The organism is Duganella sp. S19_KUP01_CR8, from assembly GCF_036688705.1.
In the GTDB taxonomy this organism is placed as follows: domain Bacteria; phylum Pseudomonadota; class Gammaproteobacteria; order Burkholderiales; family Burkholderiaceae_D; genus Rugamonas.
This window is the reverse complement of record NZ_JAQQPR010000016.1, coordinates 1-57,671: the sequence shown is the minus strand read 5'-3', so window position 1 is coordinate 57,671 and position 57,671 is coordinate 1. Positions and strand designations below refer to the sequence as shown.

The 57,671-nt window shown below is 62.6% G+C and carries 44 protein-coding genes and 1 rRNA gene (1 of these 45 running past the window's edge); 25 read left to right on the top strand and 20 right to left on the bottom strand.

What is annotated here, in order from left to right; all coding sequences use genetic code 11:
- Positions 1–1,225 carry the 3' portion of an NADP-dependent isocitrate dehydrogenase gene (gene icd, locus V6M89_RS17215; protein ID WP_332854305.1) on the top strand. Its footprint begins 29 nt before the window's first position, so 1,225 of the gene's 1,254 nt are visible here — the last part of the coding sequence; its start codon lies off the left edge, out of view; the stop codon is at positions 1,223–1,225.
- Between the two features lie 68 nt (positions 1,226–1,293).
- Positions 1,294–2,634: a chromate efflux transporter gene (gene chrA / locus V6M89_RS17210; RefSeq protein WP_332854304.1), complete on the top strand. Its 1,341-nt coding sequence runs from the start codon at positions 1,294–1,296 to the stop codon at positions 2,632–2,634.
- Between the two features lie 39 nt (positions 2,635–2,673).
- Here chrA and V6M89_RS17205 read toward each other — a convergent pair whose 3' ends face one another.
- The 3 genes from V6M89_RS17205 to cspE form a co-directional block, all read right to left on the bottom strand.
- Positions 2,674–2,853: a hypothetical protein gene (locus V6M89_RS17205; RefSeq protein WP_332854303.1), complete on the bottom strand. Its 180-nt coding sequence runs from the start codon at positions 2,851–2,853 to the stop codon at positions 2,674–2,676.
- A gap of 84 nt (positions 2,854–2,937) precedes the next feature.
- Complete coding sequence (locus tag V6M89_RS17200; protein ID WP_332854302.1) at positions 2,938–3,336, bottom strand: glutaredoxin family protein; 399 nt, start codon at positions 3,334–3,336, stop codon at positions 2,938–2,940.
- A 231-nt stretch (positions 3,337–3,567) separates the two neighbouring features.
- Positions 3,568–3,771, bottom strand: a complete 204-nt coding sequence (gene cspE, locus V6M89_RS17195; RefSeq protein ID WP_008446468.1) for a transcription antiterminator/RNA stability regulator CspE — start codon at positions 3,769–3,771, stop codon at positions 3,568–3,570.
- Between the two features lie 324 nt (positions 3,772–4,095).
- Between cspE and clpS the strand changes: the two genes are divergently transcribed.
- From clpS to V6M89_RS17170, 5 genes are all read left to right on the top strand, one after another.
- The gene (gene clpS / locus V6M89_RS17190) at positions 4,096–4,398 is read left to right on the top strand and encodes an ATP-dependent Clp protease adapter ClpS (protein WP_008446470.1); all 303 of its coding nucleotides are present in this window, start codon (positions 4,096–4,098) and stop codon (positions 4,396–4,398) included.
- Entirely contained in the window at positions 4,395–6,701 is a 2,307-nt protein-coding gene (gene clpA, locus V6M89_RS17185) for an ATP-dependent Clp protease ATP-binding subunit ClpA (protein WP_116992998.1), read from the top strand. The genes clpS and clpA overlap by 4 nt, the downstream gene beginning before the upstream one ends.
- Positions 6,702–6,914: 213 nt before the next feature.
- The gene (locus V6M89_RS17180) at positions 6,915–10,259 is read left to right on the top strand and encodes a S41 family peptidase (RefSeq protein ID WP_332854301.1); all 3,345 of its coding nucleotides are present in this window, start codon (positions 6,915–6,917) and stop codon (positions 10,257–10,259) included.
- Positions 10,260–10,357: 98 nt separating this feature from the next.
- Positions 10,358–13,657 carry a S41 family peptidase gene (locus V6M89_RS17175; RefSeq protein ID WP_332854300.1) on the top strand — a complete coding sequence of 1,100 codons (3,300 nt, stop codon included), beginning with the start codon at positions 10,358–10,360 and terminating at the stop codon, positions 13,655–13,657.
- A 140-nt stretch (positions 13,658–13,797) separates the two neighbouring features.
- Positions 13,798–16,242: an FtsX-like permease family protein gene (locus V6M89_RS17170; RefSeq protein ID WP_332854299.1), complete on the top strand. Its 2,445-nt coding sequence runs from the start codon at positions 13,798–13,800 to the stop codon at positions 16,240–16,242.
- Positions 16,243–16,341: 99 nt separating this feature from the next.
- Here the strand turns inward: V6M89_RS17170 and V6M89_RS17165 are convergent, their stop codons facing one another.
- The 4 genes from V6M89_RS17165 to prpR form a co-directional block, all read right to left on the bottom strand.
- The gene (locus V6M89_RS17165; protein ID WP_332854298.1) at positions 16,342–17,070 is read right to left on the bottom strand and encodes a LytR/AlgR family response regulator transcription factor; all 729 of its coding nucleotides are present in this window, start codon (positions 17,068–17,070) and stop codon (positions 16,342–16,344) included.
- Positions 17,070–18,110, bottom strand: a complete 1,041-nt coding sequence (locus tag V6M89_RS17160) for a sensor histidine kinase (RefSeq protein ID WP_332854297.1) — start codon at positions 18,108–18,110, stop codon at positions 17,070–17,072. Before V6M89_RS17160 ends, V6M89_RS17165 begins: the two co-directional genes overlap by 1 nt.
- A 7-nt stretch (positions 18,111–18,117) precedes the next feature.
- On the bottom strand, positions 18,118–19,014 hold the full coding sequence (locus tag V6M89_RS17155; protein ID WP_332854296.1) for an alpha/beta fold hydrolase: 897 nt from the start codon (positions 19,012–19,014) through the stop codon (positions 18,118–18,120).
- A gap of 132 nt (positions 19,015–19,146) precedes the next feature.
- On the bottom strand, positions 19,147–20,814 hold the full coding sequence (gene prpR / locus V6M89_RS17150; RefSeq protein WP_332854295.1) for a propionate catabolism operon regulatory protein PrpR: 1,668 nt from the start codon (positions 20,812–20,814) through the stop codon (positions 19,147–19,149).
- Positions 20,815–20,967: 153 nt separating this feature from the next.
- Between prpR and prpB the strand changes: the two genes are divergently transcribed.
- From prpB to V6M89_RS17110, 8 genes are all read left to right on the top strand, one after another.
- Positions 20,968–21,855: a methylisocitrate lyase gene (gene prpB, locus V6M89_RS17145; RefSeq protein WP_116993014.1), complete on the top strand. Its 888-nt coding sequence runs from the start codon at positions 20,968–20,970 to the stop codon at positions 21,853–21,855.
- Between the two features lie 110 nt (positions 21,856–21,965).
- Positions 21,966–23,111, top strand: coding sequence for a bifunctional 2-methylcitrate synthase/citrate synthase (prpC, locus tag V6M89_RS17140; protein ID WP_116993016.1), 1,146 nt, complete (start codon positions 21,966–21,968; stop codon positions 23,109–23,111).
- Positions 23,111–25,708 carry a Fe/S-dependent 2-methylisocitrate dehydratase AcnD gene (gene acnD, locus V6M89_RS17135; RefSeq protein ID WP_332854294.1) on the top strand — a complete coding sequence of 866 codons (2,598 nt, stop codon included), beginning with the start codon at positions 23,111–23,113 and terminating at the stop codon, positions 25,706–25,708. The genes prpC and acnD overlap by 1 nt, the downstream gene beginning before the upstream one ends.
- A gap of 83 nt (positions 25,709–25,791) precedes the next feature.
- Positions 25,792–26,982 carry a 2-methylaconitate cis-trans isomerase PrpF gene (gene prpF / locus V6M89_RS17130; protein WP_332854293.1) on the top strand — a complete coding sequence of 397 codons (1,191 nt, stop codon included), beginning with the start codon at positions 25,792–25,794 and terminating at the stop codon, positions 26,980–26,982.
- 26 nt (positions 26,983–27,008) lie between these two features.
- Complete coding sequence (locus V6M89_RS17125) at positions 27,009–28,910, top strand: propionate--CoA ligase (RefSeq protein WP_332854292.1); 1,902 nt, start codon at positions 27,009–27,011, stop codon at positions 28,908–28,910.
- 66 nt (positions 28,911–28,976) lie between these two features.
- Complete coding sequence (locus tag V6M89_RS17120) at positions 28,977–29,285, top strand: DUF485 domain-containing protein (RefSeq protein ID WP_332854291.1); 309 nt, start codon at positions 28,977–28,979, stop codon at positions 29,283–29,285.
- Positions 29,282–30,955: a cation acetate symporter gene (locus V6M89_RS17115; protein WP_332854290.1), complete on the top strand. Its 1,674-nt coding sequence runs from the start codon at positions 29,282–29,284 to the stop codon at positions 30,953–30,955. Before V6M89_RS17120 ends, V6M89_RS17115 begins: the two co-directional genes overlap by 4 nt.
- Before the next feature lie 178 nt (positions 30,956–31,133).
- Entirely contained in the window at positions 31,134–34,778 is a 3,645-nt protein-coding gene (locus tag V6M89_RS17110; RefSeq protein ID WP_332854289.1) for a sensor domain-containing protein, read from the top strand.
- Here the strand turns inward: V6M89_RS17110 and xth are convergent, their stop codons facing one another.
- Positions 34,779–35,543, bottom strand: coding sequence for an exodeoxyribonuclease III (xth, locus tag V6M89_RS17105; protein WP_116993027.1), 765 nt, complete (start codon positions 35,541–35,543; stop codon positions 34,779–34,781).
- 418 nt (positions 35,544–35,961) lie between these two features.
- Here xth and V6M89_RS17100 point away from each other — a divergent pair, with 418 nt between their 5' ends.
- The 3 genes from V6M89_RS17100 to V6M89_RS17090 are packed head-to-tail and all read left to right on the top strand — an operon-like array spanning position 35,962 to position 37,079.
- Positions 35,962–36,369 carry a hypothetical protein gene (locus tag V6M89_RS17100; RefSeq protein ID WP_332854288.1) on the top strand — a complete coding sequence of 136 codons (408 nt, stop codon included), beginning with the start codon at positions 35,962–35,964 and terminating at the stop codon, positions 36,367–36,369.
- A 5-nt stretch (positions 36,370–36,374) separates the two neighbouring features.
- A complete protein-coding gene (locus V6M89_RS17095) occupies positions 36,375–36,563 on the top strand; it encodes a DUF1653 domain-containing protein (RefSeq protein WP_020705647.1) in 189 nt (62 codons plus the stop codon).
- Positions 36,564–36,623: 60 nt separating this feature from the next.
- Positions 36,624–37,079, top strand: a complete 456-nt coding sequence (locus tag V6M89_RS17090) for a hypothetical protein (protein ID WP_332854287.1) — start codon at positions 36,624–36,626, stop codon at positions 37,077–37,079.
- A gap of 24 nt (positions 37,080–37,103) precedes the next feature.
- Here V6M89_RS17090 and V6M89_RS17085 read toward each other — a convergent pair whose 3' ends face one another.
- Positions 37,104–38,597, bottom strand: coding sequence for a leucyl aminopeptidase (locus tag V6M89_RS17085; protein WP_332854286.1), 1,494 nt, complete (start codon positions 38,595–38,597; stop codon positions 37,104–37,106).
- 100 nt (positions 38,598–38,697) lie between these two features.
- On the opposite strand from V6M89_RS17085, the gene lptF reads away from it, so the two are divergent.
- Genes lptF through V6M89_RS17070 form a run of 3 tightly spaced genes read left to right on the top strand, consistent with a single transcriptional unit; the run spans position 38,698 to position 41,375 of the window.
- Positions 38,698–39,834: an LPS export ABC transporter permease LptF gene (gene lptF, locus V6M89_RS17080; RefSeq protein ID WP_332854285.1), complete on the top strand. Its 1,137-nt coding sequence runs from the start codon at positions 38,698–38,700 to the stop codon at positions 39,832–39,834.
- Positions 39,831–41,000: an LPS export ABC transporter permease LptG gene (lptG, locus tag V6M89_RS17075; protein ID WP_332854284.1), complete on the top strand. Its 1,170-nt coding sequence runs from the start codon at positions 39,831–39,833 to the stop codon at positions 40,998–41,000. Before lptF ends, lptG begins: the two co-directional genes overlap by 4 nt.
- Positions 41,001–41,375, top strand: coding sequence for a sirohydrochlorin chelatase (locus V6M89_RS17070; RefSeq protein ID WP_332854283.1), 375 nt, complete (start codon positions 41,001–41,003; stop codon positions 41,373–41,375).
- Positions 41,376–41,399: 24 nt separating this feature from the next.
- On the opposite strand, the gene V6M89_RS17065 is transcribed toward V6M89_RS17070, so the two are convergent.
- From V6M89_RS17065 to V6M89_RS17030, 8 genes are all read right to left on the bottom strand, one after another.
- A complete protein-coding gene (locus tag V6M89_RS17065; protein ID WP_332854282.1) occupies positions 41,400–42,173 on the bottom strand; it encodes a glutaminyl-peptide cyclotransferase in 774 nt (257 codons plus the stop codon).
- A complete protein-coding gene (locus V6M89_RS17060; protein ID WP_332854281.1) occupies positions 42,173–42,910 on the bottom strand; it encodes a hypothetical protein in 738 nt (245 codons plus the stop codon). Before V6M89_RS17060 ends, V6M89_RS17065 begins: the two co-directional genes overlap by 1 nt.
- A gap of 39 nt (positions 42,911–42,949) precedes the next feature.
- A complete protein-coding gene (gene cobA, locus V6M89_RS17055) occupies positions 42,950–43,711 on the bottom strand; it encodes a uroporphyrinogen-III C-methyltransferase (RefSeq protein ID WP_332854280.1) in 762 nt (253 codons plus the stop codon).
- An 88-nt stretch (positions 43,712–43,799) separates the two neighbouring features.
- On the bottom strand, positions 43,800–45,116 hold the full coding sequence (locus tag V6M89_RS17050) for a sulfate adenylyltransferase subunit 1 (RefSeq protein ID WP_332854279.1): 1,317 nt from the start codon (positions 45,114–45,116) through the stop codon (positions 43,800–43,802).
- Complete coding sequence (gene cysD / locus V6M89_RS17045; RefSeq protein WP_116993045.1) at positions 45,116–46,048, bottom strand: sulfate adenylyltransferase subunit CysD; 933 nt, start codon at positions 46,046–46,048, stop codon at positions 45,116–45,118. Before cysD ends, V6M89_RS17050 begins: the two co-directional genes overlap by 1 nt.
- 35 nt (positions 46,049–46,083) lie before the next feature.
- Positions 46,084–46,803, bottom strand: a complete 720-nt coding sequence (locus V6M89_RS17040) for a phosphoadenylyl-sulfate reductase (RefSeq protein WP_332854278.1) — start codon at positions 46,801–46,803, stop codon at positions 46,084–46,086.
- 11 nt (positions 46,804–46,814) lie between these two features.
- Positions 46,815–47,408 carry a DUF934 domain-containing protein gene (locus V6M89_RS17035; protein WP_332854277.1) on the bottom strand — a complete coding sequence of 198 codons (594 nt, stop codon included), beginning with the start codon at positions 47,406–47,408 and terminating at the stop codon, positions 46,815–46,817.
- Positions 47,401–49,092: a nitrite/sulfite reductase gene (locus tag V6M89_RS17030; RefSeq protein ID WP_332854276.1), complete on the bottom strand. Its 1,692-nt coding sequence runs from the start codon at positions 49,090–49,092 to the stop codon at positions 47,401–47,403. Before V6M89_RS17030 ends, V6M89_RS17035 begins: the two co-directional genes overlap by 8 nt.
- Before the next feature lie 151 nt (positions 49,093–49,243).
- On the opposite strand from V6M89_RS17030, the gene V6M89_RS17025 reads away from it, so the two are divergent.
- From V6M89_RS17025 to V6M89_RS17015, 3 genes are all read left to right on the top strand, one after another.
- Positions 49,244–50,185, top strand: coding sequence for a CysB family HTH-type transcriptional regulator (locus V6M89_RS17025; RefSeq protein WP_116993051.1), 942 nt, complete (start codon positions 49,244–49,246; stop codon positions 50,183–50,185).
- A 15-nt stretch (positions 50,186–50,200) separates the two neighbouring features.
- Positions 50,201–50,854: a class I SAM-dependent methyltransferase gene (locus V6M89_RS17020; protein ID WP_332854275.1), complete on the top strand. Its 654-nt coding sequence runs from the start codon at positions 50,201–50,203 to the stop codon at positions 50,852–50,854.
- Between the two features lie 185 nt (positions 50,855–51,039).
- Positions 51,040–52,107 (top strand): porin, encoded by a 1,068-nt coding sequence (locus V6M89_RS17015; protein ID WP_332854393.1) that lies wholly within the window; start codon positions 51,040–51,042, stop codon positions 52,105–52,107.
- A gap of 6 nt (positions 52,108–52,113) precedes the next feature.
- Here V6M89_RS17015 and V6M89_RS17010 read toward each other — a convergent pair whose 3' ends face one another.
- The 3 genes from V6M89_RS17010 to V6M89_RS17000 all read right to left on the bottom strand — a co-directional run bounded on the left by V6M89_RS17010 (position 52,114) and on the right by V6M89_RS17000 (position 55,571).
- The gene (locus V6M89_RS17010; protein WP_332854274.1) at positions 52,114–53,274 is read right to left on the bottom strand and encodes a sensor histidine kinase; all 1,161 of its coding nucleotides are present in this window, start codon (positions 53,272–53,274) and stop codon (positions 52,114–52,116) included.
- Between the two features lie 103 nt (positions 53,275–53,377).
- Positions 53,378–54,145, bottom strand: coding sequence for a LytR/AlgR family response regulator transcription factor (locus V6M89_RS17005; protein ID WP_217940530.1), 768 nt, complete (start codon positions 54,143–54,145; stop codon positions 53,378–53,380).
- Between the two features lie 73 nt (positions 54,146–54,218).
- On the bottom strand, positions 54,219–55,571 hold the full coding sequence (locus tag V6M89_RS17000) for a sensor histidine kinase (RefSeq protein WP_332854273.1): 1,353 nt from the start codon (positions 55,569–55,571) through the stop codon (positions 54,219–54,221).
- 522 nt (positions 55,572–56,093) lie between these two features.
- Between V6M89_RS17000 and V6M89_RS16995 the strand changes: the two genes are divergently transcribed.
- Positions 56,094–57,622 (top strand): 16S ribosomal RNA (locus V6M89_RS16995).
- The last annotated feature ends 49 nt before the right edge of the window (positions 57,623–57,671 follow it).

The following is a 57,671-nucleotide window of genomic DNA, read 5'->3' as shown; positions in this document are numbered from 1 at the left end:
CGGCCAAAAAATCACCGTCAACGCCGATTTTTCCCTGAATGTACCAGATAACCCGATCATTCCCTACATCGAGGGTGACGGCACCGGCGTGGATATCACCCCGGTCATGATCAAGGTGATCGATGCGGCAGTGGCCAAGACCTACGGCGGCAAGCGCAAGATCAGCTGGATGGAAATCTTCGCCGGCGAAAAATCGACCAGCGTGTACGGCCCCGACGTGTGGCTGCCGGAAGAAACCCTGACCGTGCTGAAGGACTACGTGGTCTCGATCAAGGGCCCGCTGACCACGCCGGTCGGCGGCGGCATCCGTTCGCTGAACGTGGCCCTGCGCCAGCAGCTGGACCTGTACGTCTGCCTGCGCCCGGTGCGCTACTTCACCGGCGTGCCGTCGCCGGTCAAAGAGCCGGAGAAGACCAATATGGTCATCTTCCGCGAGAACTCGGAAGACATCTACGCCGGTATCGAATACCAGCAAGGTTCGGAAGGCGCCAAGAAGCTGCTGGACTTCCTGGTCAAGGAAATGGGCGTGACCAAGATCCGCTTCCCGGAAACCTCGGGCCTGGGCATCAAGCCGGTGTCGATCGAAGGCACGCAGCGCCTGGTGCGCAAGGCGATCCAGTACGCCATCGACAACGACAAGCCGTCGGTGACCATCGTCCACAAGGGCAACATCATGAAGTACACCGAGGGTGGCTTCCGTGACTGGGCCTACGAACTGGCGCAGAAAGAATTCGGCGCCGAGCTGATCGACGGCGGCCCATGGTGCAAGTTCAAGAATCCGAAGACCGGCCGCGACATCATCATCAAGGATTCGATCGCCGACGCCTTCCTGCAGCAGATCCTGCTGCGTCCTATCGAGTACAGCGTGATCGCCACCCTGAACCTGAACGGCGATTACATCTCCGACGCGCTGGCGGCGCAGGTGGGCGGCATCGGCATCGCGCCGGGCGCCAACCTGTCGGACTCGGTGGCGATGTTCGAAGCCACCCACGGCACCGCGCCTAAGTACGCCGGCAAGGACTATGTGAACCCGGGTTCGCTGATCCTGTCCGCCGAAATGATGCTGCGCCACATGGGCTGGGTTGAAGCGGCCGACCTGATCATCAAGGCCATGGAGAAAGCCATCGATTCGAAAAAGGTCACCTACGACTTCGCCCGCCTGATGGAAGGCGCTACCCAGGTGTCGTGCTCCGGCTTCGGCGACGTGATGATCGAACAGATGTAAGCCAGCCACTGGCATCCATCAGCCCCGCTTCCGCGAAGGAGTGGGGCTTTTTTTTGACAGGAATTACGATGACGCCTTCCGACGCGCCGCCGGCGCCCACCCTCTGGCAAGCCTTCCGCTTCTGGCTCAAGCTGGGCTGCATCAGCTTTGGCGGACCGGCGGGCCAGATCGCCATCATGCACCAGGAGCTGGTCGAGCGCCGGCGCTGGATTTCCGAGCGCCGCTTCCTGCATGCGCTGAACTACTGCATGCTGCTGCCCGGCCCGGAGGCGCAACAGCTGGCCACCTACATCGGCTGGCTGCTGCATCGCACGCGCGGCGGCATCATCGCCGGCGCCTTGTTCGTGCTGCCGTCGCTGCTGTTGCTGGTGCTGCTGTCGTGGGTGTACATGGCGTTCGGCCAGCAGCCGCTGGTGGCGGGCCTGTTCTACGGCATCAAGCCGGCGGTGACGGCGATCGTGCTGCAGGCCGCGCACCGGATCGGCACGCGCGCCTTGCGCAACGGCTGGTTGTGGGCCATCGCCGGCGCCGCGTTCGTGGCGATCTTCGCCTTGCAGCTGCCGTTCCCGCTGATCGTCGCCGGCGCCGCGCTGGCCGGCTTTGCCGGCGGCCGCTTCTTGCCGCAGGCGTTCAAGACCGGCGGGCATGGCGCCGCCAAGGCTAGCTATGGGGCCGCCGTCATCGACGACGCCACGCCGCCACCGCCGCACGCCCGCTTCCGCTGGAGCCGGTTGGCGCTGGTGTGCGGCTGCGGCGCGCTGCTGTGGCTGGCACCAATGGCGCTGCTGGTGCTGACCGCCGGCTGGCAGCACACCTACACCCAGATGGCCTGGTTCTTCACCAAGGCCGCCTTGCTGACCTTTGGCGGCGCCTACGCGGTGCTGCCGTATGTGTACCAGGGCGCGGTGGTCAACTTCGGCTGGCTGACCCCGCCGCAGATGATGGACGGCCTGGCGTTGGGCGAAACCACGCCGGGCCCGCTGATCATGGTGGTGGCGTTTGTCGGCTTTGTCGGTGGCTGGGGGCAGGCGCCGTTCGGCGCGGCGCAACTGCCGCTGGCGGGCGCCGTGGCGGCGGTGCTGGTGACCTGGTTCACCTTCCTGCCGTCGTTTGTATTCATCCTGGCCGGCGGCCCGCTGGTCGAGGCCACGCGCGACGATATCAGCTACACCGCGCCGCTGACCGGCATCACGGCGGCCGTGGTCGGCGTCATTCTCAACCTGGCGCTGTTCTTTGCATGGCATGTCATCTGGCCGGCGGGCCTGGCCGGTTCGCCCGACTGGGCGGCGGCGTTGATCGCGGTGGGGGCGGCGGTGGCGCTGCTGCGCTACGGCCAGAAGGTACCGCGTGTGATAGCGGTCTGCGCCGGGGGGGGGCTGCTGCTCAAGCTGCTTGTGCCGGCACTCTGATTGATGGCCAGCGCCGCTGGCGCTGGCCATCAACGAAGCTTAACCGCCGCAGGCGTCCTCGCAGGCGGTGAGCTCATCGTTGCATTGGTCGGCTGGCTGGCCGGAGTTCACGCACGCCTTATATTCGACCACGCAGTAGTGGATGCAGCTGGCCATGGCCGGGGCCGATGCAGCGCCGATGCCGATTGCGAACAAAAACAGTTTCAGCTTCTTATTCATGTGAACTCCTCCAACGGGTGATGGGCGTTGAATGATGCGCGAAACCATGCCGCCCCTATACACGGCTTCCATTTGGAACGGGGCTCAGCGGGCGGACGGTCGCGGCAATTGTTCGAGCGCGGCCTCGATGACGGACTGCTTGAAACCGGTGATGCGGCGGTTGCCGATCAAGATCACCGGCACGGCGGTCTCGCCGAAGCTGCGGTAGTCCTGCTGGCCTTTGCCGGTGTGGCTGACGTCGACGTCGGCAAAGGGAATGTGGTGTTCGTTCAGGTAGGCGCGGGTCTGCTGGCAGTAGGGGCAGGTCTTGGTGCCGTACAGCACCACCTTGGTGGCGGGGTCAGGGTAGTAGGCCTGGAAGTCGCCTTCGACGTAGGCCGGCGTCAGCCACTGCGGCACCTTGGATGCCACCCGGCCCACACCCAGGCCCAGCCCGAGTATTGCCGCATAGATCAGGACGGTTTTGATTCTTTTGATGTGCATGCTATTCATGTGGCCCTTGGTAAGAGACGAACGGCGGCTCAGGTATATGCCTGATAGACACTATTACCTTAACGAATAAGATTATGCATTTTTCAATTTTGGCAATTCTATTGAATTGTCACAAGGATATGAGGGAGGCGTCGGTTGTCGGAGTTCTGCAACAGTCGCACTGGGGTAGGGACGAAAAAAAACCCCGCGTTGCGAGGTTTTTCACATCTGCTGCTTAAAAAATTAAGCCGATTGGATGTTGGAAGCTTGCTTGCCTTTAGGGCCTTGCGTGACTTCGAATTGAACTTTTTGACCTTCTTTGAGGGTCTTGAAACCGTTCATGTTGATTGCGGAGAAGTGAGCGAACAAATCCTCGCCGCCGTCATCTGGAGTGATGAAGCCAAAACCTTTGGAATCATTGAACCACTTAACTGTACCTGTTGCCATAAAAAGAACTTTCAAAATTAAAACGGATCACACGAGCCATAAAAGCAAGAAGCTTCTTGCCCCCTCCTCACGCCTCACTTCTTATCACCTTGTACATTTCTGCACGCAGCCGATAACGCATTGTTAGCGGACCAAATTCTAAAGTCAAGCAGATTTGTATGCATTTTGCTACTTTTAAGCCAATTGGTGAAAAAGCAACTCTTGATTTTGGCGAATGGGCCGCCATCTGCGTCAAGTTCAGAAAACGCGTAAGATGGAAAACAATTGAATGTGTATAGTGAAATGCACATTGCATCAACCTCGAAAGCATTAGAATATAAGCGTATGGCAACCAAGCATGACACCGAAACCCTCTTGGAGCGGCAAACGCTGAAACCGCCACCTCTGTACCAGGTGGCGTTGCTCAATGATGACTACACGCCGATGGAGTTTGTGGTCGCCATCATCCAGGAGTATTTCAATAAAGACCGTGAAACGGCCACGCAGATAATGCTCAGTGTTCATCGCTACGGCAAAGGAGTGTGCGGCGTGTTCTCAAAAGATATAGCCTGTACCAAAGTGGAGTTCGTTTTAACGCATGCACGCAAGGCGGGGCATCCCCTGCAATGCGTGATGGAGGAAGTATGATTGCGCAGGAATTAGAAGTAAGTTTGCACATGGCGTTTGTCGAAGCTCGGCAGGCACGGCACGAATTCATCACGGTGGAGCACTTGCTGCTGGCCTTGCTTGACAATCCTTCGGCTGCCGAAGTGTTGCGTGCTTGCGCCGTCAACATTGAAGACCTGCGTAAAACGCTGACCAACTTCATCGGCGACAACACGCCGACCGTGCCCGGCACGGGCGAAGTGGACACCCAGCCCACGCTCGGCTTCCAGCGCGTGATCCAGCGCGCCATCATGCACGTGCAGTCCGCCTCCAACGGCAAGAAGGAAGTCACCGGCGCCAACGTGCTGGTGGCCATCTTCGGCGAGAAGGATTCGCACGCGGTCTACTATCTGCACCAGCAGGGCGTGACCCGCCTGGACGTGGTCAACTTCATTTCGCACGGCGTGCGCAAGGACCAGCAGACCGACGCCGCCAAGGCTTCGGAAGGCGTGGAAGAGGGCGCGCCGGGCGGCGAAGGCCAGACCAAGGAAAGCCCGCTCGACCAGTTCACGCAAAACCTGAACAAGGCCGCCGCCGAAGGCAAGATCGATCCGCTGATCGGCCGCGAGGACGAAGTGGATCGCGTGATCCAGATCCTGTGCCGCCGCCGCAAGAACAATCCGCTGCTGGTGGGCGAAGCCGGCGTGGGCAAGACCGCCATCGCCGAAGGCCTGGCCTACCGCATCACCCAGAACGACGTGCCGGAAATCCTGTCGAATGCCGTCGTGTATTCGCTGGACATGGGCGCGCTGCTGGCCGGCACCAAGTACCGCGGCGATTTCGAGCAGCGCCTGAAGGCCGTCCTCAAGCAGTTGAAGGACAACCCGAACGGCATCCTGTTCATCGACGAGATCCACACCATCATCGGCGCCGGCTCGGCCTCGGGCGGCACGCTGGACGCGTCCAACCTGCTCAAGCCAGCCCTGGCCAACGGCCAGCTGAAGTGCATCGGCGCGACCACCTACACCGAGTTCCGCGGCGTGTTTGAAAAAGACCACGCGCTGAGCCGCCGCTTCCAGAAAGTGGACGTCAACGAGCCTACCGTCGAGCAGACCGTGCAGATCCTGCGCGGCCTGAAGTCGCGCTTCGAAGAACACCACGGCGTCAAGTACTCGTCGTCGGCGCTGTCGACCGCGGCGGAACTGGCGGCCCGTTTCATCAACGACCGCCACCTGCCGGACAAGGCCATCGACGTCATCGACGAAGCCGGTGCGGCCCAGCGCATCCTGCCGAAGTCGAAGCAGAAGAAAACCATCGGCAAGACCGAGATCGAGGACATCATCGCCAAGATCGCGCGCATCCCGCCGCAGACCGTCAACCAGGACGACCGCAGCAAGCTGCAGACCATCGACCGCGACCTGCGCAACGTGGTGTTCGGCCAGGATCCTGCGATCGAAGCGCTGGCATCGGCGATCAAGATGGCGCGTGCCGGCCTGGGCAAGACCGACAAGCCGATCGGCTCCTTCCTGTTCTCCGGTCCTACCGGCGTCGGCAAGACCGAGGTGGCGAAGCAGCTGGCCTTCATCCTGGGCATCGAGCTGATTCGTTTCGACATGTCCGAGTACATGGAGCGTCACGCCGTGTCGCGCCTGATCGGCGCGCCGCCGGGCTACGTTGGTTTCGACCAGGGTGGCCTGCTGACCGAAGCCATCACCAAGAAACCGCACGCGGTGCTGCTGCTGGACGAGATTGAAAAAGCCCATCCGGACATTTTCAACATCCTGCTGCAGGTGATGGACCACGGTACGCTGACCGACAACAACGGACGCAAGGCCGACTTCCGCAACGTGATCATCATCATGACCACCAACGCGGGCGCCGAGAGCTTGCAGAAGACCTCGATCGGCTTCACGAATTCCAAGCAGGCAGGCGACGAGATGGCCGACATCAAGCGCATGTTCACACCGGAGTTCCGCAACCGTATCGACGCCACCATCAGCTTCCGCGCGCTGGACGAGGACATCATCCTGCGCGTGGTCGACAAGTTCCTGATGCAGCTGGAAGAGCAGCTGCACGAGAAGAAAGTCGAATCGATCTTCAGCGAGAAACTGCGCAAGTTCCTGGCGAAGAAAGGTTTCGATCCGCTGATGGGCGCACGTCCGATGGCGCGCTTGATTCAGGACATGATCCGCAAGGCGCTGGCCGACGAGCTGCTGTTCGGCCGCCTGGTCACCGGCGGCCGCGTGACGGTCGACCTGGACGACAAGGACCAGGTCAAGCTGGAGTTCCCGGAACCGCCGGACGCCGCACCGACGACGCCACCGGAAACCGTCGAAGTCGAATAAGCCGTCCAGGCTTCATAAAAAACCGCCCACGCAAGTGGCGCGGTTTTTTTTTACCCCGCAGCGCCAAGCGGGGTCAGACCCCGTACGGGGTCTGACCCCTAAGCCGCGCGGCATGCGTATCACTAAAAGCACGCGGGGTTAGAAGCTTTTTTCTTTTAGACCTAAAGCTGTGCCAGAATTGTCGTTCCATTTGACAAACATTGAAACTGTCCCATGATCCTGACTTCTCTGCGCCTTCGTCCCCTCGCCCTGATGTTCCTGTCCGCCGGCCTGCTGTCCGGCACCGCCTCCGCCGCCGACGCCTACTATCGATACCCGGCCATCCGTGGCGACGCCGTGGTCTTCACCGCCGAGGGCGACCTGTGGAAGACCGGCGCCCACGGCGGCGCCGCGCAGCGCCTGACCACCCACCCGGCCGCCGAAATCAACGCCGCCATCTCGCACGACGGCAAATGGATCGCCTTCTCGGCCTCCTACGAAGGCGGGCAGGAAGCCTACGTGATGCCGGTGGCGGGCGGCCTGCCCAAGCGCATCACCTTTGAAAACAGCGCCGTGAATGTGCTGGGCTGGACCGCGCAGGGCGAAGTGCTGGTGACCACGCTCGATAGCAAAGGCCCGTCGCGCAACAACGTCATCGCCGCCGTCAAGCCGGGCGACCTGCAGCGCCGCGTATTCGCCGTGGCCGACGCCAACGACGCGGTGCTCGACGATGCCGGCAAGACGCTGTACTTCACCCGCAACGGCCTGGCCCTGACCAACGACAACGTCAAGCGCTATCGCGGCGGCGCGCATGCGCAACTGTGGCGCTACGACCTGGCCGGCGCCACGGAAGCCACGCCGCTGCTGGCCTCCGACGCCGGCAACAACAAGCGGCCCATGTGGTGGCAGGGCCGCGTCTACTTCATCAGCGACCGTGGCGGCTCCGACAACCTGTGGTCGATGGCGGCCGACGGCGGCGATCCGCGCCAACTGACCAACCACACCGACTGGGACGTGCGCAACGCCGCGCTGGGCGACGGCCGCATCGTCTACCAGCTGGGCGCCGACCTGCACGTGCTGGACCTGGCCGCAGCGAAGGATGAACAGCTGGCCATCAGCCTGGTCTCCGACTTCGACCAGCAGCGCGCGCGCCAGATCCGCTCGCCGCTGGAGAACCTGACCAACGTGCAAATCTCCGGCAAGGACGAACGTCTGGTGCTGACCGCGCGCGGCCGCGTCAGCGTGGCCGGAACCGGCTCGCAGCGCCGTGTCGAGATCGCGGTGCCGGAAGGCGCGCGCGCCCGCGACGCGGTGTTCAGCCACGACGACAAATGGGTCTACGCCATCGTCGACAGCACCGGCGAAAACGAAATCTGGAAATTCGCCGCCGACGGTTCCGGCAAGGGCGAGCAGCTGACCAAGGATGGCAACAACCACCGCTGGCAGCTGTACCCGTCGCCGGACGGCCGCTGGCTGGCCCACACCGACAAGAAGGGCCGCCTGTGGATGCTGGACCTGGCCACCAAGGCCAATACCGTCATCGACGACGGCAGCAAGGTCGGCTCGGACCGGCACGAGGAAATCCTGTGGTCCGGCGACAGCAAGAACCTGGTACTGGTGCGCGCCGCCAGCACCGAGCAGCGCGACCAGATCGGCCTGTACAACCTCGAAGCCAAGCAGCTGGCCTTCGTCACCGGCGACCGCTACAACTCACGCTCACCGGCGTTTTCGCCGGATGGTAAATGGCTGTACTTCCTCTCGGCCCGCAACTTCCAGCTGGCGAATGGCTCGCCTTGGGGCGACCGCAATATGGGACCGGTGTTCGACAAGCGCACCGGCGTGTACGCGCTGGCGCTCCAGCCGGGCAACCGCTTCCCGTTCAAGCCGGACGATGAGCTGAACAAGCCGGGCGACAAGCCGGCCGAAGGCGCGGCCGAGAAAGCCGTCGAGCAGGCCGCCGAGAAGGCGGTGGAAAAAGCCGTGGCCAAGGCCGTGCCGGAGAAAAAATCCGGCAAGGCGCTGCCGGCCATCGTCTACGCCGGCCTGGCGGACCGCCTGTTCGAAGTGCCGCTGGCGGCGGGTAACTACCGCAACCTGCAAATCGACGACAAGCGCCTGTACTTCCTCGACGCCGACGGCAGCGACGGCAAGGCCAACCTGAAAACGCTGGCGATCGCCGCCAACGGTCCGCAGCCGGAAGTCTTCGCCGGGGGCGTGCGCGAATACGATCTGGCCTTCGACAAGAAGCACCTGTACTACCGCAGTTTCGCCGCCAGCGGCGCCGGCGACATGCTGGTGGTGGAGGCGGGCGCCAAGGCGCCGGCGGACGTCTCCAAGGCCAAGGTCAAGGTGGACGACTGGACCTTCACCTCCAACCCGCGCCTGGAATGGACGCAGATGTTCAACGACGCCTGGCGCATGCACCGCGACTTCCTGTACGACGCCAAGATGCGCGGCGTGAACTGGACCGGCGTGCGCGCCAAGTACGCGCCGCTGGTCGAGCGCGTGACCGACCGCGCGGAGCTGAACGACGTGCTGGGCATGATGGTCAGCGAAGTGGGCGCGCTGCACTCGCAGATCGCACCGGGCGAGTTGCGCCGGCCAACGCCGGAAGGTTCGCCGGCCGGCCTGGGAGCGCTGCTCACGCGCAGTGCCGACGGCTACCGCGTCGACCACATCTACCGCAGCGAACCGGAGCTGCCGTCCGAGCGCGGCCCGTTGCTGCAACCGGACGTGGACGTGAAGGAGGGCGACGTCATCACCGCCGTCAACGGCAAACCGGTGCTGGAAGCGCGCGACATCGCCGACCTGCTGCTGAACCAGGCCGACAAGCAGATGCTGCTGCAAGTGAAGCGTAAAGAGGGTGGCGCACGTTCGGTGATCGTCACGCCGGTCAATATGGCGAAGCAGGCCGGCCTGCGCTACAGCGACTGGGAGCAGAGCCGCGCGCGCCAGGTGGAAGCAACATCCAAGGGCCGCATCGGCTACCTGCACCTGCGCGCCATGGGCCCGCGCGACATCGCCTCGTTCGCGCGCGACTTCTACGCCAACGTCAACCGCGAAGGCCTGATCATCGACGTGCGCCGCAACAACGGCGGCAACATCGACAGCTGGGTGATCGAGAAGCTGCTGCGCAAGGCCTGGGCCTTCTGGTCGTCGCCGGGCGCGCTGCCTGCGCCGAACATGCAGAACACCTTCCGCGGCCATCTGGTGGTGCTGGTGGACGAGTACACGTATTCGGACGGCGAGACCTTCGCGGCCGGCGTCAAGGCGCTGGGACTGGCGCCGCTGGTCGGCAAGCGCACGGCGGGCGCCGGCGTCTGGCTCAGCGATAACAACCGCCTGAGCGACAACGGCATGGCACGCGTGGCCGAAAACGGCCAGTTCAACACGGCCGACGGCCAGTGGCTGATCGAAGGCGTGGGCGTGTCGCCGGATGTGGAAGTGGACAACCCGCCGCACGCCACCTATCAAGGCCAGGACCGCCAGCTGGAAGTGGCGCTGGACCTGCTGGACAAGAAGCTGAAGGCGCAGCCGATCAAGGCCTATCAGCCGCAAGCCATCCCTGCGCTCAAATAACGTCTTTCCCGCGAAAGCGGGAATCTATGCTGAGCCAATACGCACGCGTCCTATGGATTCCCGCCTACGCGGGAATGACGGGGCCACGAGGAGACAAAATGAAGCACATGCTATCCACCACAGCCATCGCCGCTGCGTTCACGATCAGCCACGGCGCGCTGGCGCTGCCCAGCACCAGCGACACACGCATGCTGACCGAGCCGGCGTTGTCGGTGCAGCACCTGGCCTTTATCTACGCGGGCGACGTCTGGCTGGCGAACCGCGACGGCTCGTCGCCGCGCCGCCTGACTTCCGATCCGGGCGAGAAATCGAACCCGGTGTTTGCGCCGGACGGCAGATCGATCGCCTACAGCGCGCAGGTCGACGGCAATACCGATGTCTACCTGCTGCCGGTGGAAGGCGGCGTGCCGAAACGGCTGACCTACCATCCCGGCGCGGACGTCGCGCAAGGCTTCACGCCCGACGGCAAGGCGGTGATGTTCACGTCCCCGCGCGCGGCGTTCAACAACCGTTATCGCAAGCTGTTCACGGTGCCGGTTGCCGGCGGCGTGGAGACCGAGCTGGAAGTGCCGAACGCCGCCCGTGCAGGCTGGTCGCCCGACGGCAAGCAGATCGCCTACAACCCGTTCTCGCCGGCCTTCATGCAGTGGAAGCACTATCGCGGCGGCACCAACTCCATCCTGTGGCTGTTCAACCGCGCCGACAAATCGGTGCAGCAGATCCCGCAGCCGGCCACGCACTCGAACGATGTCGATCCGGTGTGGATAGGCGACACCGTCTACTTCCGCTCGGACCGCGACGGAGAATTCAATCTGTACGCCTACGACGTCAAGACCAAGGCCGTGCGCGCATTGACCCGGCATACCGACTTCCCGGTGCTGAACATTACGGCCAATGGCGGCGGCATCGTCTACGAGCAGGCCGGTTATCTGCATGCGCTGGACCTGGCCAGCGGACAGTCGCGCAAGCTGACCATCGGCGTCAACAGCGACCTGGGTGCGTCGCGCCCGCGCTGGGTCAGCGGCGCCAAGTACATTCGCGGTGCTTCCATCTCGCCTTCGGGCGCGCGCGTGGCGTATGAGTTCCGTGGCGAGATCGTCACCATCCCGGCCGACAAGGGCGACGTGCGCAACTTGACGCAAACGCCTGCCGCGCATGAGCGCTCGCCTGCCTGGTCGCCGGACGGCCGCTCCGTCGCCTACTTCTCCGACGAATCGGGAGAGTACGCGCTGCACATCCGCGCCCAGGACGGCAAGGGCGAACCGCGCAAATTCAAACTCACCGGCGCCGGCTTCTACGACAACGCGGTCTGGTCGCCCGACAGCAAAAAGATCGCCTACACCGACAATGCGTGGACGTTGTATGTGATGGACATCGCCTCGGGTACGACCAGGAAGATCGCCAGCGAACCGCTGTATGGCGTGAACAAGACGCTGCGCGCCGCATGGGCGCCAGACTCGCGCTGGATCGCCTACGCGCTCAATTCGATGACCTACACCCGCAGCGCCTACATCTACTCGCTGGAGCAGAACAAGTCGTGGCCGGTGACGGATGGCTTGTCCGACGTCGTCGATCCGGTGTTCGACAAGAGCGGCAAGTATCTGTACTTCTTCGCCTCAACCAACGCCGGGCCTAGCAACAACTGGTTCTCTCAGCAGAACGAAGACAACCGCGTGACCCGCACCGTCTGGATGGCCGTGCTGCGGCGCGACCTGCCGTCGCCATTGATCAAGGAGAGCGACGAGGAGAAGAGCGCTGCTTCATCAGCACCGGCCACCGCCAAGGAAGCGGCCAAGCCGGAAGCGGCCAAGGTCGATCCGAAGACAGGCCGCGACGATCCCAAAGTGACGGTCGCGTCGGTGGCGCCGATCTCGATCGACTTCGACGGCATCGAAACCCGCATCGTCGACCTGCCTATTCCTGCTGCCGCGTTGTCCGAGTTGGGGACGGGCGAAGCAGGGCAGATCTTCTTCCTGCGCGAGAACGACGGCAAGAAAGCCATCCAGCGTTTCGACCTGAAAGACCGCAAGGCCGAAACCCTGCTGGCCGAAGCCGACGAGTACGAAGTCTCCTCCGACGGCAAGAAGATCCTGTACCGGGCCAAGGAAGCCTGGGCCATGGGCAGCGCCACCGCCAAGACGCTGACGCCGGGCGAAGGCAAGATCAAGGTCGAAGCGATCGAGGTGCACGCCGAACCGCGCGCCGAGTGGGCGCAGATCTTCAACGAAGCCTGGCGCATCAACCGCGACTTCTTCTACGACCCCGGCATGCACGGCGCCGACTGGAACAAGATGCGCGCCAAGTACGCGCAGTTCCTGCCCGAGCTGTCCAGCCGTGGCGACCTGAATCGCCTGATCCAGTGGCTGTGCAGCGAGATCGGCGTGGGCCACCATCGCGGTGGAGGAGGCGACTTCTTCACCGACGCCAAGGCGGTGCCGGGCGGCCTGCTGGGCGCGGACTACGAGGTCAGCGACGGCCACTATCGCTTCAAGAAAGTCTACGGCGGCTTGAACTGGAACCCTGCGCTGCGCGCGCCGCTGACCGAGCCTGGCCTGAACGTCAAGGCCGGCGAATACCTGCTGGCGGTGGAAGGGCGTCCGCTGCTGGCGCCGACGAACCTGTACAGCGCCTTCGAGAACACCGCCAACAAGGCCATCGACATCACTGTCGGCCCGAACGCGGACGGCAGCAAATCGCGCACCATCACCGTGGTGCCGGTGGCGACCGAGGATGCCTTGCGCAACCGCGACTGGATCGAAGGGAATATCCGTAAAGTGAACGCGGCCACTGGCGGCAAGGTCGCGTATGTGTATGTGCCGAACACCGCGACCTTGGGCCATACCTACTTCAAGCGCTACTTCTTCCCGCAGGCCGACAAGGACGCCGTCATCATCGACGAGCGTTTCAATGGCGGCGGCAGCGTGGCCGATTACTACCTGGAGATTTTGCAGAAGAAGGAAATCGCCTGGTGGACCATGCGCTACGGCGCCGACATGAAAACCCCGTCGGCCTCGATCCAGGGACCGCGCGCGATGCTGATCGACGAAACCGCCGGCTCGGGCGGCGACCTGCTGCCGTGGATGTTCCGAAAAAACCAAATGGGTCCGTTGATCGGCAAGCGCACCTGGGGTGGCCTGGTCGGCATCCTTGGCTTCCCGACGTTGATGGACGGTGGCGGCATCACCGCGCCCAACCTGGCCTTCTGGACGCGTGACGGCGGCTGGGGCGTGGAAAACGAAGGCGTCGCGCCGGATATCGAGATCGACCAGAATCCGGCCGACGTCATCGCCGGCCGCGATCCTCAGCTGGAAAAGGCGATAGAGGTCATCAAGGCCGAACTGGCGAAGAACCCGCCGGTGCGGCCGGTGCATCCGGCCTTCCCGATCAAGGCCAAGTAAGGCGAAGTGTTCGGAAGTGAACAGCCATAACGTTCACTTCCGAACATTGGCCGCTCGAATGCGGCCGCAGAAGCGCCTGAACCACCGTGGCATGGATGTTGCAAACGCTATGGGTTTTCCCACCACGGATTTTCAATCACATGAAGCTAAGAGACTTTCGCATCGGCTGGCGCGCGCTGGTACAGGAGCCGGCCTACACGCTGGCGGTGGTGCTGGGGCTGGGCGTCGGCCTGGCCGCGTGCTTGCTGCTGCTTGGCTTTGTGCGCTACTCGATGGAGTACGACGCCCATTTTCCGGATGTGGACAGGGTCTATGTCGTCAAGCAGCACTTCAACGTCGATCCAGCTTCGCCCTTGCAGGAAGTGGTACCGATGTTCCTGCGAGAGCCTGCGCTGAAGACGCCAGGCGTCATCGGCGCCGCGGTCTACATCCCGGCGCGGCCGGAGATCACGCCGCTGACTGTGCGGATCAACCGCAGCATCTTCGCGGTGCGCGGGTTGACCGTCATGCCCGGTTTTGCCGAGATGCTTGGACTGCGCGCGGTGCAGGGAAACCTGGCGGATGCGCTGGACAAGCCCGATCGTTTTGTCGTCACCGAGGCCGGCGCGCTGCGCTTGTTCGGCACTGTCAATGCGGTGGGCCGCACGATGCTGGCGGAAGGGAACACCGTGCAGGTAGGCGCCGTGGTGCCTACGCCGCCGGCCAATACGACGATACCGTTCGAGCTGCTTTTCGGCGTCAACTCGGTGGTGGCGGGGGCGGATATCCGCCATGAGATGATGACCGGCGAGCATGGCTGGATGGGCAAGATGCTGTTGCGCGTAAAGCCAGGGGCCTCGCTGCCGGCGATCATCGACAGTTTGCAGAGGGTGGTGGACACGGCGCCGAGCATGCAGAACTTCTCGCCGGAGATGCGCGCCCGCCTGGGCAAGCGCAAGGCGATAGAGCTCACCATGTCGCCGCTGCGCGACGCCTACTTCGACTACAAGATGCAGAACAGTTTCGTGTCGGCGCCCGGCGACCGCGCCAACCCTGTGCTGGTCGCCGGTCTGGCGGCGCTTGCACTGCTGATCCTGACTATGGCGGCGATCAACTACGTCAACCTGAGCATGGTGCGCGTGCTGCGGCGCCAGCGCGAGGTGGCGATGCGCAAGGTGCTCGGCGCCGGCGTGGGGCAGCTCATGCTGCTGTTCCTGTTCGAATCGCTGCTGGTGGCGATGACGGCCACTGCGCTTGGGCTGATGCTGGCGTGGCTGGCGCTGCCGGTCTTCTCGCAGCTGGTCAATCGCCAGCTGGACGGCTTGTTCTCATTGCAGAATATCGTCGCCGCGTTTGGCCTGGGCGGCGTGCTGGGTGTGCTGACGGCGATCTACCCGGCATGGGTCGCGCTGCGCGTGCATCCGACGCAGGTGCTGGCCGGCCGTCCCGACACGGAATCCCGCGCCAGCATGCAATGGCGGCGCGCGTTGACGGTGTTGCAGGTGTCGGTCGCGATGGGTTTCGCCAGTGTGACGATCGCCGTGGCGTGGCAGACCCATTATGCAATGCGCGCCTCGCCCGGCTTCGATCCGATGCCGTTCGTGATTGTCGATATGCCGGAACGGGTCAAGGACAGCGAGAAGGCGCGGCGTTTTTACTCGACACTGGCGGCGCAGCCTGGCGTGGCCGGTGTGGCGATAACGGAAGATCCGGTGGGCCGGCTCGATTGGGCTTGGACCCATGACATGACGCGTCCCGGTGGGCAGAGCGCGGGGATGGAAATGAAATCGGTCAGCGCGAATTTCTTCGAGCTTTACGGCATCGCGCCGCTGGCCGGGCGCTTGTTCCAGGCTGCTGTGGACAAGGAGGATGACCGGGTGCCGGTGGTGCTGAACGCGGTCGCGGCGCGCGAGCTGGGTTTTGCCAGCGCCGAGGAGGCAATTGGTCAGACCTTGCTGTTCAAGGGGTTTGAAAATAAGGTGATCTCCAAACGCATCGTCGGCATCGCTCCTGATTTGAGATTCCATTCGCTGCGCGATAAACCTATCGCGACCGCCTACGAGCTGTGGACTGCGGGGACGGTGTTGAGCGTGCGCGCATCTGCCGATCCGGCGTCCGTCGAGCGCAGCGTGCAGGCGTTGTGGCCCAGCTTTTTTCCTGACGCTCTCCCCAAGATCGTCCGCGCCAGCGATGTACTGGCTGCCAATTATGCCGACGATGCGCGCCTGGCCAAGCTGATGTCGGTCGCCACAGGGATCGCGCTGGCGATCGCCGCCTTCGGCACGTATGTGCTGTCGGCGAACACGGTGCAGCGGCGCGCCAGGGAGATCGTCATGCGCAAGCTGCACGGCGCGCGCAGCGCCGACATCGGCCTGCTGGTGGTACGGGAAATCGGCGCGCTGGTGCTGGCGGCGGCGGTGATCGCCTTGCCGATCGCGGTGATCGCGATTCGCCGCTACCTGTCGCGCTATGTCGAACACGCGCCGATAGGCTACTGGACCTTGCTGTTCGCCCTGACGCTGACGCTGGTCATCGCGTTGATCGCCATCGCCCGCCACACCTGGATCGCCATGCGCATGGTGCCGGCCGAAGCGCTACGAACCTGAACGAACGCCGGGGTCAAGTCTGACATTCGGACACGGGCTCAACCCTAGCCTGCGCTACGGTTGAGCCCGTGTCCGAATGTCAGACTTGATCCCGGATTTTTAGAGGCTGGCGAGGCTTTTGAATTGGGCGGCGCGGCGGCGGGAGACTTCTACTTCGAGGTCGTCGCGCAGCAGCAGATCGAGGCCGCCGGCGTCGTTGGGCGTGACCTGGTCGACGTAGTCCAGGTTGACGATGTGGCGGCGGCTGGCGCGGAAGAAGCGTTGCGGATCCAGCCGCTCTTCCAGCTGGTTCAAGGAGCGCAGCATCAGCGGCTTGTGGTCGTCGAAGTACACGCGCGTGTAGTTGCCGTCCGATTCGAACAGCCGCACATCCTGCAAGCCGACAAACCAGCATCGCTCGCCATCCTTGATGAACAGCTTCTTGGCCGCCGTCGGCGCCACGGCCGGTATGCCAGCCGCCGCGTAGGCCAGCGCGCGGCTGTGGCGCAATGAACAGCGCTGCAATGCCGCCGCCATGCGCGCGGCCTGGATCGGCTTCTGCAGATAGTCCAACGCATTGACTTCGAACGCCTGCAAGGCATACTGGTCGAAGGCCGTGGTGAAGATCACCTCCGGCGCTTCCTCCAGCGCGGCCAGCATGTCGAAGCCGCTACCGCCAGGCATCTGCACGTCGAGGAACACCAGGTCCGGCTTGAGCGCGGTGATCTGCTGGATGCCATCGGCCGCGTTGACGGCCTCGCCGACGATTTCCACTTCAGGGTGCGCCGCCAGCAAACGGCGCAGCTCTGCGCGCGCCAGGCGCTCGTCGTCGATCAGCAATGCGCGCATCAGGCGGCCTCCGGTAAAGTCATCGTGGCGCGTACCCAGCCACTGTTTTCAGTCAGATCCAGGCTGGCGTTGGCTCCCAACGCCAGCGCCAGGCGCTTGCGGGTGTTGACCAGGCCAACCTTGGTGGAATTTGCAAACGGCAGGATCGCGCCCAGGTTGGCGATCTCGATATGGATCTTGCCATCGTCCAGGCGCTGCGCGCGGATACGGATCTCGCTGCCGGTGGGGCTGGTCTCGACACCGTACTTGACGGCGTTTTCCACCAGCGTCTGCAAGGCCATCGGCGGTATGCGCACCTGCTCCAGTCCCAGTCCGATTTCCACGCTGACCCGCATGCGTTCCTCGAAGCGGATTTTTTCAATCGCCAGATAGGCCTGCACGGCTTCGATTTCAGCCGCCAGCGGCACCGTGTCGTGCTGGCCCGATTGCAGCGCGTAGCGCATCACGCTGGCCAACTGGTCGATCATCTGCGCCGCTGAGTCCTGGTCTTCGTAAATCAGGGCGCGCACGCTGTTCATGCTGTTGAAGAAAAAATGCGGATTGACCTGCGCCTGCAAGGCGCGCAGCTCGGCGTCCTTGGCGCTGATCTCCAGCCGCAGCGCCTCCTGCTCGAAGCGGTTGGCGCGGCGCAGCGACAGCACCGCCATGTAGAAGGTGTTCCACACCAGGTAAACTCCCCACCAGAACATCAGCGCGCCCGGCACCCAGTACACGCCGTGCACTTCGCCGAATGGTTTGATGACCATATAGCCGATTGTCTGCACGCCGGTATGGATAACGCCCAACACCAGGACCGCGACCATGACCATCTTCCAGCTGACGCGCACCCCGTTGCGGATCTGGCGCTTGAGCAGCCGGTGCCAGGTGTCCGAAATGACCAGCCCCGCCGCCACGCCCCAGAATGAGATAGCGATCATGCGGGAGGTGTGGCTGTCGCCCGGCGTCATGGCAATCAGCAGCAGCGGCAGGAACAGCCAGCCTGCCAGCTGGAACAGCCAGTACCAGTTCAGGCGCGCGAGCAGTGGGCGGTCGTTGGTCATGATGGGCTTATTTTAAAAAGTTATCGATGCGATCATACATCCAAGCCGGATCGTCGTACATGATGAAGTGGCGGGCGTTGTCGGCCAGCTCCACTTTGACGTTGGGCAGCTGCTGGTACTGGCTTTTGTACATCTGCTCGAACATCGGCTTGGTGCCGTAGTCCTTGTAGGCGATCCACGCGCCCAGCACCAGCGTTGGCGACTTGATGCGGGCCACTTCCGTGCGCAGGTCTTCACTCATCATCTCGGTCATGGCGTTGATGACCGTGGCGTGGTCGGACAGCTTGCCCCAGCCGGCGGCGCGGTCGATGTCTTCCTGTTTTGTGATCATGGAGCGCAGCGTCTTGATCTGGTTGACGCGGTAGGATTCGGCATCCATGGATTCCATCCGGGCGCGCATGCCGGCGGCCATTTCCTTCATCTGCGGAGCGGTAATGCTGGGCATCTGGATCGCGGCCAGCGCCGGCAGCGTGTCGACGATGACCAGGCGGCCGACTTGTTCAGGATGGTCGGCGGCCAGCTTCAGGCCGAGGAAGCCACCCAGGCTATGGCCGATGACGATGGGACGGTCGAATTTATTGGCGGCGATGTAGTCGCTCAGTTGCTGCTCCACGGCCGGCAGCAGCGGGCCTTCGATGGCGGGCACGCCGGCGAATCCGGCCAGCGTGACGACGTGGCACTGGCGGCTGCCGCAGTAGTGGGCGACCGTGCCGTTCCACACTTCGCCGGACGAGGCCAGGCCGGGTATCAGGATCACTGGCTCGCCCTTGCCGGTCACTTCGACCTTGAAGGCTGGATGGGCGGCGGCTGCGGTGGCGCCGGCGGCGACGGCCGGTGCGGCGGCGTAAGCCAGCGCCAGGCTGGCGGCGATGGTGGCGATACGTTGGGTGAGCGAGCGTGGCATGGTGACCTCCTTGGTTGTGACGTTGTGTCAAATAAGTGAGGCCATGCTATCGAACCGGCATTGCGCCGGCGACGACTACTGGATGAACGGTTTTTTTGAAAGGATGAGCGGTAGGCGGGCAGTACCGCCTGTCTAGCCGGTTTCGGCGCGCAGCTTGCGCCACAGGGTAGTGCGGCTGATGCCGAGGTAGTCGGCGGCGGCGTCGCGGCGGCCGCCAAAGCGGGCCAGCACGTCGGTCACGCTTTCGGCGGATGCGCGGGGCGCCGCGAGCGCCAGTGGCGGCGCGCCGGAGCTGAAGCCGATGGCCTGCGTGCCGGCGCTGTGCAGCGTGGCGGTGTTCGTCGTCAGTTCTGGCGCCACGCTCAGGACGAAGGCCGGCGTCAAGGCCTGCAATGGTTCGGCGGCCAGGAATAGCGCCAGGCGCTCGGTCAGGTTGCGCAGTTCGCGCACATTGCCGGGCCAGTCGTAGCGCTGCAGCAGCGGCGCGCAGGTCGCCATCTCGGCGTGCAGGTTGGGGTGCGGGCGCGCGCCCAGCGAGGCCAGTGCGTTCTTCAGCGACCATTCGGCCAGCGTCATCACGTCTTCCTGCCGCGCACGCAGCGGCGGCAGCGACAGGCGCAGCACCGCCAGCCGGTAGAACAGGTCGGCGCGGAAGCGGCCTTCGCGCACGCGCTGCTCCAGATCGCAGTGGGTGGCGCTGATGATGCGCACGTTGACGGCGATCGGCCGCGTGCCGCCCACCCGCACCACTTCACGTTCCTCCAGCACGCGCAGCAAGCGGGTTTGCAGCGTCAGCGGCATTTCGCCTATCTCGTCGAGGAACAGCGTGCCGCGATTGGCCGCTTCGAACAGGCCCGCGTGGCCGCCGCGCCGCGCGCCGGTGAAGGCGCCTTCCTCGTGGCCGAACAGTTCGGACTCCAGCAGCGATTCCGCAATCGCGCCGCAATTGACGGCGACGAAAGGCCTGTTCTGGCCCAGCGTGCGCGGACTCTCGCGATGGATGGCCTGCGCCACCAGTTCCTTGCCGCAGCCGGTTTCGCCTTGTATCAGCACGGTCGCCGGGGATTTCGCATACAGCACCACGGACTGGCGCAGCGCCTCCATCGCGTCGGAGTCGCCGCGCAGGTCGTTGATGCCGTGCTTGGCGCGCAGCGTGTCCGCCACCACGGCGCCGCGCGTGCGGCTGCGGTTCGATTCGAGTTGTGTCAGCCGCGCCATCTCCAGCGCGTCGTCGAAGGCGTGACGGATCGAGGCGGCCGAGTAGACGAACACGCCGGTCAGTCCCGCTTCCTCGGCCAGGTCGGTAATCAGGCCGGCGCCGACGATGGCCTTGATGCCGGCCGCTTTCAGGTCGTTGATCTGGGCGCGCGCGTCTTCCTCCGTCGCGTAGGTGCGCTGTTCGACGTCGAAGCCGAAGGTACCGGCGAATTCGGCCAGCTCCGGCAAGCGCTCCTGGTAGGTGACGATGCCGATGCGCTCCGACACCCGGCGCGCCCGCGCCAGTGCCTGCATCACGTCGAAGCCGCTGAACTTGGCGATCACCACCGGCACCGATAGCCGGCCTTTCAGATAGGCCGCGTTGGAACCGGCGGCGATGACGGCGTCGCATCGCTCGGTGGCCATGCGCTCGCGGATGTGGCGCGCCGCTTCGTCGAAGCCAAGGTTGATCGGCTCGATGGTGGCCAGGTCGTCGTATTCCAGCGTGATGTCGCGGAACAGGTCATACAGGCGCGAGACGGACACCGTCCAGATGACCGGTTTGTCGTTGATGTCGAAGGGCAGGGGAGTGGAATGGCGCATGTTTCAATTGTAGTTCATCTGTTTCGTTGTTTCAAATTGAAACGCTAGTGAAACGCTTGAAATACGTAAGTTATTGATTTATATAGGGTAGTAATCTGGCACGCCCCTTGCAATAGATACCCCAACTTCACTGCAACATTGAAAGGTCACAACATGAGTCAATACTCCGCAGGCGCCGCTTTCCGCAAAGCCGTCCAAGAAGAATCCCCATTGCAGGTAGTCGGCGCGATCAACGCCAATCACGCCCTGCTGGCCAAGCGCGCCGGCTTCAAGGCGATCTACCTGTCGGGTGGCGGCGTGGCGGCGGGTTCGCTCGGCCTGCCGGACCTGGGCATCTCCAGCCTGGACGACGTGCTGACCGACGTGCGCCGCATCACCGACGTGTGCGACCTGCCGCTGCTGGTCGACGTCGACACCGGCTTCGGCGCCTCCGCCTTCAACGTGGCGCGCACCGTCAAGTCGATGATCAAGTTCGGCGCCGCAGCGATGCACATCGAAGACCAGGTCGGCGCCAAGCGCTGTGGCCACCGTCCGGGCAAGGAGATCGTCTCCAAGCAGGAGATGGTTGACCGCATCGCCGCCGCCGTCGATGCGCGCACCGATGAAAACTTCGTCATCATGGCCCGCACCGATGCGCTGGCCGTCGAAGGCCTGGACGCCGCGATCGAACGCGCCGTCGCCTGCGTGGAAGCCGGCGCGGACATGATCTTCCCGGAAGCGATGATCAGCCTCGATATGTACAAAAAATTCGCCGCCGCCGTCAAGGTGCCGGTGCTGGCCAACATCACCGAATTCGGCTCGACGCCGTTGTTCACCGTGGACGAACTGCGTAGCGCCGATGTGGGCCTGGTGCTGTATCCACTGTCCGCCTTCCGCGCGATGAACAAGGCTGCGGAAAACGTCTACGGCGCGATCCGCCGTGACGGCACGCAGCAAAACGTGGTCGACACCATGCAAACCCGCGCCGAACTGTATGAGCGCATCAACTACCACAGCTTCGAGCAAAAGCTGGATGCCTTGTTCGCCGCACAGAAAAAATAATTGACCACCGCCGTCGTTCCCGCGCAGGCGGGAACCCATAGAACACGTGCATTCACGCTCAGCATGGATTCCCGCCTACGCGGGAATGACGGTATCACTGGAGACTTAGAATGACCGAAGCTACTTTCAAACCAAAAAAATCCGTCGCCCTGTCCGGCGTCACCGCTGGCAATACCGCACTGTGCTCCGTCGGCAAAACCGGCAACGACCTGCACTACCGTGGCTACGACATCCTGGACGTCGCCAGCACCTGCGAGTTCGAGGAAATCGCCTACCTGCTGGTACACGGCAAACTGCCGACCGCCGCCGAACTGAAAGGCTACAAGACCAAACTGCGTTCGCTGCGCGGCCTTCCAGCATCGCTGAAAGCGGCGCTGGAAGCACTGCCAGCATCGGCACACCCGATGGACGTGATGCGCACCGGCGTCTCGGTACTCGGCTGCACGCTGCCGGAAAAGGACGACCATAACGTGCCGGGCGCGCGCGACATCGCCGACCGCCTGATGGCTTCCTTCGGCTCGATGCTGCTGTACTGGTACCACTTCAGCCACAACGGCAAGCGCATCGACGTGGAAACCGACGACGACTCCATCGGCGGCCATTTCCTGCACCTGCTGCACGGCGAGAAGCCATCCGAAAGCTGGGTCCAGGCGATGCATACGTCGCTGATCCTGTACGCGGAACACGAGTTCAACGCCTCCACCTTCACCAGCCGCGTCATCGCCGGCACGGGTTCGGACATCCACTCCGCCATCACCGGCGCGATCGGCGCGCTGCGCGGCCCTAAACACGGCGGCGCCAACGAATTCGCCTTCGAGATCCAGAAGCGCTACGAAAACGCAGACGAAGCCGAAGCGGATATCCGCAACCGCGTCGCCAACAAGGAAGTCGTGATCGGTTTCGGCCATCCGGTGTACACCATCTCCGACCCGCGCAACGTCGTCATCAAGGAAGTGGCGCGCAAGCTGTCGCAGGAAGCCGGCTCGATGAAGATGTTCGACATCGCCGAACGCCTGGAAACCGTCATGTGGGACATCAAGAAGATGTTCCCGAACCTGGACTGGTTCTCGGCCGTGTCGTACCACATGATGGGCGTGCCGACCGCGATGTTCACGCCGCTGTTCGTCATCTCGCGCACGTCCGGCTGGGCCGCGCACATCATCGAGCAGCGCATCGACAACAAGATCATTCGTCCAAGCGCGAACTACGTCGGTCCTGAAGACCTGAAGTTCGTCCCGATCAAGGACCGCAAATAATGAACACCCAATTCCGCAAACCCCTGCCGGGCACCAAGCTCGATTACTTCGACGCGCGCGCCGCTGTCGACGCGATCCAGCCGGGCGCTTGGGCCAAGCTGCCGTACACCTCGCGCGTACTGGCTGAAAACCTGGTGCGCCGCTGCGATCCGGCGACGCTCAACGCCTCGCTGTCGCAGCTGATCGAGCGCAAGCGCGATCTGGACTTCCCATGGTTCCCTGCGCGCGTGGTGTGCCACGACATTCTCGGCCAGACCGCGCTGGTCGACCTGGCCGGCCTGCGCGACGCCATCGCGCTGCAAGGCGGCGATCCCGCGCTGGTCAATCCGGTGGTGCCGACCCAGCTGGTGGTCGACCATTCGCTGGCGGTGGAGTGCGGCGGCTTCGATCCCGATGCCTTCGACAAGAACCGCGCCATCGAAGACCGCCGCAACGAAGACCGTTTCGACTTCATCAACTGGACCAAGAAGGCGTTCAAGAACGTCGACGTGATCCCGCCGGGTAACGGCATCCTGCACCAGATCAATCTGGAACGCATGTCGCCGGTGATACAGTCGGTGGACGGCGTGGCTTTCCCGGATACGCTGGTCGGCACCGACTCGCACACCCCGATGGTCGATGCGCTGGGCGTGATCGCCATCGGCGTCGGTGGCCTGGAAGCGGAGAGCGTGATGCTGGGCCGCGCATCGTGGATGCGCCTGCCGGACATCATCGGTGTCGAATTGACGGGCAAGCCGCAAGCCGGCATCACCGCCACCGACACCGTGCTGGCGCTGACCGAATTCCTGCGCAAGCAGAAGGTCGTATCGTCGTACCTGGAGTTCTTCGGCGAGGGCGCCTCGCACCTGACGCTGGGCGACCGTGCCACCATCTCCAACATGGCGCCGGAATACGGCTCCACCGCCGCGATGTTCTACATCGACGAGCAAACCATCAAATACCTCAAGCTGACCGGCCGCGATGATGAACTGGTCAAGCTGGTGGAGACCTACGCGAAGGAAACCGGCCTGTGGGGCGAAGCCCTGAAGACCGCCGAATACGAGCGCGTGCTGAAGTTCGACCTGTCGTCGGTGGTGCGCACCATCGCCGGCCCGTCGAATCCGCACAACCGCGTGCCGACCTCCGAGCTGGCCGCGCGCGGCATCAGCGGCGTGGTGGAGAACGAGCCTGGCCTGATGCCCGACGGCGCCGTCATCATCGCCGCCATCACCAGCTGCACCAACACCAACAACCCGCGCAACATGGTCGCAGCAGGCCTGCTGGCCCGCAACGCCAACGCGCGCGGCCTGACCCGCAAGCCGTGGGTGAAAAGCTCGCTGGCGCCCGGCTCCAAGACCGTGACGCTGTACCTGGAAGAAGCGGGCCTGATGCCTGAGCTGGAACAGCTGGGCTTCGGCGTGGTCGCCTACGCCTGCACCACCTGCAACGGCATGTCCGGCGCGCTCGATCCGGTGATCCAGAAGGAAGTGATCGACCGCGACCTGTACGCCACCGCTGTGTTGTCGGGTAACCGCAACTTCGATGGCCGTATCCACCCGTACGCCAAGCAGGCCTTCCTGGCTTCGCCGCCGCTGGTGGTGGCCTACGCCATCGCCGGCACGATCCGTTTCGATATCGAGAAGGACGTGCTGGGCATCGACAGCAACGGCCAGCCGGTCACGCTGAAGGATATCTGGCCGACCGACGAAGAGATCGATGCGCTGGTCGCGTCCAGCGTCAAGCCGGCGCAGTTCAACAAGGTCTACATCCCGATGTTCGCCAAGCAGGAAGACGACGGCATCAAAGTGAAGCCGCTGTACGACTGGCGTCCGCAGACCACCTACATCCGCCGTCCGCCGTACTGGGAAGGCGCGCTGGCTGGCGCTCGTCCGCTGAAGGGCATGCTGCCGCTGGCGGTCTTGGGCGATAACATCACCACCGATCACCTGTCGCCGTCGAACGCGATCATGCTCAATAGCGCCGCCGGCGAGTACCTGGCGAAAATGGGCCTGCCGGAAGAGGACTTCAATTCCTACGCCACCCACCGTGGCGACCACCTGACCGCGCAACGCGCCACCTTCGCCAATCCGACGTTGAAGAACGAAATGGTGCGCGATGCCGACGGCAAGGTCAAAGCCGGTTCGCTGGCGCGCGTGGAGCCGGAAGGCAAAGTCACCCGCATGTGGGAAGCCATCGAGACCTACATGGAGCGCAAGCAGTCGCTGATCGTGATCGCCGGCGCCGATTACGGCCAGGGCTCGTCGCGCGACTGGGCGGCCAAGGGCGTGCGCCTGGCGGGCGTTGAAGCGATCGTGGCCGAAGGCTTCGAGCGCATCCACCGCACGAATCTGGTTGGCATGGGCGTGCTGCCGCTGGAGTTCCAGCCTGGCGTGAACCGCCTGACGCTGGCGCTGGACGGCACCGAAAGCTACGACGTGATCGGCGAGCGCACCCCGCGTTCGACGCTGACGCTGGTGGTCAACCGCCGCAACGGCGAGCGCGTGGAAGTGCCGGTGATCTGCCGTCTCGATACGGCGGAAGAAGTGTCGATCTACGAAGCGGGCGGCGTGCTGCAGCGCTTCGCCCAGGACTTTCTTGAATCGGCCAAAGCGGCTTAACCCATGTCATTCCCGCGCAGGCGGGAATCCATACTCAGCATGGACTCCCGCTTTCGCGGGAGTGACGGTAACGGATGAATGTCATGGCACATAAACCTCAAATCAAGATCCCCGCCACGTATATGCGTGGCGGCACCAGCAAGGGCGTGTTCTTCCGCTTGCAGGATCTGCCGGCAGCCGCACAACAGCCGGGCGCCGCGCGCGACGCCTTGCTGTTGCGCGTGATCGGCAGTCCGGACCCATACGGCAAGCAGATCGACGGCATGGGTGGCGCCACCTCCAGCACCAGCAAATCGGTGATCCTGTCCAAAAGCAGCAAGCCGGATCACGATGTCGACTACCTGTTCGGCCAGGTCTCCATCGACAAGGCCTTCGTCGACTGGAGCGGCAACTGCGGTAACCTGTCCGCTGCGGTTGGCGCCTTCGCCATCAGCGGCGGCCTGGTGGACGCCGGCCGCATTCCGCGCGACGGCATGGCTGTGGTGCGCGTATGGCAGGCCAATATCGGCAAGACCATCATCGCCCACGTGCCGATCACCAACGGCGAAGTACAGGAAACCGGCGACTTTGAACTCGACGGCGTCACCTTCCCCGCGGCCGAAGTCCAATTGGAATTCATGGACCCGGCGGCGGAAGAAGAGGGCGCGGGCGGCTCCATGTTCCCGACCGGTCAACTGGTCGACGAGCTGGAAGTACCCGGCGTCGGCACCATGAAGGCGACCATGATCAACGCCGGCATCCCGACCATCTTCGTCAACGCGGAAGATATCGGTTACCTCGGCACCGAGCTGCAGGACGCCATCAACAGCGATCCGAAAGCGCTGGCACGTTTCGAACTGATACGCGCGCACGGTGCGCTGCGCATGGGGCTCATCAACCACATCGACGACGCGGCCACGCGCCAGCACACGCCTAAGGTGGCCTTCGTGGCCAAGCCGGCGCCGTACACCTCGTCCAGCGGCAAGCAGGTCGCCGCCACCGACGTCGACCTGCTGGTGCGGGCCATGTCGATGGGTAAGCTGCACCACGCGATGATGGGCACGGCGGCGGTGGCTATCGGCACCGCTGCGGCGATACCGGGCACGCTGGTGAACCTGGCGGCGGGCGGCGGCGCGCGCGATGCGGTGCGCTTCGGCCACCCATCCGGCACGCTGCGGGTGGGCGCGGAAGCGACGCAGAAAAACGGCGAGTGGAGCGTGACCAAGGCGGTCATGAGCCGCAGCGCCCGCGTGTTGATGGAAGGTTGGGTACGCATCCCCGGCGACACGTTCTAAGCTGAACACACCATAACGGAGGAGACATGAATTACGCTGATTTTTATCAGCGCTCTATCGTCACGCCTGAACAATTCTGGCAGGACGAATCAGCGCTCATCGACTGGAACGCCCCATGCACGAAAGTGCTGGATTACTCCCATCCTCCGTTCGCCAAGTGGTTCGTCGGCGGGCAGACCAACCTGTGCCACAACGCCGTGGACCGCTGGTGTGCCAGCCAGGGCGATCAGCCCGCGCTGATCGCCATCTCCACCGAAACCAATACAGAGCGCAGCTACTCGTTCAACGAACTGCGCACCGAGGTTGAACGTTGCGCCGCGATGATGCTGGCGCTGGGCGTCGGCCGTGGCGACCGCGTGCTGATCTACATGCCGATGATCGCCGAGGCGGCGTTCGCAATGCTGGCCTGCGCCCGCATCGGCGCGATTCATTCCGTGGTATTCGGCGGCTTTGCCGCCAACAGCCTGGCCAGCCGCATCGACGATGCACGGCCGGTGCTGATCATCTCCGCCGATGCCGGCTCGCGCAACGGCAAGGCCATCCCTTATAAACATTTGCTGGACGAGGCGATCGAGCTGTCGTCCGCCAAGCCGGCCAAGGTGCTGCTGGTGGACCGCATGTTGGCGCCGATGGCGCTGGTGGCAGGCCGCGACGAGGACTGGGCCACTCTGCGTGCCGCCCACATGGACGCGCGCGTGCCCGTGACCTGGCTGGAATCGAATGAACCGTCCTACATCCTCTACACCTCCGGTACCACCGGCAAGCCGAAAGGCGTGCAGCGCGACGTCGGCGGTTATGCTGTGGCGCTGGCGTCATCGATGAAGTACAACTTCTGCGGCAAGGCTGGCGAGACCTTCTTCGCCACGTCCGATATCGGCTGGGTGGTCGGTCACTCCTACATCGTCTACGGCCCGCTGATCGCCGGCATGGCAACCATCATGTACGAAGGCTTGCCGATCTGCCCGGATGCTGGCATCTGGTGGAGCATCGTCGAGAAGTACAAGGTCACGCGCATGTTCTCGGCGCCGACAGCGATCCGCGTGCTGCGCAAGCAGCCGCCGGAGTTCATGCGCAAGTATGATCTGTCGTCGCTGCGCGCCTTGTACCTGGCGGGCGAACCGCTCGACGAAACCACTTCGCAATGGATACACGATGAACTGGGCGTACCCATCATCGACAACTACTGGCAGACCGAAACCGGTTGGCCCATCCTGTCGATCGCCAAGGGCGTCGAAGACAATCCGACGCGCCTGGGCAGCCCCGGCGTGGCGATGTACGGCTACAAGGTCAAGCTGCTCAACGAATCGACCGGCGAGGAATGCGCCGCCAACGAGAAGGGCGTGGTGGTGATCGACGGCCCGCTGCCGCCAGGTTGCATGCAGACCGTGTACGGCGACGACCAGCGATTTGTCGATACCTACTGGTCCACCTTCGATGGGCAGCAGGTGTATTCGACCTTCGACTGGGGCGTGCGCGATGAAGACGGCTACTACTTCATCCTCGGCCGCACCGATGATGTGATCAACGTCGCCGGCCATCGTCTCGGCACGCGCGAAATCGAGGAATCGATTTCCAGCCACGCCAACGTTTCAGAGGTGGCGGTGGTGGGCGTGGAGGACAAGCTCAAAGGGCAGGTGGCGGTTGCCTTCGTCATCGTCAAGGACGCAACGCGTACCGCCAACGAAGAGGGCTGTGCGGCGCAGGAGCGCGAAATTCTCGGCGTGGTCGATCATCAACTGGGCGCTGTCGCGCGGCCGTCGCGCGTGTATTTCGTGCCGCAGTTGCCGAAGACCCGCTCCGGAAAATTGTTGCGCCGTTCGATCCAGGCCATCTGCGAAGGACGCAATCCTGGCGACCTGACGGCGATCGAAGATCCGGCTTCGCTCCAGCAGATACAACGGGTTCTGCAAGCCGGTGTGGCGAAATAGTGTGCGCGTAAGGGACCGGTAAGTCTCGCTGTCTATTGTGGATACAAACAACACAGGAGACACGTAATGCATGACGATCTGGTTCAAAAAATAAAACGGGACCCCAACTACCATCAGCTGGTCAGGGTCCGTTCCCGTTTCGGTTGGACGCTGACGGCGGCAATGATGCTGGTTTATTACGGCTACATCCTGCTGATCGCTTTCGACAAGGAACTGCTGGCGTCGAAAACCGGCGCCGGTGTGATGACCTGGGGGATGCCGCTCGGCCTCTTTGTCATCGTGTTCACGGTGCTGGTCACCGGACTGTATGTGCGCCGCGCGAACAAGCAGTTCGACGACCTGACCCACGCGATCCAAGAACGGGTGCGGGCATGAGCGCCGCCCAACGCATGCTGCGCGGGCTTGCCGCGTTGACGCTGCTGGGCGCCAGCGGCGCGGTGCTGGCGGCCGGAGTCGATCTGGGGCAAGCGGTCAAGCAGCCGACCAACTGGACCGCGATCACCATGTTCGGCGCCTTTGTCATCTTCACGCTGTTCGTCACCAAGTGGGCCGCCGCCAAGACCAAATCGGCATCGGACTTCTACACCGCCGGCGGCGGCATCACCGGCTTCCAGAACGGCCTGGCCATCGCCGGCGACTACATGTCGGCGGCGTCCTTCCTCGGCATCTCCGCAGCGGTCTTCCTTAATGGTTACGATGGCCTGATCTACGCTATCGGCTTCCTGGTCGGCTGGCCGGTGATCACCTTCCTGATGGCTGAGCGCCTGCGCAACCTGGGCCGCTTTACCTTTGCCGACGTTGCCGCCTACCGCTTCAAGCAGGCGCCGATCCGTATCTTCTCCGCCTCCGGCACGCTGGTGGTGGTGGCCTTCTACCTGATCGCGCAGATGGTCGGCGCGGGGCAGTTGATCAAACTGCTGTTCGGTCTGGAATACTGGATCGCGGTGGTGCTGGTCGGTTCGCTGATGATGATCTACGTGCTGTTCGGCGGCATGACCGCCACCACCTGGGTGCAGATCATCAAGGCGGTGATGCTGCTGGGCGGCGCCACCTTCATGGCCTTCGTGGTGATGGCGCAGTTTAATTTCAGTCCCGAGGCGCTGTTCGCCAAGTCGGTCGAAATCCACGCCAAGAAGGACGCCATCATGGGCCCTGGCACCTTCATCAAGGACCCTGTGTCGGCGATCTCGTTCGGCATGGCGCTGATGTTCGGCACCGCCGGCCTGCCGCACATCCTGATGCGCTTCTTCACCGTGCCTAGCGCGAAGGAAGCACGCAAGTCGGTGTTCTGGGCCACCAGCTGGATCGCCTACTTCTACGTGCTGACCTTCATCATCGGCTTCGGCGCCATTGTCTTGGTGAGCACCAATCCCGAGTTCAAGGACGCCGCCGGCAAACTGCTGGGCGGGAACAACATGGCGGCGATCCACCTGGCCAAGGCCGTGGGCGGCAATGTCTTCCTCGGCTTTATCTCGGCCGTTGCCTTCGCCACCATCCTGGCGGTGGTGGCCGGCCTGACGCTGTCCGGCGCCTCGGCGGTATCGCACGACCTGTACGCCACCGTGATCATGAAGGGCAAGGCCACTAGCGCCAAGGAACTGCATGTGTCGCGCCTGACCACCGTTGCGCTGGGTGTCGTCGCCGTCGTGCTGGGCATCGTGTTCGAGAAGCAGAACATCGCGTTCATGGTGTCGCTGGCGTTCGCCATCGCCGCCTCGGCCAACTTCCCGGTGCTGTTCATGTCGGTGCTGTGGAAGGATTGCACCACCCGTGGCGCCACCACGGGCGGCTTCATCGGCCTGATCACCGCCGTGGTGCTGACCGTGGTGTCGAAATCGGTCTGGGTCGATGTGCTGGGCCATACCGACGCGCTGTTCCCTTACGCCTCGCCGGCTATCTTCTCGATACCCGCGGCTTTCGCCAGCATCTGGCTGTTCTCTGTGCTCGACAAGAGCCCACGTGCACGCATCGACCGCGCCGGCTACGAGGCGCAGGAGATGCGCTCGGAGACCGGTATCGGCGCCGCGGGAGCCAGCGCGCACTGATGTAATTGACAAGTGGTCGGATGACGACAATGCCCGGTTCGCCGGGCATTGTCGTTTTTAGGGGCGTCGCTCGGTGTGCGCGATGGCTAATGCGACCAATGTGGTTTATGATCTGCCAACTATGCTGCCGGAAAGTAACGGGCGAGGTGGCATTTTTTATTGGGTGCCATTGGTGTACATGAATCGAGTTTCGACCAATCCTGATTTCGTAGCAGACGCGCTGGCGCTGATCGGCGTTCCCGCGTGCGCCTATGGCACCGATGGCGTGGTGCTGGCTGCCAATCAGGAGCTGGTGGAATTGCTGGGTTTCGACCCGGCCGGGCGGCCGATGGCCGACCTTTTCGCGCGCCACGTGCGCGGCGCCAGCGTCAAGGAGCTCGATGCGGCGCTGGAGGCCTCCAATGCGGGCCGGCGCTGGGATAGCTGCCTGACCTGCGCCAACGGCCAATACCTGTCGGTGCAGGCGTGGAGCAAGCCGCTGCCGGCCAGTTCGGCGGTGCAGGGCGCCACCATCGTCTTCCACGACATCAGCGCGGTGGAGCGCGACCAGCGCTCCCTGCGCAAGACGCTGCTGGAGCAGCAGGCCATCCTGGAGAACGCCGCAGTCGGTATCCTCTTCAGCAAGGACGGGGTGATCCAGGAGTGCAATATCCGCTGCGCCGAAATGCTGGGCTACAGCCGCCAGGAGCTGGAGGGTGTGGCCAGCGTCACCGTCTATCCGAGCGAGGCGGACTTCGTCGACCTGGGCCGCAAGGCCAGCCCGCCGCTGTCGCAGGGCTTGTCCTTCATGCAGGAGGCGCAGCTGCGCCGCAAGGACGGCTCGCTGTTCTGGGCGCGCCTGTTCGGCCGCGCCATCGATCCTATCCACACCGCCGAAGGCACGGTGTGGATCATGGAGGACATCAACGAGCACCGCATCGATGAAGAGAAGCTGCGCCGCGCGCTGCTGGAGATGCAGGCCATCATGGACAGCGCGCCGCTGGCGATCGGCTTCCAGCGCGATAACCGCATCCTGCGCTACAACCACCGCTTCGCCGAATTCTTCGGCTTCAACGACGATGGCGGTGTCGGCCAGCTGACGTCGACGCTGTATCCGTCGCAGGAAGCGTTCGACGCGGTGGTGCGCAAGGCGCGGCCGCTGCTGGCGCGCGGCAAGCCCTACCAGGCCGAGATGGAGATGCGGCGCCAGGATGGCTCGACCTTCTGGGCGCACGCCTTCGGTTACGTGATCAATCCGGGCCGCACGCAGCAGGACACCATCTGGATCTTCGACGACCGTAGCGCCCAGAAGCGGCATGAAGAGGCGACCCGGCAGCTGCTGCTGGAGCAGAAGGCGATCCTGGACAACGCTTCGGTCGGCATCCTGTTCAGCAAGGCGCAGATCATGTTGAGCTGTAATCCGCGCATGGCGGAGATGTTCGGCTACGACATCGATGAAATGGTGGGGCATCCTTCGGCCATGGTGTTCCCGTCGCAGCAACGCTACGAGGAATTCGGCCGCGAAGCCGCACCGCTGCTGGGCACAGGCCAGCCGTTCGAGAAAAAAGAATACGAGTTCAAACGCAAGGACGGCAGTGTGTTCTGGTGCCGCGTGCGCGCCAAGGCGGTGGACGACGCGCACAGCGAAGGCGGCACCATCTGGATCCTGGAAGACGTGACCAGCACGCGCCAGACGCAGATGGAGGTCGAGGCCATCATGACCAATGCCTCGATGAGCATCCTGTTCACCAAGAACCGCGTCATCACGCGCTACAACCGCGGCTTCGCCGAGATGTTTCGCTACGAGGGCGACGCCGGCCTGGGCCTGCCCGGCCGCGCGCTGTACCCGTCGCAGGAATCCTACGAAAAGCTGGGGGCGCAAGCCTATCCCTTCCTGTCGATCGGAAAACCGTTCCAGATCGAGATGGAGATGCGCCGCTCCGACGATACCTTGATGTGGGCGCAGCTGATCGGCTACGTGGTCAATCCCGACGACCCGACCCAGGGCACGATCTGGGTGATCGAGGACCGCACCGAGCAAAAGAACGCCGAGGAATCGCTGCGCAACGCGCTGCTGGAAAACCAGGCCATCCTGGACAGCGCGGTGCTGGGCATCTCGGTGGTGGAGCAGGGCCGCAACCTGCGCTGCAACACCAAGATGGAGGAGCTGTTCGGTTATGCGCCCGGCGAGATGAACCAGTTGAGCGTGCAGGCCTTCTATGCCGACAAGGATGCGTGGGAAGCGGCGCGCGCCGCCACCGCCGACGACTTCCACGCCGGCCGCGTGCACGCCTCCGAGTACCAGCTGGTGCGCAAGGACGGCAGCACGTTCTGGGGCCGCCTGTCCGGCCGCCCGTTCGACCTGGCGCAGGCCACCGGGCGCTCGGTGTGGCTGGTGGACGACATCACCGAGCGGCGCGAGGCGGCGGAGGCGGTCAGCCGCGCGCGCGACGACCTGGAAGTGCGGGTGCTGGAGCGCACCGCCGAACTGGCCGGCGCCAACGCGCTGCTGCAAGGCGAGATCGTCGAACGCCGCCAGGCCGAGGCGCGCGTGCACCACATGGCCTACCACGACAGCCTGACCGGCCTGCCGAACCGCGCGCTGCTGTCGGACCGGCTGGACCGCGCCATGCTGGCGGCGCAGCGTTCCGAGCGCCGGCTGGCGGTGATGTTCATCGACCTGGATCGCTTCAAGACCATCAACGATTCTCTGGGCCACATGACCGGCGACCAGTTGCTGAAGGAAGTGGCGAGCCGCCTGTGCCGCGCGGTGCGCGCCAGCGACACCGTGGCCCGCCTGGGCGGCGACGAGTTCGTGGTGCTGGTGCCGGGCATCCGTTCGTCCGAAGAGGCCAGCCACGTGGCGGAGAAGATCATCGAGGCGCTGTCGGACAGCTTCCCGCTCGAAGGCCGCAACCTGCACATCACGCCGTCGATCGGCATCTGCGTGTATCCGGACGACGGCGGCGACGTCGAGACGCTGATGCGTCATGCCGACGCCGCCATGTACCACGCCAAGGCCAGCGGCAGGAACAATTACCAGTACTTCAAAGAGGCGATGAACCAGACGGCGGCGGCGCATTTCGAGCTGGAGTCCAGCCTGCGCGGCGCGCTGGCGCAGGACGAGTTCGAGCTGCACTTCCAGCCCATCATGGATATCGGCACGCGCCGCCTGCATACGATGGAAGTGCTGCTGCGCTGGCGCCGTGGCGGCGGTGAGCTGGTGCTGCCGGACCACTTCATCCCCATCATCGAGGAGAACGGCCTGATCGTGCCGATCGGCGAGTGGGTGATACGCCAGGCCTGCAGGCAAAGCATGGCGTGGCAGCACGCCGGGCTGGCGCCGGTGCCGCTGGCGGTGAACCTGTCGCCGCGCCAGTTCATGCATCGTGGGCTGATCGAGTCGATCCGCGCCATCCTCGACGAAACCGGCATCGATCCGTCGCTGATCGAATTCGAGATCACCGAGACGGCGCTGATGCAGCACGGCGAACAGACCTTGGATATCCTGGGCCAGATCAACGCCATGGGCATCCGTCTGTCGATCGACGATTTCGGCACCGGCTATTCGAGCCTGGCCTACCTGAAGCGCTTCCCGGTCAAGAAGATCAAGATCGACCGCGCCTTCATCAAGGAACTGGAAGAGAGCGCGGAAGACCGCGCGATTGTGGCGGCGATCATCGCGCTGTCGGACAGCTTGCAGCTGTCGGTGGTGGCGGAGGGGGTGGAGACGGAAGGGCAGTACGCGCTATTGCAGCGCAACGGCTGCCAGTATGCGCAGGGCTATCTGTTTTCACAGCCGGTGCCGCACGCGACGGCCCAGCTGCTGCTGCCCAGGCTTTAATCAATCCAGCGTGGCGATCACCGGAGCGTGGTCGGACGGCTGTTCCCACTTGCGCGGCGCGCGGTCGATCACGCAGGCGCTGCAACGGGCCACCAGCGCCGGCGACAGCAGGATGTGATCGATGCGCAGGCCTTTGTTGAGGCGGAAGCCCAGCGCGCGGTAGTCCCACCAACTGAACGATTTTTCCGGTTGCTCGAACAGGCGGTAGGAATCGGTCAGGCCGATGTCGAGCAAACGGGTGAGGGCGGCCCGTTCCTTGTCGGACACCAGCACCTGGCCGGCCCATGCGGCCGGATCGTGAACGTCGCGGTCTTCCGGCGCGATGTTGTAGTCACCCAGTACCGCCAGTTGCGGATGCAGCGCGGCTTCTTCCTTGATCCAGTCGTGGAAGGACGACAGCCAACCCAGCTTGTACTCGTATTTGTCCGAATCGACGCTCTGGCCGTTGGGCACGTAGGCGCACACCACACGCACGCCGTCGATGGTGGCGGCCAGGATGCGCTGCTGCGGGTCTTCGTAGCGCGGATTGTTCTTGATCACGTCGGCAATCGGCAGTTTGGACAGGATGGCGACGCCGTTGTAGGTTTTCTGGCCGCTGTAGGCGACCTGATAACCGGCAGCCTCGATGGCGGCCACCGGAAACTTGTCATCCGTTAATTTTGTTTCTTGAATGCAGAGGACATCGATGGGGTTCTCCTCTAGCCATTTCAAGACGTGCGTCAGGCGAACGTTGAGTGAGTTAACATTCCATGTGGCTATTTTCATCTGAGTCAGTGTCCGTGCGGGGTTTGGGGGAGGCTTTAGCCTGCATGACCGAATCTTACAGCATCTTGATTTAACACATAGGATTGTTAATTTGACGATTTTTATAAAAAAACATGAAAAAGTCTTTCGTGCGGGCACTGTCAGAGCCTAAAATGTTGCAAAATGTGTGAAATTAAAAAAAAATTGCTAGGAATGTCTCCTTGTTGTCAAAATAGAACGGTAAATAAAGACAAAATAAGCAAAAGAGAAATATACTGATACAAATTGGGTGGAAAACTTGTGTTTCCGTCGAGCAATCAAAAATAGTAGTGTCCAGGGTTCATTTTTGTGTTGTGCATCAACAAGAAATGGTACTATAGGGAAATTACTTGTGGTTTTAACAGTGAATAGCGCGTAGCGCATTTACAAAGGAATTAAAATGCGAGCTGCATTCGAGACGTGGGCGCAGAAAGACGGTCACATCGTCCGACGCCGGGAAGACAAACCAGAGGAGTACCTGGTTTTTGAAACGCAACGCCGCTGGGTCATCTGGCAAGCTGCGTTGGAGCACGGCAAAACGCCGGGCGGTCGCAAGACGACCGCACAAAAGGAAGCCGCCGCGCTGGAAAAGGCCAAGGCTGCCGTTCAACGTCCGCCGGCCATCAACTCCGACGAGGCTGCGGTGCGCAACCAGGTGCTGAACGAAGTGCTGGATGCGTTCTCCACCCTGGGCGGCGAACGTGGCATGGACGATATCCTGAAAGTGGTACAGGGTCTGAAGAAGAAGCAGCAGGAGCAGGCGGAAGAGCGCGTTGCAGCGGCTGAGCCGGTACGGCACAACGCCTGACCCGGATGCGCTTCAGGCACTACAAAGGGGGCCTCTACGAGCTGGTATGTGAGGCCACCCTGGAATCTGATCTGAGTACCATGATCGTCTATCGCGCCGCGAACGGATCCATCTGGACCCGGCCGAAAGACGTGTTTTTTGAAATTGTCGAAGTCGATGGCGTAAAAGTGCAACGCTTTACGCCTCTTGATTGAGCATATAGAACCGCTCGCGGGCTGCTACACTGGTCTGACCCACTAACCCTGAGGCAGACCATGTATTTCCGTCCCGTTGCAGCCGCCGTTGCCAGCGCTTCCGCGCTGCTGACCCTAATGGCCGGCTGCGCCTCCCTGACTGAATCCACCCAACAAAACGTGCTGGTGCAAACCGTGCTCGATCATCGCGAGATCGCTGGCGTCGGCTGCGTGCTGTACAACGACGTCGGAAAATGGTTCGTGACCACCCCGGCGCGCGTGACGCTGCGCAAGAGCGCGGGCGCGCTGCGCATCGATTGCCAGAAAGAGGGCGCGGGCTGGGCCTACGAAAAGGTCGATTCCAAGGTGGACGGGAATCTGTGGGGGAATTTGGCGCTGACGGCGGGTGTCGGCTACTTCATCGACAAGAATACCGGCGCGGCCTATGACTATCCAGCCACGCTGACGGTGGTGATGCACCCGGCGGTGGAGCGCGATGCGCTGCCGCCGCCGGCTGCAGGGGTGACGCTCTATTGATTAGGTAGGCGCTTAGGCACGCGCTTATGCCCGGTTAATCAGGAAGTTCGACAGCAGCGGTACCGGACGGCCGGTAGCACCTTTGGCGCCGCCCGATTTCCATGCGGTGCCGGCGATGTCCAGGTGGGCCCAGGTGTACTTGCGGGTGAAGTTCTCCAGGAAGGCCGCGGCGGTGCACGACGCGCCGCCCGGCGTGCCGATGTTGGCCAGGTCGGCGAAGTTGGACTTCAGCTGCTCGTTGTACTCCTCGCCGATCGGCAGGCGCCATGCGGTGTCGCCGGCGGCTTTACCCGCAGCCATGATCTCGTCGGCCAGCTTGTTGTGGGTGTCGTCGTCGCGCGTGAACAGGCCGCTCTTGTGGTGGCCCAGGGCGACGATGCAGGCGCCGGTCAGCGTGGCGATGTCGATCACGGCGGCCGGGTTGAAGCGCTCGGCGTAGGCCAGCGCATCGCACAGCACCAGGCGGCCTTCGGCGTCGGTGTTCAGGATCTCGATGGTCAGGCCGTTCATCGAGGTGACGATGTCGCCCGGCTTGGTGGCGCGGCCGGAAGGCATGTTCTCGCAGGCGGCGATCACGCCGATCACGTTCAGCTTCAGGTTCATCTCGCCGATGGCGCGGAAGGTACCCAGCACCGAAGCGGCGCCACCCATGTCGTACTTCATCTCGTCCATGCCTGGACCGGCTTTCAGCGAAATGCCGCCGGTGTCGAAGGTGATGCCTTTACCGACCAGCACCACCGGCGCATCCTTAGGCTTGCCGCCCATGTGCTTGAGGATGATGAACTTTGGCGGCTGCTCGCTGCCGTTGGTCACGGACAGGAAGCTGTTCATCTTCAGTGCTTCCAGCTGTTTGCGGTCCAGCACTTCAACGTCGAACTTGTAGTCCTTGCCCAGCTTCCTGGCGGTGTTGGCCAGGTAGGTCGGGGTGCAGACGTTGGCCGACAGGTTGCCCAGTTCCTTGGTCAGGTCCATGCCGTTGGCGATCGCCTCGGCCTGGGCCAGCGCCAGCTTGGTGGCGGCGGTGTTTGGCACGGCCAGCGCGATTTTCTTCACGCCGGTCGGCGCCGGATCCTTCTTGCTCTTCTGGCCGTCGGTGCGGAACACGCTTTCGTGCGCGCTTTGCACCACGCAGCGGATCGCCCAATTGACGTCGCGCTCTTTCACTTCGGTCATCGGCAGTGCGATAATAGCGTCGCTCGCGCCCAGCGCGGAGAAAGCCTTCAGCACCGCGGACACGCCGCTGGCGAAATTCTTCTCGCTGACGCCATCGTCGCTACCCAGGCCGACCAGCAGCACGCGTTCGGCGCTCGCGCCTTTCACGCCGCGCAGCAGCAGGGTGGTGCCGGCTTTGCCGGAGATGTCGCCGGACTTCAGCGCAGCCGTGATTTCACCGGAGCCGTCCAGCGCCTTGGCGGCCTGCGACAGCTTCTTGTTCTCAAAGACCGCGACGGCGACAACGCCGGCTTTGGCCGAAGCGATGGTGTTTTTTGTGTCGAATGCTTTTATGCTAAAGTCCATTTGATTCTCCGTGTCGTGTACGAATTGCCAGCCTGTTTGCCAGGCTGTTATTTAACTTGTGGCCCAGTGAGGCCCTTAACTACCGAATTATAACTTTCGAATGATCTTTCAACGCGCCCTACGACGTGAAATGGCAAGTGCCGCCGGCGCCACCTTCACCGTGCTGTTCAGCATATGCGTTACCTGGACCCTGATCGCCGTGTTGGGCCGGGCCGCAGGCGGCAAGGTCGCCTCCAGTGACGTCATCGCGTTGATCGCATTCGCAACGCTGAATTATCTGCCAACTATCCTCATCCTCACCAGCTTTATTTCAGTGCTGATGGTGGTCACGCGCAGCTACCGCGATTCCGAGATGGTGGTGTGGTTCGCGTCGGGCCTGAGCCTGACCAGATGGATAGTCCCGGTACTGAGCTTCGGCCTGCCGATGGTGCTGCTGACGGGCGCCCTGAGTTTCGTCGCCACGCCGTGGGCCAAGCAGAAAAGCTCGGAATACGTCGAGCGCTTCGAAAAACGCGAAGACCTGCAAAAGGTCTCGCCGGGCCAGTTCAAGGAATCGGCGTCGGCCAACCGCATCTTCTTCGTCGAAGGCGTGGCCGGCAAGACGGCCGTGGTGCAGAACGTGTTCGTCAACACGGTCGACGAACATGGCACCGCCGTCATCGTCGCGCGCGAGGGCGTGATCAACACCGGCGCCAAGGGCGAGCGCTATCTGGTGCTGAAGAACGGCCGCCGCTACCAGGGCACGCCGGGCCAGTCGGACTTCCAGACCATGGAATTCGAAAGCTACAGCATGCGCGTGACCAGCCAGACCCAGGACATGGAGTCCGAGCGCAATACCGACGCCGAGCCTATCATGGCGCTGCTGTCCGACACCACGGCCTTCGGCCGCGCGGAGCTGTTGTGGCGCATCTCGTCGCCGGCCACCTGTTTGATCCTGATCCTGCTGGCGGTGCCGCTGGGTTTTGTCAATCCGCGCGCCGGCAGTTCGGCCAACCTGATCATCGCGCTGCTGATCTTCTTCAGCTACAGCAACGTGGTCAAGCTGGTCGAGGCCAGCGTCAAGCAGGGCAAGTCGTCGTTCGCGCTGTCCTGGTGGCCGCTGCACGTCGTCGCGATGCTGCTGGTATTCGCGCTGTTTGCCTGGCGCCTGAACCTCAACCATCGCTATCATCCGCTGGCATTGCTGGCGGCGCTGAAGCGCTCGCGCGCAGCCGGCAAGAAAGCTGTCACGCCATGAAAATCCTGCAACGCTATTTCGCCGTCTCGATCCTGCAGGCGGTGGCCTTTGTGCTGGTCGCCTTCCTGGGCCTGCAAGCCTTCATGGACCTGACGGGCGAGCTGCCGTCGGTCGGCAAGAACGGCTATGCCATCCAGTACGCCTTCCTGTATGTGCTGGTGCAGCTGCCGGCCCACGTGTATGAAGTGATGCCGCTGGCGGCGCTGATCGGCACCATCTACACGATGGCGCAGTTTGCGGCGACGTCCGAATTCACCATCATGCGCGCATCCAGCATGTCGACCGGGATGGTGGCGTGGATGCTGGCCAAGGTCGGCTTCGTGCTGGTGATCGTCACCTTCATCTTCGGCGAGCTGATTGCGCCGCGCACCGCGCCGCTGGCCGAGAAGATCAAGCTGAGCGCGCGCGGCGCCGCGATCTCGTCGGAGTTCCGCTCCGGCCTGTGGACCAAGGATATCGTCAAGTCGGACGGCATGAGCGGCACCGTGACCGGCTCGCGCTTCTTCAACGTGCGCCAGGTGAAGCCGGACGGTACGCTGGTCGACGTCAAGCTGTACGAGTTCGACACCAGCTTCCGCCTGCGTTCGATCACGCTGGCCAAGATCGGCACCTTCAAGGGCAATAACAACTGGCAGCTGTCGGATGTGACGGAAAATATCTTCACCAATCCGGCGCTGCTCAAGCCGGGCAGCGAGGCCAACCTGGCCAACAACTTCGCCCAGGACACCAGCCTGATCGAAACCCGCCACAGCGCCACCAAGGACCTGCTGTCCGAAGTGACGCCGAAGATCCTGTCGGTGGCCGGCTCCGATCCGGAGCGCATGTCGGCCAACGAACTGGCGGTCTACACCCGTCACCTGCAGGAGAACAAGCAGGAGACCGAGCGCTTCAAGATCGCCTTCTGGAAGAAGCTGTTCGACCCGTTGGCGATCTTCGTGCTGATGGCGCTGGCGCTGCCGTTCGGCTACCTGCACACGCGTAGCGGCGGCGTGAGTCTGAAGATTTTTGTCGGTATCATGATCGGTGTCAGCTTCCAGTTGGTGAACACCTTGTTCTCGCATCTGGGGCTGCTGAGCACCTGGCCGGCGGTGGTCACGGCGATCGCCCCGAGCCTGTTATTCCTGCTGCTGGCGCTGGGCGCCTTGTGGTGGGTGGAGCGACACTAGATGAGCAAGCAAGCCCTGATCCTGTTCGCGCACGGCGCCCGTGCCGCATCGTGGGCGGCGCCGTTCGAGCGGCTGCGCGACCTGACGCAGGCGCGCACCCCTGAGGTGCGCGTGTCGCTGGCCTTTCTTGAGTTGATGACGCCGCGCCTGCCGGAGCTGGTGGCCGAGCTGACCGCCGACGGCATCACCCGGATCACCGTGGTGCCGGTATTCCTGGGGCAGGGCGGCCATGTGCTGCGCGACCTGCCGCTGATGGTCGAGCAATTGCGCCTCGATCATCCGCAGGCGACCATCAACGTGGTCGAAGCGGCCGGCGAGAACGCCGCCGTGCTCAACGCCTTGTCCGACTACTGCGTCTCCTCGCTGCCGGCGTAAGCGGCGGCGCCAGGTCGGCGCCATTTACTTCCTGGGTACGATCTTGATCTCGTACAGCTTGGGCCACAATTTCCCGGTGACGAACAGGCGCTTTTTCTCGGCGTCCCAGGCGATGCCGTTCATGACGTTCTCGCCGTTGAGGCCTTTGCCGGCGCCGGGATACAGCTTGCCCAGGTCGATCCAGCCGGTGATCTTGCCGTTGGCCGGGTCGATGCGGGCGATGGTGTTGGTGTGCCACAGGTTGGCGAAGATCTCGTCGCCCACCACTTCCAGCTCGTTGACCTGATCGACCGCGATGCCGTCGGCCGTCACCTTCACGCGGCGCACTTCGAGGAAGGTCTTGGGATCGAGGAAGCGCAGCGTGGCCGTGCCGTCGCTCATGATCAACTCCTTGCCGTTCTGCGTCAGGCCCCAGCCTTCGCCCGGATAGGCGAACTGGTTGCGCATCTCGAAGGTGGCCAGGTCGAATACGAAGCCGGTCTGCGTCTGCCAGGTCAGGCCGACCAGCGTGTCCTTCCATACCGTCAGGCCTTCGCCGAAGTACTGCGGCGGGATGTCCTTGCTCTTGACGACCTTGCCGGTCTCCAGCTCCACCTTGCGGATCGACGATTTGCCATTCAGGCCTGTACTCTCGTACAGGAAGCCGTCGCGGTACAGCAGGCCTTCGGTGAAGGCTTGCGGGTCGTGCGGGTAGGCGTGGACGACCTTGAAATCGTAGGTCGGGATGGCGGCGGCAGCGCTGGCGGCGGCCGGCAGCAGGGCAAGTAGGAGCAGGGTCTGGGCGTAGTTCGTTTTCACTATTCGGTCGCTGATGAGTTTTCGAGTTCGATCATGGCGTCGAGCGTCGTGCCTGGGGCGTCGAGTTCCGCCTGGACGCAGGCGCGCGCTTCCGGCGACTGCACCAGCGTCACGGCCTGGGCGCGCGCCGCTTCCGCTGCCGCAGTATCGCCGCAGCCGCTCAGCAAGTCCAGCACCAGCGCCAGTTCGTTGATGTAGTTGTACACCTCGGCCAGCAGGGCGGACATGCCGGCGGTGGTCAGCACGTTAAAGCCGGCGCGCCGCTCGTTGAGCAGGGCCGCCGCCTGCGCCAGGTGCCGCATCGGCTGCGGCAGGTGGCGGCTGGCCAGCGCGTAGTCGCCGCAGGCCATGATCGACGGCAGTGCCGAGCGGGCGCATTGCTGCGCCAGCGCTTCCGGTAGCTGCTGGAACAGATGGTAGGTGTTTTGCAGGTCGCTGAGCTTGTCGTTGATGGCACGGATGTCGTTAAACAGGGCCTCGGCGGCATCGCCGTCGGCCTGGGCCAGCAGGCGCTGGCTGTCGCGCTCGCGCAGCTCAACCAGCGCGCGGCGCGCCGGCAGGTGTTCTTCTGCCAGCTTGGCCCAGGCGCTCAGCACATAGGACAGGCGCAGCGGCGCGGTTTCCGCGTCGGCGGCGCTGGCGTCGAACAGCCAGATGTAGTCATTGAGCGCGCTATCGAAGGCGCCTTCCGAGTGGGCCTTCCATGCGCGTTCCAGCACTTCGTGAACAGTGTCCATTACTACCTCGTTTGGTATGAATGGACATTCTATTACGGATCAGGCGCTCAGTTGCTGTACTGCTGAAGGGAGTTGTGCTTCGTCGCTGAGCTGGTGGGCGCGGGTTTTCATCGCGTCGCCCAGCATCACCAGCACCGGGCCGTGGGCCGCGCCCAGGCCTTGCGCCAGCGAGGCGATGGTCAGGCGGCGGATATGCTGGTCCGGACGGCTGCAATTTTCGATGACGACCACCGGCGTGTCTGGACGGCGGCCCTGCGCCAGCAGGCGTTCCGCAGTGGCGATGGCTTCGCGGCCGCCCATGTACTGCACCAGGGTGTCGGTGTCGGGGATGGCGTCGTGTTCTGCGTGTTCCGGCGCGGTGGAGGAGGTGAAGAAGGCGACGCTGCGCGCCACGCCGCGCTTGGTCAGCGGCTGCTTGCTGGCCGCCGCCGCGGCCAGCGCGGTGGTGATGCCGGGGACGATTTCCACCTCGATGCCCGCTTCTTCCAGCGCGCGCAGTTCCTCGTCGGCGCGGCCGAACAGCATCGGGTCGCCGCCCTTGAGGCGCACCACCAGCGGGAACTTGTGGGCGTTGTCTACCATCTGCTTGTTGATGAACTGCTGCGCGGTCGACAGCTGGCCGCAGCGTTTTCCGACCAGGATTTTCTCTGCCTGAGGGCACAGCTCCAGCATCTCCTCGGTCACCAGGGCGTCGTGCAGCACCACGTCGGCTTGCGCCAGCAGGCGCGCGCCGCGCAGGGTGATCAGGTCCTGGGCGCCGGGGCCGGCGCCGATCAGGTAGACTTTTCCAAGGGATGACATGGCTATTCCTTTGTTGGCTTGTCATTCCCGCGTAGGCGGGAATCCATACTCAGCATGGGTTCCCGCCTGCGCGGGAACGACATGGGTGTTACTCAGCCAGACGGATCATGCCCGCTGCGACGGTCTGGTGCGTGACTTCGTCGATCAGGATGAAGGCGCCGGTGGCGCGGATGTCGGCGTAGGCGTCGGCCGCCAGCGGCTGCTGCACGGTCAGGCCGATGCGGGCGATATCGTTCAGCTTCAGGCCTTCGGCGCTGTGGCGCTGCTGGGTGTTGATGTCCAACAGCGATTCAATGCCGGTGATCTTGGCCGAGGTCTGCTTGGTGCCGTGCTTGATCCAGTACTTGCGGCGCTGGTCCAGCGGCTCGTCGGACATCCAGCAGACGTCCGCCTTCAACTGCTTGAGCAGGGTCGCTGGCTGGCTGGCGCCGGCCAGCAGGTCACCGCGCGAGATGTCCAGGTATTCGTTCAGCAGCAGCGTGATCGATTGACCGACCACCGCCGATTGATGCGAACCTTCCAGCGTGACGATGTCCTTGACGGTCGCGGTCTGGCCGGATGGCTGCACCACCAGCGTGTCGCCGACCGACACCTTGCCGGCTTCGATGCGGCCCATGTAGCCGCGGAAGTCGTTGGCTTCGTGGCCGTTGTGGCGCGCCACCAGCTGTACCGGGAAGCGGAACGGCGCGTTGTGCGATTCGTCGTACACCGACAGCGATTCCAGCAGCTCGATCAGCGTCGGGCCCTTGTACCAGCTCAGTTTTTCGCTGGCGGCAACCACGTTGTCGCCGGTCAGGGCGGACAGCGGGATCGGCGTGATGTCCTTCAGGCCCAGCGTCTCGGCGAACTCGCGGTAGGCCTTGACAATGCGGTCGTAGATCACCTGGTCGTAGTTCACCAGGTCCATCTTGTTGACGGCGACCACCACGTGCTCGATCTGCAGCAGGTGGGCGATGGTCGAGTGGCGCTTGGTCTGGATCAGCAGGTCCACGCCGCCGTCTTCGTGCAGCTTCACCTTCGAGACGTCGATCAGGATGATGACGGCATCGGCGGTCGAAGCGCCGGTCACCATGTTGCGGGTGTACTGCTCGTGGCCTGGCGTGTCGGCGATGATGAACTTGCGCTTCGGCGTGGCGAAGTAGCGGTAGGCCACGTCGATGGTGATGCCTTGTTCGCGTTCGGCTTCCAGGCCGTCGGTCAGCAGCGACAGGTCGACGGCGTCGCCGACGGTGCGCTTGTGCTTGGAGCGCGACATGGCGTCCAGCTGGTCGGCGAAGATGCCTTTGCTGTCGAACAGCAGGCGGCCGATCAGGGTGGACTTGCCGTCGTCGACGGAGCCGGCGGTGATGAAGCGCAGCAGGCCGCGTTCAGTTTTTTGTTCGTGGTTGTCGGTGAGTGCGTTCATCAGAAGTATCCTGCTTTTTTACGTTTTTCCATCGAAGCCTCGGAGGTCTGGTCGTCCATCCGGGTGGCGCCGCGTTCGGTGATCTGCGTGACTGCGGTTTCGGCGATGATCTGCTCCACCGTGGCCGCATCCGACGACACCGGGCAGGTGCAGGAGATGTCGCCGACGGTGCGGAAGCGCACCACCTGCGTTTCGACGGTTTCGCCTTCGCGTGCCGGGGTCAGGTCGGTCAGCGGCACCAGCAGGCCGTTGCGCGGAATGACCTGGCGTTCGTGGGCGAAGTAGATCGGCGGCAGTTCCAGCTTTTCGCGGGCGATGTACATCCACACATCGAGCTCGGTCCAGTTCGAGATCGGGAACACACGCATGTTCTCACCTGGATGGACGCGGGTGTTATACAGGTCCCACAGTTCCGGGCGCTGCGATTTCGGATCCCACTGGCCGAATTCGTCGCGGAAGGAGAAGATGCGCTCCTTGGCGCGGGCCTTCTCTTCATCGCGGCGGGCGCCGCCGATGCAGGCGTCGAAGCCGTGTTCGGCGATGGTTTCCAGCAGCGTGACCGCCTGCGCGGCGTTGCGCGAATCGGTCAGCGGATTACGCAGGCGCACCGTGCCTTTTTTGATCGACTCTTCGACCGAGCCGACGATCAGGCGCTCGCCCAGTTCGGCCACGCGCTTGTCGCGGAAGGTGATCACTTCGGCGAAGTTATGGCCGGTGTCGACGTGCACCAGCGGGAACGGGAATTTGCCGGGGCGGAAAGCCTTCTCCGCGATGCGCAGCAAGACCACCGAGTCTTTACCGCCCGAGAACAGCAGCGCAGGGTTGCTGCATTCGGCCGCGACTTCGCGCATGATGTGGATCGCTTCCGATTCCAAAGCGTCGAGGTGGCGCGAATTCACGTGCGCGGCGTGGTTTTCAACTAAAGCGTTCATGGACTATGCCTATTCTTTTGTGTGGCGCTTGCCTATCAAGCCGCCACGGATTTAATGCGTATCAGTTTGCCGTCGACCATGTGCAGGCCGCACTCTTTCGAATCCGGATTCTCCCACCACCAGCGGCCGGCGCGGACGTCTTCACCCGGTTCGATGGCGCGCGTGCAGGGTGCGCAGCCGATCGATGGATAGCCCTGGTCGTGCAACGCGTTGTACGGCACGTCGTTGTCGCGGATGTAGTTCCAGATGTCTGCCTCCGACCAGTCGGCCAGTGGATTGAACTTGGTCATGAGGTGAGCCGGATCGTCTTCTTCCACCATCAGCGAGGTGCGGGTGGCCGACTGCGCGCGGCGCTGGCCGGTGACCCAAGCCTTGTTGCCGGCCAGGGCGCGGCCCAGCGGCTCGACCTTGCGGATGCGGCAGCACTCGCGGCGCATCTCGACGCTGTCGTAGAAGGCGTTCAGGCCGTTCTGCGCGACGTAGGCGTCGACCGCTTCGGTCTGCGGCTTGTACAGCGCGATCTCGTAGCCGTCGTAGCGTTCCTTGACGCGGTCCAGCATGGCCAGCGTTTCAGGATGCAGGCGTCCGGTTTCAAGCGAGAAGATGCCGATATCCAGCTTGCCTTTCAGGATCAAGTCGGTCAGCACCATGTCTTCGGCCGCCAGGCTGGAGGCGAACACCGCCGGGCTGTGGTCCTTGACGATGCGCGCCAGCGTGGCGTTGGTGTCCGTAATCAGCTTGTTCAGGTCACTCATGGCTGCTCCGATCAGATGCCGTAGCCGGCGTCGCCGGTGTTGACGCCGACGTTGCGGGCGTGGCGGCGGAACAGCGGCACCTTCTGGTCCACCGATGCCTGGTAGGTCTCCGAGAAATCGGACAGGCCTTTCAGCGCATCGTGGATGTTGCGGTCAGGCCGCGTGGCGTAGGCGTCGAAGCCGACGCGCTGCATCGAGAACAGCTGGTCGCGCAGCACGTCGCCGATGGCGCGCAGTTCGCCGGTCCAGCCCAGGCGGGTGCGCAGGTTGTAGGCGATCGAGTAGCCGCGGCCATCGGTGAATTTAGGGAAGTCGACGGCGACCAGGGCGAACTGGGACAGGTCGTCCTTCAGCGCTTCCGGACGTTCGTCGCTGGCGATCCAGACGCCGATCTCGCCGGCGGCGGCGCGCGCCAGCAGCGACTCGCGCTGGGCGTTCCAGACCGCGACCGGCACGATCACCTTGCCCGCCGGGACGGGCAGGGCGGCGATGGCGTCGGCTTCAGGGGCCACGCCGCCGTCGGCCGCTTCCGGCGCGCGCAGCACGTGCCACGTATCTTCGACCACTTCACGGCCTTTGATGATCAGGTTCTTAACGTCAGACATATTCATCCTCTCCTACCAGGCGACCGGCTTCGACGATCGGCGTGGCGTACACAAATTCCTTGAACGGCGCGATGCCCAGGCGCTGCGCACAGTCGGCGAACGATTCGTCTTCATAGCGATCGCGCACATACACCTGCAGCAGGCGGCCTATCACTTCCGGCATTTGCAGCGCGGAGAACGATGGTCCGATGATCTTGCCGATGGCGGCGTTGTTGCCCTGCGAGCCGCCGATCGACACCTGATACCATTCGCTGCCGTCCTTGTCGACGCCCAGCACGCCGATGCTGCCGACGTGGTGGTGGCCGCAGGCGTTGATGCAGCCCGAGATATTCAGTTCGATCTCGCCGATGTCGTGCTGGAAGTCGATGTTGTCGAAGCGCTCCGCGATGGCGGCGGCGATCGGCAGCGACTTGGCGTTGGCCAGCGAGCAGAAGTCGCCGCCCGGGCAGCAGATCATGTCGGTCAGCAGGCCGATGTTCGGCGTCGCCAGGCCCTTGGCCTTGACCTGTTCCCACAGCGTGAACAACTGCGATTGCTCGACGTCGGCCAGCACGATGTTCTGCTCGTGCGTGACGCGCAGTTCGCCGAAGCTGTAGCGGTCCGACAGGTCGGCCATGAAGTCGATCTGCTCGGCGGTGGCGTCGCCCGGCGGCACGCCGGTCTTCTTCAGCGACAGCACCACGGCGGCGTAGCCAGGCTGCTTGTGCGGCTTGACGTTGCGGTTGATCCAGTTGGCGAAGGCCTTGTTGCCGGCGTGCGCCGCGACCACGTCGCTGTCGTCCAGCTGCTTGTAGGCCGGCGGCTGGAAGTAGTCGATCACGCGCTGCATTTCTTCGACGGTCAGCGTTTCCGGGCCGTCTTTCAGGTCGGCCCATTCGGCTTCGACCTGGCGGGTGAACTCTTCGACGCCGATGGCCTTCAGCAGGATCTTGATGCGGGCCTTGTACTTGTTGTCGCGGCGGCCGTACTGGTTATACACGCGCATCACGGCTTCGGTGTAGGTCAGCAGGTGCTGCCATGGCAGGAAGTCGCGGATCACGCTGCCCAGGATAGGGGTGCGGCCCATGCCGCCGCCGGCCATGAACTTGAAGCCGATCTCGCCGGCGTCGTTGCGCACCACGGTCAGGCCGATGTCATGCACGGCGATGGCGGCGCGGTCTTCGACGGCGCCGTTGATGGCGACCTTGAACTTGCGCGGCAGGGCGATGAATTCGGGGTGGAAGGTGGACCACTGGCGCAGCACCTCGGCGTACGGACGCGGATCGATGATCTCGTCGGCGGCGACGCCGGCATAAGGATCGGAGGTGGTGTTGCGGATGCAGTTGCCGGAGGTCTGGATGGCGTGCATCTCCACCGAGGCCAGGTCGGCCAGGATGTCCGGGGTCTGCTCCAGCTCGATCCAGTTAAACTGGATGTTCTGGCGGGTGGTGAAGTGGCCATAGCCGCGGTCGTACTTGCGGGCGATGTGCGCGAACATGCGCATTTGCTTGGATGCCAGCAAGCCGTACGGCACGGCGATGCGCAGCATGTAGGCGTGACGCTGCATATACAGGCCATTTTGCAGGCGCAGCGGCAGGAATTCGGCTTCGGTCAGCTCATCGGACAGGCGACGGCGCACTTGATCCCGGTATTGGGCGATGCGTTCGCGGACGATGAGATGGTCATATTGGTCGTATTGATACATATTCTTCCTAGATAGTCGCTTGCTAGAACCCCCAAACTAGCGCTAATAGTAATAAACTTCGTCTTTATTCCATACGACTTAGTCTTTATTTGCTTATATACGTATTGGGTATAAGCATGGACGTTCAATTTATGATGAGCCTGGACCCGCAATGAACCTTCACCAACTGCGCTTCGTGCGCGAAGCTGTACGCCAGAACTACAACCTGACCGATGCCGCCAAAGCGCTGTTTACGTCGCAGCCGGGCGTGTCCAAGGCGATTATCGAGCTGGAGGAGGAGTTGGGCGTCGATATCTTCACCCGGCACGGCAAGCGTATCCGTGGCCTGACCGAGCCAGGGCGGCTGGTGCTGGAATCGGTGGAGTTAATTATGCAGGAAATTGACAGCCTCAAGCGCATCGGCAAGGAATATGCGGCCCAGGACAGTGGCAGTTTTACCATCGCCACCACACACACGCAGGCCCGCTACACGCTGCCGAAAGTGGTGCAGGCCTTCATGCTGAAGTTCCCCAAGGTGCGCTTGTCTTTATTGCAAGGAAATCCGCAGCAGATCGCCGAAATGGTCCAGCGCGACCAGGCCGACCTGGCGATCGCCACCGAATCCATCGCCGGTGTGACCGGTTTGATAACCTTGCCATGTTATCAGTGGGAACACGTGGTGGTGGTGGCGCCGGACCATCCATTGCTTAAATCTAAGCAGATTACGCTGGAAGAAATTGCCGCTTTCCCGATTATCACTTACGATGGCGCCTTTGCCGGCCGCAGCAAGATCGACCATGCCTTCTCCCTGCGCGGGCTGAAGCTGGACGTGTTGCTGGAAGCCATAGACGCCGACGTGATCAAGACTTATGTGGAGTTGGGCATGGGGATTGGTATCATAGCGGGCATGGCCTTCGACGCCGAGCGCGACAAATCGCTGCGCGCCATTCCTGTGGGCCACCTGTTCGGCATGAATGTGTCGCGGGTGGCGGTCAAGCAGGGGGCTTATCTGCGCAGCTATATCTACACCTTTATCGAACTGCTGGCGCCTACGCTCAACCGTAAATTGATCGAGCAGGCCATGAGCGGTGCAAAAGAACACTACGAACTGTAAATTAGAAAGTAAGACATGATTACCAACCAGTTGGCACAATTTTATGCCGTCAACGCCGATAACTATGACCAGGTCTACGCGCAGGAAGAGCGCTTCGACGATCTGGATGACTTGCAGGAAATGGTCGCCGAGCTGTTCCAGGACCACAAGGTGCTGGAACTGGCCTGCGGAACCGCGTACTGGACCGACCTGATCGCCGAAGTGGCGGAATCGGTGCACGCCACCGACCTGGTGCCGGAAATGATCGCGCTGGCCGAAACCCGCGGCCTGGACGAGGACGTCGTGACCTTCGGCGTGATGGACGCCTTCAACCTGCCGGACGACCTGGAAGGCAAGTACACGGCGGTGTTCGCGGCCGGCCTGTGGGGACACGTCAAGCGTGAAGACCAGGAGAAATACCTGAAGACCCTGCGCGCCAAGCTGGGCAAGGACGTGCTGCTGGTGTTGCTGGACGAGACTTATGTCGATGGCGATAGCATGGTGTTTGCCCGCACCGACCTGGAAGGCAACACTTTCCAGATCCTGACCGCCGACGATGGCCAGCGCTACGAAGTGATGAAGAACTACCTGACCGACAGCACGCTGCGCAAGCGTTTCGCGACGTCGGCGCGGCAGATTCGTGTCGAGCGGCTGGAGTACTACTACCTGCTCAGCTGCCGGTTAAAATAAATGGAATTCACTAAAAGCCGCGTTTTGCGGCTTTTTTTATACTGATGCTGATTTACAACAAATGGTTGATGTCACATTGTTGAAGTAATTGATAGGCATGATTCGCCCCGTAGATTGATTACATGCAGTTACTTCTTCCAACCTTCAGTAGAGAACATCAAGTGAAAAAACTTACTCTGGTAGCAATGATCATCGGCGGTTTCGCAGCTCAAGCTCAAGCTCAATCGAATGTCACGATCTATGGCCTGGTCGACGCAGGTCTGGTCGGCGAGCGCGGCGGCGCGGCAGGCAGCGTGACCAAAGTCACCAGCGGTATCGGCGGCCAGTCGCGTCTGGGCTTCCGTGGCACCGAAGACCTGGGCAACGGCCTGTCGGCCATCTTCACCCTGGAAACCGGCCTGAAAGTGGATGACGGCGCGCTGGACAACGCCAACAGCGCCCTGTTCAACCGTCAGTCGTTTGTCGGCCTGAAAAGCAAAGAAGCCGGCACCTTGACCATCGGTCGCCAATACACCATGCTGTACAACGCCATGAGCCAGGTTGCCGACCCATTCGGCGCCGGTTACGCAGGCAGCATCAAGAACTTGTTCCCGGCAGCCGGCGCGAACACCCGCACCAGCAACGCCCTGGTCTACTCGACCCCGGTGATGGAAGGCTTCAGCGCCGACGGCCTGTACTCGCTGGGCGAGCAGGCTGGCAGCTCGACCGCCGGCCGCCAGTTCGGCTTCGGCCTGAACTTCGCCAACGGCCCGCTGAACGCGCGCCTGGTGTACAACAACCGCAACAACGACACCGCTGCGGTCGGCGCCACCCCGGCCAAGCTGCAGGACAGCGGCCGCAACACCCTGTTCGCGATCAACTACGATTTCCAGGTTGTCAAAGCCTACTTCGCCTACGGCGCGGACAAGGGCGTGAACAGCGCGGCCCTGCCATCGGCTAACGCCTTCGGCTACGCCGTGGCGCCTAAGGCCAGCCTGGACAGCAACGACCTGCTGATCGGCGTGCAAGTGCCAGTCGCTCCTAGCGGCACCATCATGGCTTCGTACATCCGCAAGAACGACAAGACCGTCAACAACCAGGACGCCGACCAGTGGGCGCTGGGTTACCTGTACTCGGTGTCGAAGCGTACCGGCATGTATGTTGCCTACGCCAAGATCAAGAACAAGAACGGCGCCGGCTACACCGTTGGTAACAACAACGAAGCTGGTAGCGGCGACAAGGCCTTCAACGTTGGCATCCGTCACGCCTTCTAAGCAGGATCAGGCGACGTTTTCCTGAGGCGGCAGCGGCAGCCGGATCATGATCCGGGTGCCGCCGTCGCTGACGATGGAGATGTCGCCATGCAGTGCCCAGACGCGTTCGCGCATCCCGATCAGGCCGAAGGATGAAGCTTTGTCCATGTCCTTTTCGGCGATGCCGCGGCCGTCGTCATGGATGGTGACTTGCAGCAGACCGTCGGTGCGGTACAGCGACAGCAAGACCTTGCGCGCTTCGGCGTGGCGGGTGATGTTGGTCAGCGCTTCCTGCGCAATGCGGAAGATGGCTGTGCTGTAGGCGTCGTCCAGTATCAAATCTTCTTCATTCGCGTCCAGCGTGCAGGCGATGCCGTAGCGCGAGACGAATTCCTGGCGCAAGCTCTCCAGCGCGAAATACAAGCCTCCCTCATCGAGCGCACGCGGCCGCAGGTTGCTGGCGATGCGCCGCAGCGACGTGATCGCCGACATCAGCAGCTCGTCCATGCCGGCCTGGAGCTTGCGCGCGGCCACGTCGTTGCTGTGCTGTTGCTGCAGCAGCGCCAGGTCCACGCGCAGCGTTGCCAGCAGCTGGCCGAGGTCGTCGTGCAGCTCGCGGGCGATGTGCTTGCGTTCCTCCTCCCGTATGGTTTGCAGCGCGGCCGACAGTTCGCGCAGCTGGGAGTATGACTGTTCCAGCTGTTCCTGCACCTGCTTGCGTTCGGTAATGTCGCGCAGGATGATGGTGTAGATGCGGTGGCCGTTTTCCGCCAGCGACGAGATCGACCCTTCCAGTGGAAAGTGCTGGCCACTGGCTTTCAAGCCGGTCACGGCATAGTCGCTGGCGCGCCGGCCTTTCATGCGCAGGCGGATGCCGGTGTTGCCGAAGTAGCGGGTGCTGGCCGGCTCGTTGCTCAAGCGCTGGTCGCGCGGGATGAATTGCTGCAGGGGCGAGCCTTCCATGGCCTGCACCGTGGTGCCGAACATGGTCGCGGCCGAGGGGTTGGCTTGCAGGATGATCTGGCGTTCGTCGGTGGAGATGATGGCGTCGCTGGCATGCTGGATGATGCCACGGCTGCGCTTGTGCGCGGTGGCCGCGCGCGCGCATTGCCAGCCCATGCGCCAGGACAGGCGCCCGGCCAGCGCAACGGCGCTGCTGAACATGAGCAGTGATCGGATACGGGCCATGCGTTTCCCCATGCGGCAGGGATGGGCCGCGTGGGTAAACACTAAAGCAAGCGCAGGGCAGGGGGTTGATATGCCGCAGACGCGCTTGGCGTCTGTGGCGGGATTACATCTGTTTGAACAGGTGCAGGAAGCTGCGGCTCACTTCGAGCTTGTCCGGCTTGCCCTTGATCATGACCAGGTGGCGGCCGCGTATGTCGCGCGTCACGCCTTCGATGGCGTTGACGTTGACCAGCGTGGCGCGGTGGATCTGCCAGAACAGCGCGGGATCAAGCTCCTCGGCCAGGTCGCGCACCGGCTTGCGGATTAGCGCTTCGTAGCGTTCGGTTTGCACGCAGGTGTATTTTTCGTCGGAGCGGAAGAACAGGATTTCCTCGACCGGTATCATGCGCAGGTCCTGGCCGATGCTGGCCTGTATCCATTGCAGATAGGCTGGTTTCGGTGTCGCGATCTTTTCCGCCAGTTGCGACAGCATCGCAGTCACGCTGGCGTTGACGTCGGCAGCCGCGGTCGGTTTGCTCATGCGGGTCTTGAGGCGGTCGACCGTGATCTGCAGGCGCTCCTGCTCGGGCGGTTTGAGCACGTAGTCGACCGCGCCGCGCTCGAAGGCTTCCACCGCATAGGCGTCGTAGGCGGTCACGAACACGATGTGGCTCTTGTTGCCGATCACTGAGGCGGCTTCCATGCCGGTTTTTCCGGGCATGCGGATATCGAGGAAGGTGAAGTCCGGCTTGAGCTGGTCGACCAGTTCGATCGCTTCGTCGCCGTTCTTGGCTTCGCCAATAATTTCCAGCTCGGGCCAGACCTGGCCCAGGCGCATGCGCAGTTGGTCGCGCATCAAACGTTCGTCGTCGGCAATGATTGCTGTAGGCATGTGGGTGTGTTCTGCAATGTTAATTATTTAAACAATTAATTATTCAACGAATCGCCGTAATAATCAATCGATCTTATTTAGACAGCTGGTACGGGACTTCGATCGTGGCGATCACGCCGCTTGGACTGTTGGCGGCGATCAGCAACTGGCCTTGTTCGCCATGCAGCAGTTTCAGGCGTTCGCGGATGGTCATCAGGCCCAGGCCGGTGCCATCGCTGGGCACGGCGCCGAAGCCGAGGCCGTCGTCGGTGACGATCACGCGCAGCTTGTTGTGGGCCACGTCGGCGCGCACTTTCAGCGTGCCGCCCTCTGGTTTGGCCTCCAGGCCGTGCTTGATGGCGTTTTCCACCATCGATTGCAGCATCATCGGCGGGAAAGCGGCGGTGCGCAGGCCGTCGGGGATGTCGAAGTCCACGGTCAGGCGTTCTTCCATGCGCATTTTTAGCAGGTTCAGGTAGGCCACCACCATGTCGGCCTCGCGGCCCAGGTTGGTGATCAGAGCGTTGTCGCGCATTTGCGGCAGCACCGCGCGCAGGTATTTAATCAGGCTGCGCTGCATGGCGGAGGCGCGCGGCGGGTCGGTTTCGATCAGGTGCTCGACCGAGGCCAGGGTGTTGAACAGGAAGTGCGGCTCCACTTGAGCCTGCATCATCTGCATCTTCGCCTCGCTGAGCTGGCGCTGCATGGATTCGCGTTCGACGGCGGCGTTGGCGGTCAGGGTTTCGGCTTCGGCGCGTTTTTTGCCACCCATCAGGGCCTTGGTGCCGAACAGCGCGAGCACCAGCAGCGAGACGAAGCTCTTGAACCAGGTCGAGGCTTGACGGTGGTAGCGGGTGACTTTTTGCTCGGCGGCGTCGTCGACGGCCTCTTCGATTGCGTTCGACAGTTCTTCACCGATTTGCGGTGGCAGGTCGATGTGGACTTCTTCGCCCGGCAGGGTGGGGAGGGCGGGGACGGATGCGGCGGACGGTTTGCCGGGTTTGCCCGCTTTGCCGGCTGGGGCGGCCGGCTCGGCGGGCTGCGCTGGCTCTGCCGGCTGTGCTGGTTCGGCTGGTGGTGCAACGGGAACGCCCTTGTTGTCATCGCTGCTGGAATCGGACGAGTCGCTTTTATCGGTTTTGTCGGCATCCTTGTTGCGGATCTTGCCGCGCGGGTTGAAATGGATGCCGCTATCGTCGATCAGGATATTGGTGTCACCGTTTTTGCGTTTGGGATGCTTGTCGTTCTTGATGATGACTTCTTCCTCCGGACTGGACGAGAACAGCTCGTCCTGCAGGATGGAGCCGGCAATCAGTGTCAACACCGCGAAGACCAGGAACTTCCACCACGACAGTTGAGTGACCCAGGTGGCGGTCGTGTCAAAGCCGCGGTGCAACCAGGCGCCGGCGGTTTTCAGGGTGTCTTGCGTTTTTGGCATAGGAAACATGTAAGACTTTCACTCTTGTGTACGAAGCAAGTGTAACTAATTTTTTGATGATGCAACTGTACCTATTGGCGTGGCCAAGCGCCAAGCTATTGCGACAGTCTGCAAGAAACGAGGATTGGACGGCGGGAGACAGGGAGCAGAAAATAGGTCTTGCTAATCTTATGTGCGCTTTGCTATAGTTCGCCCCCTCGCAGAACACAGCACATGTTGCTGAGTGAAGCGGGAAAAAGTAGGGGTTGACGAAACGGTCTAAACGCTTCATACTCTTTCTTCTTCGCTGACGGACACAACGCTCCGCAGCAAGCAAGCAGTACCGAATAAGTTCTTTAAAAATTTACAGTCGATAAGTGTGGACGTTTGATGAAAGTGCACACGCTGCTTAGGCAGCGTGAAACTTAAAATATCAAATGTTCACAAGAAGTAATGAAATAGGCGCTATGAAAATAGTGGCCTGTCAGTATTTTGAGTGAGCGACCCCTTAGCAATAAGGGTGCTACGAGAGTAGCAAAAGTAACAGAGATTAAACTGAAGAGTTTGATCCTGGCTCAGATTGAACGCTGGCGGCATGCCTTACACATGCAAGTCGAACGGCAGCGCGGGGCAACCTGGCGGCGAGTGGCGAACGGGTGAGTAATATATCGGAACGTACCCTGGAGTGGGGGATAACGTAGCGAAAGTTACGCTAATACCGCATACGATCTAAGGATGAAAGTGGGGGATCGCAAGACCTCATGCTCCTGGAGCGGCCGATATCTGATTAGCTAGTTGGTAGGGTAAAAGCCTACCAAGGCATCGATCAGTAGCTGGTCTGAGAGGACGACCAGCCACACTGGAACTGAGACACGGTCCAGACTCCTACGGGAGGCAGCAGTGGGGAATTTTGGACAATGGGCGCAAGCCTGATCCAGCAATGCCGCGTGAGTGAAGAAGGCCTTCGGGTTGTAAAGCTCTTTTGTCAGGGAAGAAACGGTCTGCTCTAATACAGCGGGCTAATGACGGTACCTGAAGAATAAGCACCGGCTAACTACGTGCCAGCAGCCGCGGTAATACGTAGGGTGCAAGCGTTAATCGGAATTACTGGGCGTAAAGCGTGCGCAGGCGGTTTTGTAAGTTTGTCGTGAAATCCCCGGGCTCAACCTGGGAATGGCGATGAAGACTGCAAGGCTAGAGTTTGGCAGAGGGGGGTAGAATTCCACGTGTAGCAGTGAAATGCGTAGATATGTGGAGGAACACCGATGGCGAAGGCAGCCCCCTGGGTCAAAACTGACGCTCATGCACGAAAGCGTGGGGAGCAAACAGGATTAGATACCCTGGTAGTCCACGCCCTAAACGATGTCTACTAGTTGTCGGGTCTTAATTGACTTGGTAACGCAGCTAACGCGTGAAGTAGACCGCCTGGGGAGTACGGTCGCAAGATTAAAACTCAAAGGAATTGACGGGGACCCGCACAAGCGGTGGATGATGTGGATTAATTCGATGCAACGCGAAAAACCTTACCTACCCTTGACATGGCTGGAATCCCCGAGAGATTGGGGAGTGCTCGAAAGAGAACCAGTACACAGGTGCTGCATGGCTGTCGTCAGCTCGTGTCGTGAGATGTTGGGTTAAGTCCCGCAACGAGCGCAACCCTTGTCATTAGTTGCTACGAAAGAGCACTCTAATGAGACTGCCGGTGACAAACCGGAGGAAGGTGGGGATGACGTCAAGTCCTCATGGCCCTTATGGGTAGGGCTTCACACGTCATACAATGGTACATACAGAGGGCCGCCAACCCGCGAGGGGGAGCTAATCCCAGAAAGTGTATCGTAGTCCGGATTGTAGTCTGCAACTCGACTGCATGAAGTTGGAATCGCTAGTAATCGCGGATCAGCATGTCGCGGTGAATACGTTCCCGGGTCTTGTACACACCGCCCGTCACACCATGGGAGCGGGTTTTACCAGAAGTAGGTAGCTTAACCGCAAGGAGGGCGCTTACCACGGTAGGATTCGTGACTGGGGTGAAGTCGTAACAAGGTAGCCGTATCGGAAGGTGCGGCTGGATCACCTCCTTTCTAGAGTAGCACTCTTCTTCAAGCGTTCACACTTATCGGCTGTAATGAA

Excerpts from the sequence above, each read along its gene's own strand:
- lptF (WP_332854285.1), top strand. The coding sequence starts at position 38,698 with ATGATCTTTCAACGCGCCCTACGACGTGAAATGGCAAGTGCCGCCGGC.
- V6M89_RS17205 (WP_332854303.1), bottom strand. The coding sequence starts at position 2,853 with ATGAATAAGAAGCTGAAACTGTTTTTGTTCGCAATCGGCATCGGCGCT.
- V6M89_RS17125 (WP_332854292.1), top strand. The coding sequence starts at position 27,009 with ATGAATTACGCTGATTTTTATCAGCGCTCTATCGTCACGCCTGAACAA.
- clpA (WP_116992998.1), top strand. The coding sequence starts at position 4,395 with ATGATTGCGCAGGAATTAGAAGTAAGTTTGCACATGGCGTTTGTCGAA.
- prpB (WP_116993014.1), top strand. The coding sequence starts at position 20,968 with ATGAGTCAATACTCCGCAGGCGCCGCTTTCCGCAAAGCCGTCCAAGAA.
- V6M89_RS17165 (WP_332854298.1), bottom strand. The coding sequence starts at position 17,070 with ATGCGCGCATTGCTGATCGACGACGAGCGCCTGGCGCGCGCAGAGCTG.
- V6M89_RS17100 (WP_332854288.1), top strand. The coding sequence starts at position 35,962 with ATGCGAGCTGCATTCGAGACGTGGGCGCAGAAAGACGGTCACATCGTC.
- V6M89_RS17180 (WP_332854301.1), top strand. The coding sequence starts at position 6,915 with ATGATCCTGACTTCTCTGCGCCTTCGTCCCCTCGCCCTGATGTTCCTG.
- clpS (WP_008446470.1), top strand. The coding sequence starts at position 4,096 with ATGGCAACCAAGCATGACACCGAAACCCTCTTGGAGCGGCAAACGCTG.
- V6M89_RS17010 (WP_332854274.1), bottom strand. The coding sequence starts at position 53,274 with ATGGCCCGTATCCGATCACTGCTCATGTTCAGCAGCGCCGTTGCGCTG.
- prpC (WP_116993016.1), top strand. The coding sequence starts at position 21,966 with ATGACCGAAGCTACTTTCAAACCAAAAAAATCCGTCGCCCTGTCCGGC.
- acnD (WP_332854294.1), top strand. The coding sequence starts at position 23,111 with ATGAACACCCAATTCCGCAAACCCCTGCCGGGCACCAAGCTCGATTAC.
- V6M89_RS17030 (WP_332854276.1), bottom strand. The coding sequence starts at position 49,092 with ATGTATCAATACGACCAATATGACCATCTCATCGTCCGCGAACGCATC.
- V6M89_RS17110 (WP_332854289.1), top strand. The coding sequence starts at position 31,134 with ATGAATCGAGTTTCGACCAATCCTGATTTCGTAGCAGACGCGCTGGCG.
- V6M89_RS17020 (WP_332854275.1), top strand. The coding sequence starts at position 50,201 with ATGATTACCAACCAGTTGGCACAATTTTATGCCGTCAACGCCGATAAC.
- V6M89_RS17025 (WP_116993051.1), top strand. The coding sequence starts at position 49,244 with ATGAACCTTCACCAACTGCGCTTCGTGCGCGAAGCTGTACGCCAGAAC.
- V6M89_RS17085 (WP_332854286.1), bottom strand. The coding sequence starts at position 38,597 with ATGGACTTTAGCATAAAAGCATTCGACACAAAAAACACCATCGCTTCG.
- chrA (WP_332854304.1), top strand. The coding sequence starts at position 1,294 with ATGACGCCTTCCGACGCGCCGCCGGCGCCCACCCTCTGGCAAGCCTTC.
- V6M89_RS17095 (WP_020705647.1), top strand. The coding sequence starts at position 36,375 with ATGCGCTTCAGGCACTACAAAGGGGGCCTCTACGAGCTGGTATGTGAG.
- prpF (WP_332854293.1), top strand. The coding sequence starts at position 25,792 with ATGGCACATAAACCTCAAATCAAGATCCCCGCCACGTATATGCGTGGC.
- cspE (WP_008446468.1), bottom strand. The coding sequence starts at position 3,771 with ATGGCAACAGGTACAGTTAAGTGGTTCAATGATTCCAAAGGTTTTGGC.
- V6M89_RS17175 (WP_332854300.1), top strand. The coding sequence starts at position 10,358 with ATGAAGCACATGCTATCCACCACAGCCATCGCCGCTGCGTTCACGATC.
- V6M89_RS17090 (WP_332854287.1), top strand. The coding sequence starts at position 36,624 with ATGTATTTCCGTCCCGTTGCAGCCGCCGTTGCCAGCGCTTCCGCGCTG.
- V6M89_RS17050 (WP_332854279.1), bottom strand. The coding sequence starts at position 45,116 with ATGAACGCACTCACCGACAACCACGAACAAAAAACTGAACGCGGCCTG.
- V6M89_RS17170 (WP_332854299.1), top strand. The coding sequence starts at position 13,798 with ATGAAGCTAAGAGACTTTCGCATCGGCTGGCGCGCGCTGGTACAGGAG.
- V6M89_RS17070 (WP_332854283.1), top strand. The coding sequence starts at position 41,001 with ATGAGCAAGCAAGCCCTGATCCTGTTCGCGCACGGCGCCCGTGCCGCA.
- lptG (WP_332854284.1), top strand. The coding sequence starts at position 39,831 with ATGAAAATCCTGCAACGCTATTTCGCCGTCTCGATCCTGCAGGCGGTG.
- V6M89_RS17120 (WP_332854291.1), top strand. The coding sequence starts at position 28,977 with ATGCATGACGATCTGGTTCAAAAAATAAAACGGGACCCCAACTACCAT.
- V6M89_RS17015 (WP_332854393.1), top strand. The coding sequence starts at position 51,040 with ATGATCATCGGCGGTTTCGCAGCTCAAGCTCAAGCTCAATCGAATGTC.
- V6M89_RS17155 (WP_332854296.1), bottom strand. The coding sequence starts at position 19,014 with ATGCCACGCTCGCTCACCCAACGTATCGCCACCATCGCCGCCAGCCTG.
- V6M89_RS17200 (WP_332854302.1), bottom strand. The coding sequence starts at position 3,336 with ATGCACATCAAAAGAATCAAAACCGTCCTGATCTATGCGGCAATACTC.
- V6M89_RS17115 (WP_332854290.1), top strand. The coding sequence starts at position 29,282 with ATGAGCGCCGCCCAACGCATGCTGCGCGGGCTTGCCGCGTTGACGCTG.
- V6M89_RS17060 (WP_332854281.1), bottom strand. The coding sequence starts at position 42,910 with ATGGACACTGTTCACGAAGTGCTGGAACGCGCATGGAAGGCCCACTCG.
- V6M89_RS17160 (WP_332854297.1), bottom strand. The coding sequence starts at position 18,110 with ATGACCAACGACCGCCCACTGCTCGCGCGCCTGAACTGGTACTGGCTG.
- V6M89_RS17005 (WP_217940530.1), bottom strand. The coding sequence starts at position 54,145 with ATGCCTACAGCAATCATTGCCGACGACGAACGTTTGATGCGCGACCAA.
- V6M89_RS17035 (WP_332854277.1), bottom strand. The coding sequence starts at position 47,408 with ATGTCTGACGTTAAGAACCTGATCATCAAAGGCCGTGAAGTGGTCGAA.
- V6M89_RS17000 (WP_332854273.1), bottom strand. The coding sequence starts at position 55,571 with ATGTTTCCTATGCCAAAAACGCAAGACACCCTGAAAACCGCCGGCGCC.
- xth (WP_116993027.1), bottom strand. The coding sequence starts at position 35,543 with ATGAAAATAGCCACATGGAATGTTAACTCACTCAACGTTCGCCTGACG.
- cysD (WP_116993045.1), bottom strand. The coding sequence starts at position 46,048 with ATGAACGCTTTAGTTGAAAACCACGCCGCGCACGTGAATTCGCGCCAC.
- prpR (WP_332854295.1), bottom strand. The coding sequence starts at position 20,814 with ATGCGCCATTCCACTCCCCTGCCCTTCGACATCAACGACAAACCGGTC.
- V6M89_RS17040 (WP_332854278.1), bottom strand. The coding sequence starts at position 46,803 with ATGAGTGACCTGAACAAGCTGATTACGGACACCAACGCCACGCTGGCG.
- cobA (WP_332854280.1), bottom strand. The coding sequence starts at position 43,711 with ATGTCATCCCTTGGAAAAGTCTACCTGATCGGCGCCGGCCCCGGCGCC.